Raw genomic sequence first — 57,055 nt, 5'->3', positions numbered from 1 at the left:
CGGCGGGCCAGAACAGGACGCCCTCCACGGTGTCCGTCCCCAGGCCCTCGCACAGGGAGCGGAAGACTCCGAGCAGGGCCTCATGACACCGGCGGCCGAGCTGGTGGCTGTACCAGCGCCCGCCGAGCATCAGCAGCGAGAGGGGCCGCCGGATGCGGTCGAGCAGCTCGGGACCGAACGTCACGGAGAGGCCCCGGCGGCAGTCCTCGTAGATCATGGTGCGCCCGCCGTACGTCATGCCGGCGTTGCGGGTGGCATCCATGGACGTCAGGCGGCTGAAGCGGCTCTCCACCTCGCCGAGGGCCCGGTCCAACGCGTCCGGGTCTCCGGCCGCGCGGACGACGGCCTCGCGGGCCTCCTCCAGCTCCGAGAGCTGGGCGAGCGCGGTGGAGCGCGCGGCCTCATCGCCCACCCGCTCCAGCAGCTGCCGCAGCACCCGCTCGCGCCCGAGCGCCAGGGTGGGCAGCTCCAGCTCCCAGACGAGGACGCCGCGGGACCGCTGCTCCTCCAGCGCCGCGTAGACGTCCGCCTCCGAGGTGAACAGCCCCTCGGCGATCACCGGGGGGGCGATCTCCCGGGCCAGCCGCTCGCCATTGCACAGCGAGAGCAGGCGCAACACCGTGGGGGACAGCTCGTCGCTGCCCAGGGGCATGTGCAAGGTGCGCCCCTCGATGCGCGCATAGGCCATGAGGCGGGGGGCGAGCCACGGCCGGATGCCGGGCATCTTGGAGAACTTCTGGGCCAGGGCCTCGATGGCCCAGAAGTCGAGGGACACCCGGCGGCCCTCGATGAGCGAGGGGCCGGGCCGGGCCATGACGGAGGGGCCTTCCTCGGAGAAGGTGCCCCAGCCGAGCGGGCCGAAGAAGCCGATGGAGTCGTTCTTGACGGTGTAGCGCTGGAGGTAGTTGGCGACGAGCTGCTCCCGGGTGCGGACCTTGGCGCCACGCTCATCCGGCGGGCTGCGCAGCAACGGCTCGATGGCCGAGTGGAGCGCGGCGCGGTTCTGCCACACGAGGGCCTCGCGGAACCGGCTGTCGCGAGCCTGGGCCCGGAGGACCTCGCCGAGACGGGTGCTCTCGCGCTCGAACAGCGCGTCCAGGCGGGCCCGGGCGGCCTCCAGCTCCGCCAGGCTGGAGCGCAGGGCCTCGAAGCGCGTGCGGGCCTCGTCCCCGGCCTGGAGCTCCTGGGGCAGTCCTCCCCGGGCCAGCCGCTTGATGGCGCCGTTGAGCGCGCGGGCCTCGTCTGGAGGCAGCCCCTGCCGTTCACGGTCGAGGGTGGCGATGAGCGTTTGACGGAGCTCGCGGATGCGCTCCTCGAGCTCCAACCACGCGTCCACCGCCGAGGCGAGCTCCCGGCTGGCGAGCCGCAGCACATCCTCCGCGGGGAAGCCCGCGCCACGAACGCAGAAGTCCTTCCAGAGAGACCAGCCATTCGCGAGGGGCAGCAGATGTCCGGGAGCGTTCGTCGGCATGGTCCGAACTTTCTAGCCTCTCGGGGACAGGGCTGACAACGGGTGCTCCTCCCGCGCTCCCGGGGTAGAACGGCACGGGGGCCACCGTGGTACACACCCCCCTCATGCGCTTCCGTTCACGGCGAGTCGTCGCGTCCTTGTGTCTGTCGGTAGGCTTGTCGCTGCTGTGCGGCACGTCCTCGGCCGCCGAGCCCTCCCCCGGAGACGCGCCCCAGCGGGTGACGCCCGCGGGCGGGCCGTTCAGCATCGAGTTTCCCGCGGCGCCCACCTGCGACGCGAACGCGAACGCGGACGAGCCGGGCTGCCACTATGTGTACCCCGCGGAGGGGTGGGTCCTGAGCGCGTCGCTCTCGCAGGCCGAGTCCTCGAAGCCACCCGCCGCGTCCCTCCAGAAGCATCTGGACACGAGTGCGGAGGAAGGAAGCTTCCGGATCGTCCGCCAGGAGGCCACACACGTCGGCGATCTCCCCGCGCTCGACTACCGCCTCGAGTCCACCGACGAGCCGACCTATCGGACAGTGGGGCGGTTGGTGCTCATCGGCGCGCGGATCGCCGCCATCGAGGTGGGCGGTGAAACGCTGCCCCCCGAGGACGCCATCCAGCGCTTCATGAACACCTTTCGCCTGGAGGGCCCGCCGGGGAAGTCCGAGGCCGTCGCGAGCCTGGCTCCGGAGCCCCAGCCCACCCCGGAGCCCTCCGCTTCGGTCCGGCCCGAGCCCTCTCTTCCCTCCATCACCGCGCGGGTGCAGGCCTCGCTGCTCAAGCCAGGCATGCTCCAGTACCAGAGCATCCAGGAGAAGCTCCCCGGAGAGGGGATGCCCTGGAGCTTCTCCGTGGCGACGGTCAAACGCATCATCCAGCGCAAGCGCGACAAGAAGCGTGACGCGCTCATCATCATCGAGACGGGCCGCACCCAGGCGGGGACGTTCGAGCAGCGCTTCTGGCTCGATGCGAAGACCCTGCTTCCCTACCGGTGGGTGAGCCGGTCTCCCGGTGCCTCGAGGCGGCTGGAAGTCATCGACGGTTTCCTGCGCGCGGAGGGCAAGGGCGCCAGTGCGGTGAAGTTCAACCAGCACGTGGGAGACACGCCGCTCTTGTTCCCGGGTGCGCCGCTGGAGCTGGCCCTCTCCACGCTTCCCCTGGCACCGGGCTTCACCGGGAGCGTCCGGGTGCTCGACCCGGGGGGAATGGAGACGGGAGCGCCCTTCTCCACCTGGCGGGTCTCCGTTCCCTTCGCCGGCCCGGTCTCGGGTCTCGCGAGACTGAAGAAGGACGTCGCGAGCTACAAGGTCGAGCTGCGCGAGTCCACCGGCGAGAAGGAGCCGGAGAAGGCGCCGCGGAAGATGATCCTGTGGATCGAAAGCGAGGCGCGCCGCGTGCTGCAGGTGGAGACCGAGGCCCCCCTGTCGCGAGGCGGTACCCGGAGCGTCCAGACGCTCCAGGCCCAACGTTGAGCCTCGGCCCGCACCTCGTGTGAGCGGGCCGCCGGTGTCGGGTGGAGTCCGGGGGCGGACGCTCAGCCGATCTCGCCCCGGGTCACCTTGAGCATGTTCTGGAAGAAGATGCTCTCCTTCTGGACGAGCTGCCCGTTCTCCTCCTTCAGGTAGACGAGCGAGTCCATCTCCCAGGGGCCCGGCTCGCTGCTGCCGGTGAGGACCTGATCACCGATGAGCCAGTAGTTCTGCGTGGCGTTGGGATCATTGGCCACCGCGCGCATCTGGGCCAGGTTGATGTCGGAGCTGGGCTGCTCCGTCGTGGCGCGATCATGGCGGATGGCGTTGCCGCCCTCGGTGGCCAGCGACTTGATGGGGAAGCCCAGCACCTGCTCCGCCGTGTGCCGCCAGTGCTCCGCCAGGGCGACGCCGTCCCCCTCCTGGCCGGTGCTGTACGGGTGCGTGGCGAGCCAGGAGTTCTTCAGGAGCTCGCCTCCCGAGGCATCGTTGTGCGACTTCATCCTCCACACCAGATCGTTGAACATCTCCTCCTGGTGCGGCCGTCCCGGCGCGAAGGCCGCGAAGCCCACCGCCATCCCAGGAGCCTTCTGCTCGATGAGGGACATGGTCTTCGCCAGATTGTCGGCGTACCGGTTCATGGCCTGCTCGTACTCCTGCTTCTGCGCCTCGGTGGCGTTGGGCGAGTAGCGCGCCTCGAGCTTGGAGAAGAGCTGCTTGCCGCCCTCGTCGTGGTTGGGCTCGTTGTCCAGCTGGATGAGCTTGACGCCCATGTCCTGGAGCTTCTTGGCGGCGTTGGCCATGGACTCCATCTCCGCGTCGGAGAGCTGGTCCATCGTCTTGTTGTAGTCGCTGCCGGGCAGCAGCCGGATGACGGGCTCGATGCCGCGATCCAACAGGGCCTTGATGCTGGCCTGCTGGGCCTCGACGTTCTCGCTGTTGACGATGACCGTGACGAAACCGACGCCGCGCTCCTTCAGCGAATCCGCCACCGCGTTGATGCGGCCCACGTCGGAGTAGGCCGTCGCCGGGCCCCAGTGGACGCCGATCTTCGTGGGGACCGAGACGTTGGGAGCGACCTGGTGGGGCTGGAAGGCGGCGGCATATGCCGGCTTCGGGCGGATGCCATCGGCCGGTGACGGCCGCGCGGCCGCCATCATGTTCAAGGTGGACCGGCGCGGCGCGGAGCTGGACTCGAAGGAGCTGCGCGACGAGTAGCCCGGGGGCGTGTTCGGCTTGGACTCGCTCGGGGCGCGGTGGGTGCGCGGGGTGTCCCCAGTGCCCTGGGACCGGGAACTCGCCGTGTTGGAGGGGGAATGGGAGGACTTGCGCGAAATGAAGCTCATGGAACCATCCGGAGCCTGGGGGAAATCAATGCGATGCCCGGCTCGAGACATATCATCGCATCTTCCCCCTCGCGAGTTGCATGGAAACGGGCGCGCGTAAGGCGCTGTAAGGGCTGTAAGGGAGGATGTAAGGCGTGTAAGGGATGTAAGGACATACGAAGACGCTGGAATCCTTCCATCCGCCCGTTTCTTGAAATTCCCGCGTGTCATCGTGTATGGCTTTTCCCACTCCGACGCCAGACGAGCGCCGGGAAACCCCACCTTCAACGACTCCGTCGGGCCTGGCCGGAACGAGGGCTCCGTATGGAAGGGAGAAGTCCGATGACACGGAATGGATTCATCCGCGCGACGCTGATGGCGGTGCTGCTCGCGGTGGCGGCAGGCTGCGCGGGAGTCGAGGACACGCAGGAGGAGCTGGCAACGCGGGAGGAGCTGGGCACCGGGGAGCAGGAGGCGTGCAGCAGCGCGTGTGGCGCGGTGATGGCGAGCATCGACGGACACGCGGCGTACTCGAACGCGGGGAGCCAGGGGACGGGCTATTCCTGTGTGGGCTATTGCGAGTTCGGCCTGTGTTACCAGTGCGTGGAGCTGGCGCAGCGCTACTTCTACAAGCGCTGGGGCGTGGGCCCGAAGATGTGGCCGGTGGATTACGCGGCGCAGATGTGTGACCGGGCGCCCGCGGGCTCCACGGTGTACCGTCAGGGCAGCGGCTACCAGCCGATGCACGGAGACCTGATGGTGTTCAACTGGAACACGTGGGGCCACGTGGCGGTGGTGGACTCGGTGAGCGGCGGGTACGCCAACGTGGTGGAGCAGAACGCCTCGTGCAGCGGCCGCAACCAGTACGCGCTCTCGCAGGCGAGCTGCTTCATCCACGCCAACAACAACACGTCGGCGCGGGTGGGCTACTGGGCCAGCGGTGCGTACGAGCCGTCCATCGTGGACTGCTACAACCGCAATGGGGGCCAGGCGGCGGCGGGCCTGCCCTTCGACAGCGGTGGCACGGCGTACGTGCACACCTGGGGCGCGGGCGTGACGCAGGACATGACGGGAGGCTACCTCGGCCCCAACATGTGCATGCGCCGCAACGGCTACAGCACGGCGTACATGGTCCGCGGCGGCATCCGTGACGCGTACATGGTCAACGGCGGTGGCGAGGGCTGGCTGGGCTTCCCCACGGGTGACGAGTACTCCGCCAACGGCGCGCCCCGGCAGAACTTCGTGGGTGGCTACATCACCTGGAACGGCAGCGGCTTCCAGGGCTACTCCTACTGAGCCGCCGCTGAGCCCCCGCCCGCCCTCCTGGCGACGTGCTCTACGCGTGCTGGCGCGGCCTGACACGGACCCGCGGGGGCGGGCCTCCACGCAGGACCCTCCCCCTCCTTCCCTCTTCGTCAGGCTTGCTGATGGAATCCTGGCCACGGCCATGGGCCTCTCCATCATTCTGCGCGCTCACCCAGGCCCACTTCTCCCTCATCCAGCGTGCTCGGTAACACAGGAGAGGGGCGCGGCTCAGAGCGGCGGGCAACTTCTAGTGGAAGCGGCGGGAATCGAACCCGCCGCCCGCAACCCCTACTGGATGTACGCGCAGTCGGAGGTGTAGCTGCTCGACACGCCGTAGCAGAACTGCCGATCGTTCGCGTTGGTGATGTCGCGGCAGTTGGAGCCGATCCGGTTCGACATCCCGTAGCAGAACAACTGCGTATTGCGGTCGGTGATGCTGTTGCAATACGTGCCATTCTGGTACGACACCCCGTAGCAGAAGGCTTGCATGTTCGCGTCAGTGATGTCGCGGCAGTTGGACGGGTACTTGATGGACATGCCGTAGCAGGCCAGCTGCATGTTGCGATCCGTCATGGACGTGCAGGGCTGCTGGGAGGCGGTCGCGAGGCCGTAACACATCTGCCGATCATTGAAGTCGCTGATGCTCGCGCAAGAGGCGGAGTTCCTGCCTGCGATTCCATAGCAGCCCTGGCGTTGATCGCTCGCGGACACGTACCGGAACGGATTGCCACCGGAAGCAGGGGGCGCACAGGTCTCGTCCTGGACGTACTGGGACAGCGCGCGGGGACCGGACATCCAGCAATAGGTTTGATTCCCACTGCTGTCGATGACCGCCGGGGAGGCCTTCACCTCGAACAAGTGCGAGCCGCAGGAGATCCCCCCCTGGCTGAAGTACCAGGTGCCGGAGAGACCCATGCGCAACTCGGAGCTGTAGAGGGCGCCATCCACGTAGTAGTCCAGATAGATGGCGTTGGCCCCGCCGGACACCGCCCACCCTCCATTCCCCGCCATCTCGCCCTGGTACGTGCTGATGCCGTAGAAGTCGAGGGCCGAGACGCTCGTGCCGGAGCACATCGCCGCCTCCCGGGTTCCCAGGGGCTCCGTGGGCGCCAACCCGGGCTCGGGGGCAACGCCACAGGCCGCCAGCAACAGTCCAGACAGCACGAGCGAGAACGAGGAGCGAGTCCGGTCTCTCATCATGGGGGTATTCCTCCGAAAACCCGGGTCCAGGGCTTTCCGGGCTCAACGGAAGATATCCATACCACAAGAAGATATTCTTGTAAAACGAGGAATCCTCTCCCCTGCTTCTTCCGCCGATGCGGTGGGTGCGCCCATGGGCCAGAAGTCGTCACCCGGCGGCCAGGGAGGAGCCCCTGCCCACCCGTATCGGTATGGTGACGGCTCCCTCCTGGGGGTCGTCCTCATGCGGCGACGACCGTGCCGATCTCATCGGGCTGCTCGCCGTGCTGATGCTGTTGACGGGCGTCGGGGTGGTGCTCTGGGCCGAGCAGCGCCTCGTCTACCGCCCGATGCAGCTCCTCCAGCGGGCACTGGTGGGCTTCCAGCTCGGCTCCTCCTGGACGCCGGCACCCGAGCTCGGCGCCCGGGAGCTGCGGAACATCGCCCGGGCCTTCAACGACATGGTGGCCCGGCTGGAGCGGCAGCGGGAGGCCCAGGTGAGCTTCCTCGCGGGGGTGGCCCATGATCTGCGCAACCCCATCACCGCCTTGAAGCTGGCCGCGAGCGGGGCCGGCTCCGGGACGATTCCGCCCGAGCGGGCCCTCAACAACCTGCTGAGCAACGCCATCAAGTACTCACCCGAGGGAGGGCCGGTGCGCATCCGCGTCGTGCCGGAGCAGGGGGGTCACCGCATCGAGGTGACGGACTCGGGAGTGGGCATCGCGCCCTCGGAGAAGGAGAGCATCTTCGAGCCCTTCCGCCGGAGCGCTTCCACGCGTGAAACCATCCCCGGCGTGGGGCTCGGGCTGGCGGTGGCGCGGAAGATCCTGGTGGCACACGGCGGCTCGCTGGACGTCGAGAGCGAGCCGGGCAAGGGCTCGACGTTCTCCGTGAGACTGCCCGCTCGCCCCCTCCCCTGAAAGGGCAGCTCGCTCTACTCGACGAGCACCGCGCCGCCGACGTTGTCGTACACCCAGCTGCTGATGCAACCCGCGTCATAGAGGTTCTTCGAATTGACGCAGGTGGATGGAACCAGCGAGGCGCTGGGTCCCGCGCAGTGCGTGTCCCCGGGGTTGCCGTACCACCCCTGGAGCTTCACCTGACGGCCGCTGGCCAGCCGGATGGAGCGGGGACGGAAACCCAGCACATTGCTCGCGCCCAATCCCAGGGCCGGGCCGCACACGCTGTCCATCGCATACGCTCCCAGGGAGCGGATCGCCACGGCCTTGCCGCTGAAATTGTCACCGGAGTAGACGGTGGCGAGCACGCCGGGGTCCGTCTGCGGGGTCGGCACCTTCTCGATGATCACCGCGCCGCCGACGTTGTCGTACACCCAGCTGCTGATGCAACCCGCGTCATAGAGGTTCTTCGAGTTGGTGCAGGTGATCGGAACCAGCGAGGCGCTGGGTCCCGCGCAGTGCGTGTCCCCGGGGTTGGCATACCAGCCCTGGAGCTTCGCCTGGTAGCCATCCGCCAGCCGGATGGAGCGGGGGCGGAAACCCAGCACATTGCTCGCGCCCAATCCCAGGGCCGGGCCGCACCCGCTATCCATGGCGTACGCCCCCTGGGAGCGGATCGCCACGGCCTTGCCGCTGAAATTGTCACCGGAGTAGACGGTGGCGAGCACGCCGGGGTCCGTCTGCGGGGTCGGCACCTTCTCGATGATCACCGCGCCGCCGACGTTGTCGTACACCCAGCCGCTGATGCAACCCGCGTCATAGAGGTTCTTCGAGTTGGTGCAGGTGATCGGAACCAGCGAGGCGCTGGGTCCCGCGCAGTGCGTGTCCCCGGGGTTGCCGTACCACCCCTGGAGCTTCACCTGGTAGCCGTCCGCCAGCTGGATGAAGCGGGGACGGAAACCCAGCACATTGCTCGGGCCCAGTCCCAGGACCGGGCCGCACCCGCTGTCCATCGCATACGTCCCCTGGGAATAGAGCTGCACCGCCGTGCCGCTGGCGTTGTCTCCGGAATAGACGGTGGCGACCTGCGCGAAAGCCGATGCACCCGAGAGCTGGACTGCCAGAACGCCCAAGGCCGTACAAAGCTTCTTCATGAACTCATCTCCTCGCTCTTGTCGAGCGGATGTGGAACTGGATTCCGCGCAAGACGTGTCAAAACCGCCTTCGTCGGAATAGCCACCTCTGTAGCGGAACCCGGCCCCGCTGCCTACCGTGCTGATCAGCACGGTCCGCGCGACGGGCTACTTGCGGTGGCCGAGCCAGATGGCCGTCAACTCCGCGCGGCTCCGGACGCCGAATTTGCGGAAGATCTGTCCCACGTGGTTGTGGGTGGTTCCGAGCGTGGAGCCCAGCGCATCGGCGATCTCCTTCTCCGAGCGCCCCGTCAGCAGGAGCCGGGTCACGCGGCGCTCCATGGCGGTGAGAGGCGAGCGGGCGGCGATGAGGCCGTGGCTGAGCGCCAGGGCCCGGTGGAACCACTTGATGCCACGGAGCACGACGCCGGCGAGCTCCGCGTCCGATGCGGAGAAACGCGTGCGGGTCGCGATCTTGTCGATGACGAAGTAGGACTCCGTATCGGGACCCAGGGGGACAACCACCCAGATGCGATCGTCGATTCGCGGGAGCCTGTAGAACAAATCATAGTGCGGGGTGGATTTGAACGTCTTGAAATCAATCCACCCGTCACGCAAACGATGCACGCGGAAGCGGCCCGCTTCTCCCGAGATGGTCGTGGTCGTCAGACCCAGCGGCACATCGCTCTTCTTGTCGAGGCTCTTCTGCAAGAGTTGCAACCGCGCCTGCTTCGCGGGATCGGGCCGCCAGACTTCGTAGGAACGCATCCGCCATCCGTGGCCGAGGTCCTCGTTCGTCAGCTCTCCCGACATGAGCCGCACGGCGGAGAACCAGAAGACATTGTCCGCGCGCACGAGCTTCGCCAGGCATTCGAAGAGATGACGAAGCGCGGCATCGCTCTCCGATGTATTGAATTCGGCGAGGCTGTCCCAGATGGCGAAGACCGGTTCCAACTCGCGCATGGCCGCCTCACGTCTGTACCGCGGCGGGCTCCAGCTCGGCGGCCACGCTGACGCGGCTGTAGAGCACCATCCCCACCACGATGAGCCCGGCCCCCACGAAGCTGAACGCGGAGGGCCAGGGCTCGCCCAGGAAGAGCACGCCCAGCAGCAGCGCGAAGAGCAGCTCGGTGGCCTGCGTGGCCTCCACGGCGGACAGCCCCACCGGGTTGTTCGCCGTCATCTGGGCGGCGCGGAAGAACAGGGTGGTGGCGATCACCCCGGAGGAGAGCGCCACACCGGCCGACTGCAGCACCTGCCCCGCCGGGGGCCACCCCACCCTCGCGTAGCCGTAGGCCGCCACGCACAGCCAGAAAGGCAGGCTGCCCAGCGTCATCCCCAGCACGCGCTGGCTGGCATCCAGCGAGACGCCCTCGCGCTCCAGGTGCAGCATCACCCGGCGGTTGCCCAACGGGTACGCGACGGCGGAGATCACCACGAAGAGCAGCGCCAGCCAGGCGCTCGCGGGCATGGAGAGCTGGAAGTACCCCAGCTGCATGACGAGCACGCCCAGGACGATCAACGCGCCCATGCCCACGGCCTTGAAGGGGATGCGCCGGCGCGCGTCGGTGTAGATGAACGGCGACAGCAGCGGGCCGGCGAGCACCGTGAGCTGGAAGGAGCCGGCGATCAGCCACGAGGGCCCGTAGTCCGCCGACACCGTGAGGAACGCGTAGAAGACGCCGAAACCCACGCTGCTCCAGAGCAGCCACTCGCCCGGGTGCCTCCTCAGCTCGGCCACCAACGGCCGCATGCCCCCGTGCGCCGCCACCAGCACCGACATGAGGGGCAACATGATGAAGTAGCGCAGCGACGCGCTCCAGGCCCAGAACGCCCCTCCCGCCGCCATGTTGCGGTTGAGCACGTAGGTCATGGTGAAGAACAGCGCCGAGGCCAGTCCGAGCAGGATCGCCACCAGGGCCGTGGAGGACTTTTTCATGGGGACACGTGCACGCGGAAAATCCCTGGTTATCATGGGTCGCCCCGTTCCCAGGAAGCCCCGTGAGCTCCATCATCGTCCGTGTGGTGTGTGGTCTGTTGTTCGCCGCGATGGCCCTCGGGGCCGTGGTCCATCCCCCCGCCAACCTCAACCAGGGGCTGGGCATGCTCCTGCCAGGGGCCATGCTGCTGAACTACGCCATCAAGGGCTCGCCGCGCCGCTCGACGATTCCGAAGAAGCCCGCGCCGCCCGCCCCCACCCCGCCCAGCGACTCCGGGCCCACGCGGGCCTGAGGCTCCACGTCTCGAGCGAGGGTCTCAGGGACCGCCGGGAGGCAGCTCGACCGGCAGGGGCCTGAAGTCCTCGGGACGCTCCAGCGTGAGGGCCTCCTCCACCGAGCGGAGGACCCGCCCATCGCGCAGCATCAGCGGGTGGAGGATGACAGGGATGGTCCGCTCCCGGGCTCCGCTCAGCCGCGAGGAGCTGGCGGGGATGATCATCAGATCCAGCGGCGTCCAGAGGGTGAAGACCTCGACGTCCCCGAACGGGGCCTCATCCGCGGCGAGCCCTCGCAACAGCTCGCTGTGGGGCCGCATGTCGCGCGCACCGGGGTTGGCGCGCAGCCAGCCCGTGAGCGTTCCCGCGTGGGGACCGGAGATGGACACGAAGCGGCGCACGTGGTTCCGCCCCTCCAGCCGCTGCAGGTAGTAGCGGCTGACGAGCGCCCCCATGCTGAAGGCCACCACGTCGACCCGCGCCTGGCCCGTCCGCGCGCGCAGGCTCGCGGCGGCCTCGGCCACCTGTCCGGCCAGCACGGAGATGGGGGCATCCCCGTTGTTGGGCTTCAGCTCGACGATCTGCACGTCCTGGAAGCCGGCCCGCGTCAGCCCGTTCGCGAGCGGCGCCAGGGTCCTCGCATCGTCATCGATGCCGTGCACCAGCAGGACCGGAACCCGCCCGGGGGCAGCACCGGCGGCGGAGACACGTGCGGGCGCGGAGGTCATGGTGATGGCTGCGCACGAGCATGTCGCCATCGCCAGCAGACACGCAACCAGGCGCGGCCAGGGGGTGGTTTTTCTTCCGGTTCTCATGGGTAGCAGAGGGCCATGGGCATCGTCGTCATTGGAGCTTCCGACACGGCGTCGAACTCGCGGCAGACCGCCGGCTCCCGGTTGCGGACCTCTTTCTCCACCGGCGGGGCGGAGGACGGGGCCACGGAGGGAGCCGAGGCCTCGGAGGGAGCCGGGGCCACAGCGGCCACCGGAGCCGGCTTCGGAGTGTCGGGCCCGAACAGCCCGAGGACCGCGGGGTACACCTGGGTGGCGAAGTACCGGCCGCCCGCCAACGTGAAGTGGACCCCATCCTCCATCTTCAGCTTCATCGGCTTGCGGAAGCCCTCGACCCGGGCCTCGCGCAGCAGGGCGCCCTTCGCGTCGGTGAAGAATGGCTTCGTCTCGAGGTACTTCGAGTCCTCGTGCGCCGACACGGCCTCGCGCAGGACGCGCCGGATGATGCCCAGCTTGCGCTCGAACCTCGGCAGCCCGGTGTACGGCAGCTCGACCCAGAGGATCTTCCGGCCGGGCGCATGCAGGACCCCCAGGAAGTCCACGACGCGCTGACGGTACGCGTCCTCCCAGCCCGAGGCGCCCCACTGGACCTTCGCCTTGCCGTTCTCGTCCGTGAGCCCCTGCCCGTCGTTGCCGCCCATGATGACGACGACGGCGTCGGGCCGGTGGCGCTCGACCTCCTCGCGGCCCACCTTCATCCAGTCGAAGAAGTCCGGGCGGGCGAGCCCCGTGGAGGACTTCGCCTTCCGCATGGCGCGGGTGCCCGGGTGCTCGTTCAGCGACTTCTCGAGGGACTCGCCGAAGCTGGTGACGATGAGGCTGTCCCCGAGCAGCAGCACCGTCCGGGCCGGAGGTGCTTCCGGCTTCCCGTCCGTCCCAGGGTCCGCCCGCCCCACTCCGGTGGACAGGGCGGCGAGGCACACGAGCACACGAGCGAGGTGGGTCTCCATCTCCCGCGCAAGCTACCGCGCCCGTGCGCGGCTGAGAACAAATCAGCCTGGCCCTTCCCTGCCCGCTCGGTGAAGGAAGGACCGGGCGTCTCAGGCCGGAACGGACATGAAGAGCATCCGCGTCACGAACCGGAACCCCACCCGCTCGTAGATGCGGCCGGCCTCCTCGGTGATGGTGCTCAGGAACAGCACGTCCACGCCCCGCGCGAAGGCCTCCTGTGCCACCCGGGACGTCACCGCGCTGCCCAGTCCCCGCTTGCGGAAGCGCTCGATCGTCGCCACTCCGCCGAGCTCGGCGATGCCGTCCCACGGTGGGGTGAACGTGCCCACCACCGCGGGCTCTCCCTCGACGTACCCCACCACCGCCCTGCCCTCCCGGAGCTCCTCCAGCGTCTTGGAGACATCCTCCTCGGAGGCCTCGTAGGGCTCGCCCGGCGAGAAGGCCTTCCGCGAGGTGTTGCAGTACGTGCGCACCTCCTCGCGCGAGGACTCGGACGAGAGCACCGGGAACGAGACCCCCTCCGGCACCGCCACGGGCGTGAAGCGCTCGCGCGTGCAGACCATCAACCGGGCCTCGGCCTCCAGCTGGAAGCCCTCGGCGAGCAGCGTGTGCGCCAGGGCCGGCGCCAGCTCGGAGACGTACTCGAAACGGGGCACCCGGCCCCTCTTCTGGAACTCGGCCCGGAGCCGCCGCAACGGCTCGCGCACGTCCCCCGTGATGGGCCCGTCCGGGATGGCGTAGTTGAAGTAGATGAGGGGATCGTGCGGATGGATGAAGACCGTGAAGGGCGGAACCGGGATGGACTCGTAGCGGCCCGCGGCACTCCGGCGCATGTACGACTGCAAGCGTTCGATGGGATTCATCGTGTCGAATCCTCGAACCCGGCGCGCCCGGTGTCACGGTTTCCGGCGCGCGAATCCCGCTGACCGGTTGAGCCCACCATATTCACGATGACTGGCTCAAAGCATGCACGAGGGCTGAAGTCGAGGGCGTTGGCTTGCGACTTCGAACGCAAGGCAGACGAAGTCCGCCCGGTGCAGCGGGGAGCGAATAGGAGGAGTTGGAGGGGACGACGGAGAACTCGACGGGGGCGATGGGATTGCCGTCAGGCGGCTTACGTGAGGTGGGCCGTGCTCAGCGAGCCCAGCTTCGTCCATGACTTCTGCCAGAGGCCAGCCGACTCCCGGGCAATCACCAGCACCACTCTCCTGGCGTGTAGCAGCACTCGCGCCGCCACCTTGAGCACCCGTTCGCGCACGCGGCGCAGCCCCCGGCCCTCGACCGTGGCCTGCTCGAGCAAGACGCGCGCGGCGTGCACGAGGTCGTAGGCCAGCGCGTTGAGCAGCAGGCGCACCTCGTTGTTGGCGAAGGCATCGATTGAAACCGAGCGCCGCACGGGCGGATGGCCCTGGTAGTTGGACTTGGGCCGTCTGGCCGAGGAGAGCGCCGGGCCCCACGGCCATCCAGTCACCGCCCGTCAGGGCGCCCCAGCCCATCGCACTCCCCATGCCCTTCTGGGCCCGGGTCGCCGCGCTCGTCCTGCTCCCGGGCACGGCCCACGCGCCCGGCCAGGTCCCGGAATGTGAGAGGGCCCGCTCGCACAAGAACGAGCACCTGGCGGGCCAGCGCCATCCGGTGACGGGGGTTCTCTACAACAGCGGTGGCTACCCCATCTTCGAACCCATCGCGGAAATCACCATCCCCGAGGAGCTCCGCGGCCCCGAAGTGAGCGATGCCCGCCAGTTCGCGGATGCCACACGCCAACTCCGAGAAATACTCGAGATCAGGCCGGAGGCGGTGCCCACTTTGACCCCTGAGCAACTCGATGCCATCAAGAAGGGCTGGCCACGCATCCCGGAGTTGACCTGGCATCACCATGAAGATGGTGTGACGCTTCAACTGGTCGCTCGTGACACTCATGTCAGGACGGGCCATTCTGGAGGCCGGGAAGCTTCTGGTGGACGTCACGAGTAAGGGGAGAAGAAAACGTGCGTTGCACCATCTACAGCCCGGTCGTTGACCATCAGGCCATCCATTCCATGCGGGACGTCCTTCCCGGATGGTTGTTGCACTGGGAGGGCGAACCTGAGCGGTGGAGTTCCGCGAGTTTCACGAGCGCCCAGGGAACGCTCACCTTCAATTCGCTGGAGTATGCCGGGCCATTGGATCAGTTCAGCAGGATCATCCTGGGAACCAGCAGTTACTTCTGGCGACGCGAGGATCTTCCTAAATCCACCAGAAAGGAGCTGATTCACTTCGTGGGAGGAACCAAGTGGCTGGTCGGCGTCGTGGGAACCTCCGAGGTCCTCTCTGAGGATGTCTTCCTGAAAGCCGCACTGGAACTGGCGCGCAGCTTGAATGGGAGAATCTTCGTCAATGGCACGGACCTCATTTCCCCGGAACCACGGGCCTAGCTTGTCCCAAGACGGCGCCCTGGAACCGGCGGGCCGACAATGTCCGGTGGACATTTTTTCCGGTCACCCTCCAGCCCTTCTGGTGAATAAGGCGGGTTGAGCACTACCCCTATGGGAAGATGACGTCTGGAATGTCGATGGTGCGAGGCCCCTCCTCCCACAGTCTCAGCGTGACGTTGCCTTGCGGCTCTCCTCGGATGGCTGGCACCTCCACCACCACCCGATCTCTCTGGCCTGGCGGAATCGTCGTGGCCTCCCAGGAGAGCCCTTCCATCGGCACGCCGTTCACGGACAGAGCGGCCCCAGCAACCGTCCACGGCGTCGTGCCAGAGTTCTCCAACCAAACCTCCAGCGCGACAGTCTTGTCCGAGCGGTAGCTCGCTCCGCGCGTCACGGTGAGTTCGCCTTCCGTGTATCCCTTCGAGCCCTGGTAGAACTCGTGGAACTGGATGGCATTTGACCCCAATGCTCCGCTGAGGATGAGCCCCCGGAGTCCACCGGACTGATGGAGCCTGGCCGCTGCTCGCGCAAGTGCCTCGCGCAGTTGCGCTGTCCTGGCACGCTCCTGGAGCAATTCCCGTCGAAGAGACTCCCGAGTGCGCTCGTCGCGGGACACCTCCACCTGGTGCGTCGCCTGCCCCGAATGGCCCACCAGCATCAATGAGATGCCGCTCGGGGAAGGCTCTCCCTCGAAGTGCACTGTGAGCCGCAGCCGTTCCCCCTCGGCCATGTCTGGCGGCGGCATCAACGTGAGGAGCCGGCGGTCACGGACGACCTGCTCGAAGCGAACCTCGTCCTGCAATTCCACGAACGCGGGAGCGTCGAAGCGCAGGTTCGTTGCCAGGCCGGGACTGACACAGATCTCCCGGCCCCCCGTCGGGGAGGCCAGCTCAACACGTTCCACGGTCTCACACGCACCAACCCCGGGCGGTGTCCGCGGTGAACTCTGCAGCAGCACGAGGAGCAGGACCGATGGGGGCGGTAGGGGCACGGTACGAAGCCTCCAGATGAGGAGCTGATCAATCGAAGCGGCGGACCGGAACGATGCTCACGGAGGAGTCGATGAGCGCCACATCGCCCTTGCTGCCGGGCTCCTTCGGAATGCCCAGATCCGCATTCCGCACCATCTGGAGACAGACCGGCAGCACCTCGCCGGTCGGGAAACGAACCTGGGTGAAGCGTGCATAGACGCGGTCCTTCCCGAAGAAGACGCGTCCGGTGAAAAGCGCTCGATCAGGGATCGCCCCCCAAGGGCCAATGTTCTCGGTGGTGATGGGCCCCTCTCGCACCGGGAAGATCCCATTGACGAAGGGCGGGAACATGGTCCCGTGCCACCCGAACATGCCGAAGCGCTGGTGAATCGCAGCAGCTCCGGGGGGACACTCCTCCGGAGGGGGCGGGCGCGACTGCGGCCCGCTGACACAGCCGGGGGAGCCGGCAACACAACCGGCTGCAACCAGGGTACGGATCGTCTTCTTCATCTTGGGCTCCTCGCTTTTCGTCGCGGCGGCGACGGGCGCGGGCGGGAGTGCCGCGCCGGGAACAACTTCCACCTTTTTGGCCGGAGCCACGACTTCCTGGCCGGAGTTGCCCCGGGGCGTCGCGGAAGAGGTGGGTGACGCCTTACGTGGGGTGACCCCGGGCACGAGCAGCAGGAGGGCCGCGGTGAGAACGAGCCCGCCAGCCACCCACCATCGCCGGGGCCACTGGCGCCGGGGCGCCCCCGGAGCGGGGGATGGGGAGCGCTTTTCCTGGCCGCTTCTCGGAAACATCGGCGTGCGCCAGGAGGAGTCCGCCTGGGTGCACTGCTCCAGCAGGTCCTCCGCGAGTGCCTTCGCGTCCGGGTAGCGGTCCTCGAGCTTCTTCTCCAGCAACCCCATGCACACGTCACTCAAGACCTGGGGCACACGCGGGTTGAGCTCATGCGGGGCCGGCGGCGTCTCCTCGAGGATGGCCCGATTCAACCCGGGGTTGTTCCGGTCTCCAAAAGGGAGCGTGCGCGTCAACAGCCCGTAGAGGACGACCCCCAGGGCCCACAGGTCATCTCCCGGCGAGAAGGGGTAGTGCTCGCCCTCCCACTGCCGGGCGAAGCGCAACGCCTCGGGGCTGCGGTACTCGGCGGTGCCCGGCGGCAGCCGCATCGTCAGACGGAGTGCCCCCTCCTTGAGGCCCGCGGCGCCGAAGTCCACCAGCACCGGTTGCCCGTCCGACTCGCGCACGATGATGTTGGCCTCCTTGATGTCCCGGTGCACCACACCCGAGGCGTGCACGTCCGCCAGGGTGAGCGCCAGGGGCAGCAACACCCGCATCACCAACTCGAGCGCGGAGGGATTCTCCTGTTCTGCCCAGACGTCGAGCGTACGGCCCTCGACGAGCTCCAAGGCCAGGACGAGGAAGCACGGCTCCTCCTCGGGCCAGAGGCCATAGCCGTGGAAGGTCACCACGTTGGGGTGCCGCATCAGACGGAGCGCAGCCGCCTCCCGGTCACCTCGCGGAGTGATGCGCACCAGCTTGACGGCGTAGGGCCGCCCGCTCCGCCTCGCACGGTACACGGTTCCGAAGCTGCCAGAAGCAATCGTTCCCTCGATGGTGAAACCCGCCACCTCCGTGCCAGGGGTGAGCACAGGCACCGCCCCCCACAACTGACCGTCTTCGTCGAGCATGCCGCGTCCCTCCGGAAGCTCCGGACGCTACCAGAGAGAGGAGGGGGCGGGCCCTGACCTCTGGGGTTGGGCATGGGATGAGGGATGGGAACCCGGGGGCCTCGATACCCTCACCCCGTCCCTCTCCCGGAGGGCGAGGGGTTCTCCGCGCCAGAGGTCCTTGGGGGTTCTCTGTGTCTTCCGTGCCTGAGCTGCCTGGGGGTACTTTGATTCAGGACGCTTCGGTGAGGGCGAGCACCACTCGCTCCGTGCCGACATCGACGGGTTGGGACACCGTCCTGCCCGACGCGCTCGTCGCCTTCACCGTGTAACGCCCGGCCGCGGGCAGGTACGTGTGGAACACTCCCGACTCCGGGTGCGCCGTGAAGCGCTCCCCGTTCGGCCACGTCACCTGCTCCACCGCCACCGTGACCGGCCCCTCCGACCGGAAGGACTCCGGCACCTGCACCGTGAGCGACGGGCCATCCAGGAAGCGATCCATCAACACCTGCCAGAAGCCTCGCGCTCCCTCCACCATCGGCTCGAGCGGCCGCTTCGGCCCCGGTGACACGAACGGCAGCTCCACCAGGTACGCCAGCGTCCCGAAGCTCCAGTAGAACCAGTCCTGATCCGTCCCCGCCACCGGATACAGGTGGCGCACCGCCTCGTAGCGCTTGCCTTTCGGCAATGGCGCCACCGCGTCGATCATCCCGGGCGCCACCGCCCACGCCGCCGAGGGCTTCGGCTCACGGGCTCCTTCCACCGTGTACGGCACGAGCAGGCGGCTCGCCGCCGCGTGGTACGACACCATCGCGACGAAGCGCCACGCCTCGCCCAGCTTCATCATCGCCTGCACCTCGGGCTCCGAGCCCGCCGCCGGCCCTCGATAGAACGGAGAGCGCGCATCCGCGCTGTTGTAGCGGTCCTCCACGCTCCCCCACTGGAATGGATAGTTGCGGTTGAGGTCCACGCCGTACTCGAACAGCCCCAGCTCCGCCGCCTGCTCGTCCTTGCGCCGGTTGGTGCGCCCCCGCTCGGTGGACACGTGCCAGTACCCGTGGCTTCCATCGGGATTCACCAGCGGAACGACCACCACATGGAACGTGCTCAACCACCGCGCGACCCGCTTGTCCTTCGCGTTCTCCAACAACCAGCGCGCCGCGTCGAGCGGCAGCTCGGGTGTCACCACCTCGTTGGCATGGGTGCCGGCGCACAACAGCAGCGCCGGGCGGGTGTGGTCGTCCAACGCGTCGCCAATGAGCAACGCGAGCAGGGGCCGGTCCTCGTGGGTACGGCCGACCTCGATGATGCGCGTGCGCTCCGGAGCCCGTGCGGCGAGGGCCCTCATCGCCCGCTCGATGAGCTCGGGATCCTTGATGCCCTCGACGAAGCCATCGCGCACGGGCGCCTTGCGGGCCTGGGCCAGGCGCTCCTCGAAAGTGGAGTCCAGGAAGCGGTAAGGCACCCCGGGATGCATCTGGAGCACGCTGACCGAGCTCGCGCGCAGCAGGTGCACACCCAGCTCGCTCGCGATGTACACATCCGCGTCCGCCTCGCGCGCGACACGGCGCAGATGACGGCGCAGCTCCGGAGCGAACTGGAGGCCCCGCTCGACATGCACGAGCCACTCGAGCGTCAGGCCATCACGAGCCGACGCCTCCTCCTCCGGAGGATCCGGCACGAACAGCGACACCCGCACGTCCGCGGCCTGATTCCTGTGCGCGTACACGCCGAGCGAGCCCCCGGCGAACGCCGCGTCGGACCAGACGAGGCTCGCGAGCTCCGCCTTGGTGCGGGCGTCGTACACGTGGACGGCGAAGGCCGGCCCGGCGGCGAAGAGCACGAGCTCGAGCTCCGCCACCTTCGCGAGTCCAGGCACCTTCGCGCGCACGCCGCTGTCATCCGAGCGCGTCCTGTCATAGCGAACGAAGCCCACCGTCTCCCGGCGCCCATCCACGTAGAGGCCATAGCCCGTGAGCGCGAACAGGGGCTGGGTCGCGCGTACCTTCGCGCGGAAGAGGAGGGCCAGATCGGCACGGGCCGGATTCTGGATCCTCGCGCGCACGAAGGGAGCCGGTGACGCGGCCTCGTCCTCCTGGATGAAGTAGTTGCGGAGCGCCTTCGGCGTGGTGAGCGCGAGCGCGTCCCCCTCGGCCTTCCACTCGCCGACGGTCTCCGCCGGCTTCCACGCGACCGGGTGCTCGCCACGAGGGATGGGGTAACCCTCCCCTCGCGCGAGACCCGCGGCGAGCAACACGGCGAGGACGAGCGCCCCGCCGGACCTCAAGGCTTCGACTCCGCGACCACGGAGCTCGTGGCCGAGGGCACGCCGATGTAGCTCAGGAAGTCGATGTAACGGTCTCGCTTGGAAACATTCTCGAACGCGCCCACCTGCTGGCGGTCCTCCATGAAGCTCCAGACGTTCGCGTATCCCGGGAGCCCCAGGTGCTCCTGTGCATGCAGCCCGCCGTGGACGATGTAGTGCCAGTACGACTCCAACTTGTGGAACTTGTGGGAGATCAACGTCCGGAGGATCACGCTGCGCTCGTCGAAGGGCAGCTGGCGCACGTTCTCCCGGTACTGGGGAGGCAGCTGCTTCCACTGCTCCTCGGCGTTGGACGGGTAGTAGACGCGGATGGGCACGCCCAGGGAACGGGCGGCGCGAGCGATGGACGGCAGCGCCTTGTCCGTGAGCATGTTGCCCTTGACGGCGATGATGCGCCCCTGCTCGAACATCAGGCGCACGTAGCGGTAGTTCTCGTCCGTCTGGAGCCAGCCGAATCCCTGCGTCCAGCGCGCGGGCTTGAGCTGACGCGCGTAGTTGGCCCACAGCTGCCGCCGGGCGCGCTCGAACACACCGCTGATGGCGGCGCGCTCCTCCTTCGGCAGGGACGCCCACTCCTCCTCGATGGCGGCCCGCGTCGCCTTCACCTGCTTGTCCGTGAAGGCCGCGACGAAGTCCTCGCGGGTCGGCGCCCGCTTCACCACGGCCCTCAGCACGTGGTGCAGCCGCACCACCGTCGGGTCATAGTCGAAGAGCCACGCCCACTGGCTCCGCGCATGCGCGATGTATGAATAGCCCTGATCGGCTCCGAGCCCGACGTACCCGCCCCCCACGTTCTTGATGGCATCCCCGAAGAGGTACTGGAGCACCTCGTTCGACTTGACGTAGCTCATGGGGTCGCGGCAATCGACGCGCGCCTTGCCCACGCGGCCACAGAGGGGAATCTCGAAGACGTCCGTGTCCTCGACGACCGCGAACGCCTTGGCGCGCTCCTCCTCGCTCGGAGGCTTCGGATCCGCCGGCCGGCCCGGGGGCTCCGTCATGAACCGGGGCGGCCACGCGGACAGCTGGGGCGTCGTCGAGGCGCAGCGGAAGCTCAGGCGGTGGAGCCCGCTCTTGGGACGCTCGCCCCGCCGCCAGGAACCGCGCAGCATCTCCTCGGGCCAGTACCAGGAGCCTCCCTTGAGCACACGCTGGGTGTAGCCCTTGCACGGGCTCGCGCCGTCGCACGGCCCCTTCGGGTTGGCGCGCAGGCACGCCTCCCCACACGCCTTGTCACAGCCCTTGAAACAGGGCGTCCACCAGTCCTTCACCCACTCGTACCCGTTGCCCGCCATGTCGTAGAGGCCGTAGGCACCGGGCGGGTAGCTGCCAGGCGGCCGCGTGGCGTCTCCCGGACAGCCCTTGTAGTTCGCCTTGTCGCACGAGGGCGCCTCGTCGCCCCACGGGTACGTCTTCCCCTCGGGCCCGCGCGCGGCCTTCTCCCACTCGGCCTCCGTGGGCAGCCGCTTGCCCGCGAACACGCAGTACTGGTGCGCCAGGTCCCAGGTGATGGGCACCGCGGGCAGCTCGGGCTTCTGGAAGCGCGCGTAGTACGGTGGACGCTGCAGCTTCGGACAGGCCCCCGCTCGCTCGCACCGGCTGTAGTCGGCGATCGTGACCTCCTTCGCATCCAGGTAGAACGTCTCGACGAACACCGGGTGCCGGGGCTTCTCCGCGGCCTGGTGATCATCGGCGCCCACGATCGCCTCTCCCCCCTCGATGCACACCATGCCGGGCGGCGGCGTCTTCTCGCACGGCACCGCCGTCACGAGCCACAACAGAACCAGTTCGAATGCCATCGCGGGCGATGCTACCCGCTGCCCTTCCCCCTCCGCGAGATCTCTTCCCTCCTCCTCGTGGGCCCCTGCACCACCCCGGAAAGACAGCCATCGCCTGCTGTCTGATCTGGCGAAGGGGCACTCGCTCCCCCGCCCGCTCTTGTCAGCCATTGCACGAGGTGAATGATTGCGCCTCAAACAATGTCAAAAACAAAACACTCCTCCTTCCTCCTCTGCTGCCTCGCGGGTGTCACGTCGTGGCTCACGGGATGCCTCGCGGCCCCCGAGGAGCTGGAGACGGGACAGCCGGAGCCGGTCCAGGCGTCGGCCCGCCGGGAGCTCGCCCCGGCCATCACCCTGCCCATCGAGGTGCTCGGGGCCGAGGGCGTCACGAAGAGCGTGACGGTGGGCCTGACGGCCCAGGACGCGCAGCAGCCCCTGCGGCTCTGGCTGCAGGTGTACAACCTGAGCTACGCGAACAAGGCCAGTGTCCGTTTCAACTCCGGTGCCTGGCTGCCCCTGAGCAACACCACGGTGACCGTCGAGGGGCTCGGGAAGAACTACGGAGGCATTGGCGGCGCCTTCTCGACGGTGAAGCTGAACCTGGGCGTTCCCACCGGGGCGCTCGTGGCGGGCTCGAACCAGATCGCCTTCCGGTTCAACACCTCGGATGGGCGCTCCATCGGCTACCGGGTGCTGAAGCTCAACCTGCTCCGGGCCGATGGCAGCCGCGTCCTGCCGGACTCCCTCTTCGTGCAGGAGGATCCCAACACCTGGAAGCCCCCGCTCACGGATGCCTTCTCCATCGCCGAGGGCGAGAAGCTCTGGCGCACGCGGCAGTTGAGGCGCTCCTACAAGGACTCCACGGCCATCCGGGCCCGGTGCATGGACTGCCATGCCCAGGACGGACGGGACTTGAAGTATTTCAATTACTCGAATGCCTCCATCATCGAGCGCTCGAGGTTCCATGGCCTGAGCGACCTGGAGGCCCAGCGGGTGGCCTCGTACATCCGGAGCCTGCCCGTACCCAATCCGGGGCGGCCGTGGAACCCGCCCTATCAGCCCGGGCCGGGGCTGGATTCCAGGCCCGTCGAGCAATGGGCGGCGGGAGCTGGCGTGGACGCGGTCGTGGAGCAGAACCGCGACATGCTGCGGTACCTCTTCCCGGCGGGCATCACGAAGGAGGCCATCTCCACGGCGAGGAACCTCAGCGCCCGCGAGGTGCCCATCTTCTTCCAGCTCCCCGACTGGAATCACTGGCTGCCGGCCATCCATCCCAAGGACGCGTGGGGGGATGCCTTCGTCAATGACAGACTCAACATGGCCTACAACGGCGAGGGCACCGCGACGCCCACCGAGTCCATGCGGCAGCTGGCCGCGCGGGTGAAGGCCGCCGGCTACACCCACTACCGCAACCTGCTCTACTACCCCAACGGCCTGTGGAACCTGCGCCTCTTCGAGTTCCTCTCGCCGAGGTTCCCGAGCGCCACCAACGGCCTGACCGCCGAGTACTCGCGGAAGGTCTACTCCACCGCGCTCTGGCACGTGGTGAAGACGTGGGAGGTGATGCAGGAGTTCGGGCTGGAGGACAAGGCCCGCCTGGTGCACCCCTCCTCGCGAGACACCCGGGCGTGGATGACCAACAGCACCTTCGATGCCTCGCCCCACATGATCAAGCTGCCGGTCAACAACACGGGCATCAAGGACAACAGCCCGTTCATGTTCACCTACTTCTCGATGAGCTGGTACCACGTCGCGCTCGTCCTCTTCAATGGCAACCATTCGGATGGAGCGGACCGCAGCTCGCAGCGGCCCCTCGACTGGGGCTATGTGCCCGGCGCCATCAAGGGGCTGAGCCGCACGCCCCTCGGCACCACGCCCGTCCAGGGGTTGCTCACGCTCTACCTGGCCAAGGGGATGCAGACCGCGGACAACACGCTCAAGCCCAACGCGCCGTACGGGGCGGGGTGGACGCCGAGGACCTCGGGGGACCTGAGCCGCTTCGTCGTGACGGATCTCATGCCGGGGTGGTCGGACATCACCCACGCGGAGCGCGCGGCCATCCTGCAGGCCTTCCTGTCCACCTGGTGGGACAAGACGCGCCAGTACAGCGTCTCGGACTGGCTCAACGGGGGCGGCGCGACCACCACCGAGGTCATCAACGGCTTCTACGACGGCTCCCTGGGCAACCGGATCTACTTCATGCTGCCGCGGTTCAAGTACCACGGGGCGGACCCGGCGCTCGTCAACACCATCGCCGACTGGGCCAAGACCGTCTGGCCCCAGGGCGACTGGGCGAGGGTCAAGAACGCCACCTGCGCGCCTCATGGCCCGTACATCCAGTGCACCAGCGACGTGACCTGATGCGTGGGGGGACTCACCCCTTCGGCCGGGAAGGTGCTAGACGTCGCCCGCCATGAGTGAACCGACCGTCCCCGCGGGCCCCCGCCGCGCCACGCTGGCCTTCATCTTCGTCACCGTCCTGCTCGACATCCTGGCCATGGGGATGATCATCCCCGTGCTGCCGAAGATCGTCGTCTCCATGCTGGGCGGCGACACCGCGCGGGCCGCGGGCGTCTTCGGCGTGTTCTCCACGGCCTGGGCGCTGATGCAGTTCTTCTTCTCGCCGCTGCTCGGTGCCGTCTCGGACCGCTTCGGCCGGCGGCCGGTGATCCTCCTGTCCAACTTCGGGCTGGGGCTCGACTACATCCTCATGGCGCTGGCGCCGACGCTGGGCTGGCTGTTCGCGGGCCGGGTCATCTCCGGCATCACCTCGGCGAGCATCAGCACGGCCAGCGCCTACATCGCGGACGTGACGCCACCGGAGAAGCGCGCCGCCAGCTTCGGACTGATCGGCGCCGCGTTCGGCGTGGGCTTCGTCCTGGGGCCCGCGCTCGGCGGGGTGCTGGGCGGCGTGGATGCGCGCCTGCCCTTCTGGGTGTCCGCGGGCCTGAGTCTGGCCAACGCGCTGTACGGCCTGTTCGTCCTGCCGGAGTCCCTGCCTCCCGAGCGGCGCAAGGCCTTCGAGTGGCGGCGCGCCAATCCGGTGGGCGCGTTGAAGCTGCTGCGCTCGAACGCCGAGGTGCTCCGGCTGTCGAGCGTCCAATTCCTCTATCAGCTCGCCCACGTCGCGCTGCCCAGCGTGTTCGTGCTGTACGCGGGCTACCGCTTCGGCTGGGACGAGCGCACCGTGGGGATCACCATGGCGGGCGTGGGCCTCAGCTCCGGGCTCGTGCAGGGAGTCCTGGTGCGGCCCACCGTGAAGAAGCTCGGGGAGCGGCGCGCCCTGATGCTGGGGCTGTTCTTCGGCGCGCTGGGCTTCATCCTCTACGGCCTGGCCCCGACCGGGCTCGTGTTCTGGCTCGGCGTGCCGGTGATGGCGCTGTGGGGGCTCACCGGCCCCGCGGCCCAGGGGTTGATGTCCCGCCGCATCAGCCCCTCGGAGCAGGGCCAGTTCCAGGGCGCGCTCTCGAGCATCATGGGCATCGCGGGGATGATCGGCCCCGCGATGTTCACCCAGACGCTCGCGTACTTCATCGGCCCGGGGCTCGGCTGGGGTCTGCCCGGCGCGCCCTTCCTGCTCGCCGCGCTGATGCTGGTGTGCGCGATCGGCCTGGCCGGCTGGGCCACGAGCCCGCGCGAGGAGGCCGCCGTTAGCCCTACCGCCTGACGCAAGCTACAGGCAGGAGTCCAAGGTTCCTGTACGAGGGAACCGCAATAGACACATACAGGGTTGACGTAGTGGGAGTTACCCGAGAAGCTCGACATTTGTGCCACGTTCCGACTGGCCCAGTTGGCACTGGGACGAGAGGACACGAAGCACAAAGAAAACCCACCTTTAACTAAAGGTGTCGCACAGCGACGGGCTCAGACCACTTGCGGCGCAGGTACTCAGCCACCAGTCGACGATGGCAATGCTCTGAAGTGGCTTCGCTACACAGCAAGCACCCACGGTCGAAGAGCGTCGGCGTAAACTTATCCTCGACGCGCCGCTGCTCCAAGAGAGCCAAGAAGCGTCGCTCGTACTCTCCCCAATCTCCCTTCTCCTTCTTGTAGGCAGCAAGCATATCTTCCGTCGGAGCAAGCAATGGCTCGTACACGTAGTCGATGCCTCCAATGACGCGTAGAAACCAAGCCAAATCCTGAGCTTTGGCAAAGCCTGCGAGTTGCGAAGTGTTATTGAGACGAACGTCGATTACGCGCTTTACCCCTGCGGTTTGGAGGCGCTTGAAGAAGTGCTCGGCGGAGGTCTGCGTGAATCCAATGGTCATCAGTTCCATAGAATCCCCTCTACCACGAGACCTACTGTCGCGTTCCCCGTTCGTCATGTGAAGGGGAGGACTCATCCTGCTCCGCCCCCACCTCCGTGTAGGCAATGGTGGCACCACGTATCTCGTAGGCTCGCGTAAGCGGTTCTCCCATCGCTTCGTGCACGAACATGTCACGCATTCGCTGCCCTGTAAGCTTGAGCAATCTTAGCTCGGTCGCTGCATTTTCCTCGACACGACCGTTCGCCAAAATATGACGAATGCAAGCACCGCGTGCCCCCAAGTGCCGCGCGACTAGGATGTTACGGTGGCAGTCCAACGGATCCTTTTCCGTGCACATGAGAGCGATGCGGTAACGCTGAGTTCCCTTTAGTACCCGCTCCAATCCTGCTTGAAAAAAAGAGGTTTTTGCTATGAGTTCGTAAACGGCGGTGCCATCGCGGTAGCAGGCACGATCCTTAGGCCGTGCGCCTAGTTCCTCCCCTAGAAAGGAGTAGGCTATCCCTGCCTCGGCCAGAACTACCTTCAACGCGGACCGATTGAACTGCGGCGTGAAGCGAGAAAAAGGCGTCGAGCGCACATCGGCTACTGCGGTGATTCCGGCACCCCGCAGAAGCGCGGTGAACTTCTTCACATCGTGGTTGGAGTGACCAATGGTGTAGATCACCAGTGAATCGCTTCCACCCATGGTTCGCGAACCACCGCTCATGCCATCAACCTAGTAGAAGAGGACGTTATTGACCATGACCCAACAACGACCATCGTCCTTGAATGGATTGGCGAGGCCCAAACGCACATGAGCTAATCGCCGCCTCTTGCGTAACTCTACGACTGCCTCCAGTCCACCTTCCTCATACATTGCGCGGATTGTCCTACTGACCACCGGAAAATTGTAAGACACGCCCTCAGCGTCATAGAACCAACACCGTAATTGAGGGCCTTTGGGCTTTTCTCTCTCTTCGAACCCCATCCGCCTACAATCGACGGAGACGGCCCCGAGAGACGGGCAATCGCTCCCTTCCAATACGTACATTCCTGACTTTAAATGACCAGCAAATAGCTGCCTCACCGACGCATGCTCACTCTCCGCCAGCCGTGACGGTAACTGTGCGGGCGGAACACTACCGATTAACTCGGGCTCCTCCTTAATGATCACGTCCTCTCGGGCATGAGGGAGGCCACGCGTATTGCGTGCCTTCGAGGGAACGAGTTGCACAACATTCCCCATCTCGAAGAGGTGCTCACCCGCCATTTCCTCGGCCCAGTGCTGACCCGGTCCAGCCAGCGGCCGTACCATGCACTTACGTTCCAAGTCCCAACCAGCAACGCACACATGCCCGTTATGCATGAGGGTTACGTCAGTGACGATGATCTGCATATCCCCCCTACCTCAATTGATGGACGGCAAGAAGCATACCACCCAGTAGCCCCATTTACGATGTGGGGGCGAGAACAGCACCGCCGCTCGGCTCTTGGTGGCACACTACTCCCACTCCGCCCAGCCTGTGCGCGATCGGCCTGGCCAGGTGGGCCACGAGCCCGCGCGAGGAGGCCGCTGCGGCGGCTCCGGCCCCCACGCCCTGAGCGGGGCTCAGGTCTCGTGCAGGACGCGGCCTTCCATGCCGCCGGCCACGGTGATGACCTCGCCCGTCACGTGGCCGGAGATGCGGTCGGAGGCCAGCGTCACCACCACGCGCGCCACGTCCTCGGGACGGCCCACCTTGCGCAGCGGCATGGTGCGTGTCACCCGGTTGATGAAGGCCGGGTTCTCCAGCTTGTCCTTGTGGCGCTCCACCGCCGTCCAACCCGGGCACACCGTGTTCACCCGGCCCATCGGCGCGATGCGGGTGATCTCGTTCTTCAGGCTCTTGAGGAAGCCGCTCGCCAGCGCGCCCTTCGCCGCCGCGTAGTCCGAGTGCCCCGCCTCCCCGAACAGCCCCGCCGTCGAGGCGATGATGATGATGTTGCCCGTGCCCGTCTTCTCCACGTGGCGCAGGAAGGCGCGGCAGCTCAGGAAGACGCTGTCCAGGTTCTCCGCCAGCGTCCGGCGCCAGCGCTCCAGCGACATCTGCCACACGCCCTCGTCCGGCGGCGGCCACACGCCCGCGTTCGCCACCAGCACGTCCAGCCGGCCCAGCTCCTTCACCGCCGCGGGAACCATCGCGTCCACGTCGGACTCGGACGTCAGGTCCGCTCGCACCGCCGTGCCGCCCAGCTCCTTCGCCAGCGCCTGGGCCTTGTCCTCGCTCCGGTGGTAGTGCACCGCCACCTTCGCCCCTTCGTCCGCGAAGGCCCTCACCACCGCGCTCCCGATGCCCCCCGCCCCCCCCGTGACGAGCACTCCCTTGCCTCGAAGATCCGTATCCATGGGCCGCCCTCTAGCAGAGCAGGCCGCTACTCCTCCAGGGCCTGTGCTCCGAACTTCCTGGCCGCCTCGAGGAACTCGTCACTGAGGCGCGTACCGCGAACGGCTCGCGACAACGTCAGCGCCCCGTACATGAGCGCCAGCAACGCGATCGCCTTCTCCCGGGCCTTCTCCCCCTGCCCCACCAGGCCACTCAAGTCATGGATGAACCCGTTGAGCTCGCTCTCCAGCGCTCCCCGGTAGGGCTCCCCTTCCCTCGCGACCTCCGAGGCGATGCTCGGCAGGGGACACCCCACCTCCGGGTTGTCCCGGTGCTTCCGCGACAGGTAGCGCTCCAGCACGCTCATCATCGGCGTGCGCGCGGGGTCGTTCGTCGCCCGCTGGAGCATCGCCTTCCACATCGCCCGCGCCGTGCTCCGGATGGTCTCGGTGAAGAGCTGCTCCTTGGACTCGAAGTGCCCGTAGAAGCCCCCCACCGTGAGCCCCGCCCCCTTCATCACGTCCATCACGGAGCTGCCTCGAATCCCCCGCTCCCGCAGCAGCGCCGCGGCGGACTCGAGGATGGCCTCGTGGGACTTCTGCTTCTGCTCCGCTTTCTGGCTCATGCCGCCACCTCGCGCCGGTTCATGATGGGGATAATGTTTCGCCCCTCATGGGTCAAGGCTCGCTCGGACTCCGGACGAGGGGCGGCCCGGGGGCTCAGAGCCGCTCGAGGACGGTGGCGATGCCCTGGCCTCCACTGACGCACAGCGTGATGAGCGCGGTCTGCTCGCCGGTCCGCTCCAGCTCGTCGAGCGCCGTTTACCGCGTCGATGACGTAGCTCGTGGTCATGTTCGCCCCTCTTCGTGAACACTAATTACGACCGCAATATGATATGGACAATCCGCAACCGGGCCCGGCGCAAGGACGGATGGCGCCAAGGCTCTTTTCAAGCAGGCGCCGCCCGGCCATGGTGCGCGCGTCCATGAGCTTCTCGCCTCCCCTCACTCCCCCCTCCGAGGTCACCGCCGTCCTGCGCGAGCGCGGCTACGCCGTCCTCAGCCGCTCCGGCCTGTGCGAGCTGGTGGGTACCCCCGCCTCCTCACTCGATGCCCTGCGCCCGACCTGGGAGGGTCTGCTTCCCGATGGTTACCTGCGCGACGGCGGCCGCTATCGCTCCCGCAGGCACTCGTGCTTCGTCGTCGAGGGCTCGGAGGTCAGACCCGTGCCCCACCGCGCCCACTGGCAGCCCGTCGAGTACAACGCGCTTCATGGCGGGCTGGAGCGGTGGTTCGAGCCGATGACCTCCGCGGTGGTCGATCAGCCGGTCTGGGCCCAGTTGCTGCGCGGGCTCGCCGCGTGCTGCTCCGCTATCAAGGGGGCACAGCCGTGGTTCGTCGAGGCCCATCAGTTCCGCATCGACACCACGGATGGCATTGGCCGGCCGACTCCCGAGGGTGCGCATCGGGACGGCGTCGACTTCGTCGCCGTGCTCCTCGTCGGACGCGAGGGCATCAAGGGCGGCGAGACCCGCGTGTTCGAGGCCTCCGGACCCCATGGCATCCGGTTCACCCTCACCGAGCCTTGGTCAGCTCTGCTGCTCGATGATGAACGGGTGATTCATGAGAGCACCCCGATCCAGCCCCTGGGTGAACGGGGGCACCGGGATACCCTGGTGCTGACGTTCCGCTCCAGGGGGTTCCAGGGGCCCACCGCTTCGGCGGGGTGAACGGGTTCAACCCCAGGGACTGATACCCTCACCCCGTCCCTCTCCCGAAGGGAGAGGGGATATTGTGGGCGAGGTATCGACTCGAGTGGCTCAGGCGTCGAGGCGCAGGAGCTTGCGCGCTTCCTGCGGCGTCGCCAGCGTCCGGCCCTTCGCCTTCGCTCGCTTCGCCGCCTCCGCCACCAACTCCCAGTTGCCCTTCGCCAGCACGCCCTTGGACACGTAGATGTTGTCCTCGAGCCCCACTCGCGCGTTACCGCCTCGCTCCGCCGCCAGCTCCACGAACGGCAACTGGTGCCTCCCCACCCCCGCCACCGTCCACGTGCTCCCCTCCGGCAGGGACTTGATCATGAAGTCCAGCGCGTCCTCCCGCGCCGTCAGCGCCCCTGGCACCCCCAGCACGAAGTCGAAGTGGCCCGGCAGGTCCGCTACCCCTTCCTTCGCCAGCGCCCTCGCCTCGTCCACCATCCCCACGTCGAAGCACTCGAACTCCGGCCTCAGCCCCAACGCCTTGATCCGCTTCGCGATGTCCCGGACCAGCGGACGCGGGTTCCAGAACACCTCGTCCCCGAAGTTCACCGTCCCCGTCGTCAGCGTGGCCATGTCCGGCCGATCCTCGCCCGTCAGCCGAAGCCCCCCGCACCGCTCGTCCACGCCCATCCCCACCGCTCCTCCCGTGGAGACCTGGATGAGGATGTCCGTCCGCTTGCGGATGGCCCGGATCGCCGCACGGAACAGCTCCGTGTCCTGCGACGGCTTGCCGTCCGGCGTGCGCACGTGCAGGTGCACCATCGCCGCTCCCGCCTCCCGGCACTTCGCCGCGTCCTCGGCGATCTCCTCCGCGCTGATCGGCAGGTAGGGCGTCTGCTCGCGCGTCGTCTCCGCCCCCACCATCGCCGCCGTAATGACCATGGGGTTCATCGCTGACCTCGCTGTTTGTCCTTCGGCACCACGCAGGTCCCGCTCGCCCGGCACACCACCACCGGCTCCGCCAGCACGTCCGCCGCCGAGTCGTTCACGTCCGGCCTCGGGCGGATCACCTTGCGCGCCTCGAAGCGCATCTTCCTCGACGTGTTCCCCGTCTGGATGATCTCCCCCTCCGCCTCGATGAAATCCCCCGCGTACACCGGCGCGAGGAACTCCACCGAGTCGTACGCCCGGAACAGGCCCTCGTCCCCATCCATCCGGATGCACAGCTCGGTGGCCACGTCGCCGAACAACCCCAGCATCCGCGCACCGTCCACCAGGTTTCCACCGTAGTGCGCGTCGTGGCTGCTCATGCGCAGCCGGATGACAGCCTTCACGTTGCTCACTTGGGCTCCCCCTCCCAGTGCACGTTCTTGTCCTCCTTGCCTTCCTTCTGGAGAACCTGGTGCACGATGTAGTTGGCCACGTCCGAGGGCTTCGTCCCCGGGCCGAAGCCCACGTCGAAGCCCAGCTCCAGCGCCAGCTTGAGATCCACGCGCGGCCCCCCCAGCAAGAGCAGCGTCTTGCCGTGGATGCCCGCCGCCTTCGCCGCCTCGATGAACTGGCGCGAGTTGTCCTTGTGCACGTCCCGCTGCGTCACCACCTGCGACACGAGGATGGCGTCCGCGTTGCGCGCCATGGCCTTCTTGATGAGCTCCTCGTTGGGCACCTGGCTTCCCAGGTTGAAGGCCTCGAACCAGGGATAGCGCTCCAGGCCGTAGTCGCCCGCGTACCCCTTCATGTTGAGGATGGCGTCGATTCCCACCGTGTGCGTGTCCGTGCCCGTGCACGCGCCGAACACCACGATGCGCCGCCCCACCTTCTCCTTGATGAGCGCGTTGAGGTCATCGAACCCGAGCTTCTTCACCACCACCTCGGGAACGTCGATCTCCGCGTAGTCCAGCGAGTGCTGCGTGCGCGCGTACACGATGAAGAACGTGTACGTGTCGGCGGCGCGCTCGGCGGCGGCCACCTTCACGTCGGAGAACCCCATCTTCCGCGCGAACACCGCCGCGGCTTCCTTGGCCTTCTCCGACAACGGAACCGGCAGCGTGAACGACAGCTGCACCACGCCGTCATCGCGCCGGTCGCCGTAGGGGCGGATGATCTGCTTCGTCGGCTTCGTCGCCATGGCCGTTACTTCCCCTTCCTGGCCGAGGACTTCGCGTACGCGACACTGCCGGCCACCTTCTCCGCCAGCGTCTCGAAGCGGTCCTTCTTCTTCGCGTCCATGTGGAAGACGAGCGACCAGGTGGTCTTCCCGTCACAACCCACGTACGTCACCGTCTGCACCGACTCCGCGCCGTCCGGCGTGGTGTCCGAGTCCACGCGGCGCGCCGCCGGGGCCTTGCCCAGCTTGAGCTGCTTCCAGCCGCCCGGCTCGCTCCCCATGGCCGCGAGGATCTTCTCCAGGCACTTCTGCGGCTTCATCCCCGTGGACTGCACCGTGCCCACGTCCACCAGCAGGTACGCGTCCCCGGCCGGGTCATCGAAGCGCTGGGTGCCATCCGCCTCGGACTGCTGCCACTCGGAGGGCACCTGCAGCGCGAGCGTCTTCACCTCGTACTTCGTCAGCTCCGCCGCCGGCTCCCCGGCCGCGAGCACCATCACCAGCAATGAGCCGAGCATCATGGCGCCTCCAGCATGTCCTGGAACGGGTTGAAGTAGTCCGGCGCCTTCTCCAGCACGCCGTCCAGCCCCTTGCCGCCCGTCTCCGTGCGCTTCACGTCGCCGAAGTGGCCCCGGCCAATCGCCGCCACCATGCCGTCCCGCTGGCACTCCTCCAGCAGCTCCATGGCCTTGCCGAACACCTCGCGCGCCCGGTTGGCGATCTTCCCGTCCTCGCGCACGGTGAACTCCTCGTCGATGCCCGCCGCCGCCCGGTGGATGTAGCTGGCCGCCTTCAGCGCCACGTACCGGTCCGCCAGCAGCGGCGTGTGCATGGCCTCCGTCATCATGCCCAGCAGCTGGATGCCCTGCCGCGTCCAGATGGCCACCAGGTCCGCCATCACGTCGTACGCGTGGCTGAAGAAGATGTCCGTCTCCTTGTGCTTGGTGGGCGGCATGTACTTCAGCGGCGCGTTGGGGAAGCACCGGCGCACCAGCATCGCCTGCGACAGCTCCAAGAGCAGCGTATCCGCCCGGTACGGGTCGATCTCGTACGAGTGCCCCAGGCCCAGCTGCCAGTCCTTCAGGCCCGCGCGCCTGGCGAAGGTCTCGTTGATGAACTGGCTGGCGATGACGGTGTGCGCCGCGTCGTACGCGTCCGCGGTGGTGATGTAGTTGTCCTCGCCGGTGTTGATGATGATGCCGGCGGCGGCGCAGATGCGGCGGCTGAAGTACTGGTCGATGAAGGTGCGCCGCATGTTGATGTCGCGGAACAGGATTCCGTACATCGCGTCGTTGAGCAGCATGTCCAGCCGCTCGTAGGCCGCGGCGAAGGCGATCTCCGCCATGCACAGACCCGACGAGTAGTTGGTCAGCTGGATGTAGCGCTTGAGCTTGCGGCCCTCGTCGTCCAGGGCCTCGCGCATGATGCGGAAGTTCTCCTGGGTGGCGTACGTGCCGCCGTAGCCCTCGGTGGTGGCGCCGTGGGGCACGTAGTCCAGCAGCGACTGCGCCGTGGAGCGGATGACGGCGATGATGTCCGCGCCCGCCTGCGCCGCCGCACGGGCCTGATCCACGTCGTCGTAGATGTTGCCCGTGGCGACGATCACGTACTTGTGCGGCGCCTGGCCACTCCCCAGCTCCTTGCGCAACGCGTCACGCTGGGCGATGCGGGACTTGAAGTCGTCCATGGCGGCGCGGGCCTCGGCGCGCACCTCGTCGCGGAGGTTCTGCTCCATCTCCGGGGAGAGGGGCCCCAGCTTCTCCGCTGGCAGCGCGGTCAGCCGCTCCACGGCCTCCATGGGGCTGCGCGCCCCCATCTGCAGCGCACGGCCGTACCAGTACGCCGCGCCCTTGTTGAGGACTCCGGCCGCCTTGAGCCGGTCGACCATCAGGTTGGCGAGCGGCACGCCTCCGGCTCCCGCGTCGGAGATGCCGAAGAAGCGCAGCACGGTGCGCTCGACGGAGACGGTGGTATTGCGGCGGATGAGCTCGAAGATGGGCTCGGTGATGTCTTCCGCCAGCTTTCGCGCACGGGCGATCTGCGCGTCATCGATGAACGGACCTGGCATGGTGGCACCTTACTATACGTAACGCGTTTCGAAGAGGCGGCGCAGGGCGGGCTCGGCGCGCAACAGCTCGAGCGTGAAGTCCGCGTGCCCGGGCACGTAGCCACTGCCCACCACCATCGTCACGTCCTTGCCCACACCCTCGGCACCCAGCGCCGCCGCGGTGAAGCTCGTGGCCATGGAGAAGAGGATGACCGTGCCGCCGTCCTTCGCGCTGAGGATGGAGGCCATCTCCGTATTCCCCACCGAGGCGCAGTTGATCACCAGGTCGCACAGGGCGCCATCGGTAGCCCGGGACACCGCGTCCATGGTGTCCACCGCCTGGGTGGCATCCACCTTCAGGCCCACGTCGCACAGCCCGATGCCTTGCAGGGTATCGAGCGCCTGCTGGGAGATGTCGAGGGCCAGCAGCCGGCCCTGGCCCTTCAGGCTGCGCCGCGCCTGCGCGAGGCACAGCGCGCCGCTCTTGCCCGAGCCCAGCACCGCTACCGTCATGCCCGGGCGCAGCCACCGCGCCACGAGGGCCGGCGCGCCCGCCACGTCCAGCGCCGCCAGCGCCAGCGTGTCCGGCATGTCCGTGGGCAGCTTCGCGTAGAGGCCCGTGGCGAAGAGGATGGCGTGGCCGCGGATGTCCACCCGGTCGATGGACGGGTGCACGGCCTTCACCTCGTCGATGACGAGCGGCGTCAGGCTGAGGCTCACCAGCGTGGCGATGCGGTCGCCCGGCTGGAGCTCGCCGCGCGCCGGGTGCTTGGGGCCGATCTCCTTCACCCGGCCGATCAGCATGCCGCCCGAGCCCGTCACCGGGTTCTGCATCTTGCCGCGCTCGCGGACGATCTCCTGCACGCGGGCGGCGATGCGCGCCGGCTCCGCGCCCACGTCGTCCTTGATCTGCTTGAAGGACGCCGCGTCGATGTTGAGGCTCTCCACGTCGATGAGGAGCTCGGCCTCCCGGCAGGGCAGCGAGGGTTCGAGCTTGCGCGCCCGCTGGGGCAGCACGCCCTTCTCCCCCACCACGCGGGACAATCCGTATCGGTCGATGCTCATGGCTTCTCCAGGCCTCGGGTGGGCACGTGTCCCACCCGCTCGGGATACACGGCTAGCGTGTACCCGGGGGAACGGTGGAGCGCCAGAGGCAACGTGACCGGACGGCGACAACGCCCCGCGTCATCGCCGGCCTCGTTCCAGGGAGTGAGAAACGCCCGGGCGCCTACTCGATCGCGAGCCGCGGACCGATGACGGACAGCGAGCGCTCGAAGCGGTAGTTCACGCCGGTGTGGCCGTCCTCGAACTCCTCGTGCACGGCCTCGACGCCGCCGTTCTTGAGGTCCTCGGCCATCATCCGCGCGCCCCAGCGCAGGTTGAACTCGTCGCGCGAGCCGCAGTCGATGAACACGGTCTTCAGCTTGCGGAACGCGTCCAGGAACTTGGGCACGAAGCGCACCGGATCATGCACCAGCCAGCGGTTCCACACGTCCAGGCGCATGCGGCCCGTCTGCGCGTCGAAGGGCAGCTCCAGGTTGAGCGGCTCGCCCTTCTTCGGCGAGTAGGCCGCCGCCATGGCCAGCACGTTGATGACGCTGAAGTCCTCGCCGCGCGCCTTGGTCTCGCGGGCCCGCCGGGTGAAGTCCTGGTACCAGGCGTCCACTCCGCCCGCCTTGAGCAGCGCCGAGGCGGCCTTGGGGAGATCCGGCAGGTAGCAGTACTCGAAGTAGGCGTCCGGAGACTGCGCGCTCAGGTGCGAGAAGATCTCCGGGTGGTAGCGGCCCATCACCAGCGCGCCGTAGCCGCCCGAGCTGTGCCCCACCACCGCGCGCGCCGCCGCCTTGGGCAGCGTGCGGTACGTGCGGTCCACGCACCCCACCACGTCCTTGGCCAGGAAGTCCCGGTAGCGGCCGATGGCGTCGCTGTTCACCCACTGGCTGCCGCCCAGCGACGTCCACCCGTCCGGGAACACGCCGATGACCGGGGGAATCGTCCCCGCCGCCACCAGCGCGTCCAGCCGCTCGGGCACGCTCACCGAGAAGGCGGAGAAGTTCGTCCACGACTTGCCGCTGTTGGAGAACGCGTTGAGGAAGTACACCGCCGGGTAGCGCCGCGTGCCCTCCGCGTAGCCCGGGGGCAGGTACACCAACAGCTGACGCCGCGATGGATCTCCCAGCGCATTGGACTCCAGCGCCGGCGAGTGCATCTCCTGCGTCTCGAGGACTCCCTTCATCGCGTTCCCCCTCCAGGGACCTCCCGGCTCAGCCTCGCTGCCCGGGTTGCTTGCCGAAGAACTTCATCACCTGCTGCAGGTCCTCCCACGCCTTCTTCTTCTCCGCCGGTTGGCGCAGCAGATAGGCCGGGTGGAAGGTGGGCATCAGCTTGATGCCCTCGTACTCACGCCAGTTGCCCCGCATCTTCGTGATGGGGGTGGTGTCGCGCAGCAGCGTCTGCGCCGCGAACTTGCCCAGCGCGACGATCGCCTTGGGCTGCACCGCCCGGAGCTGCGCGAGCAGGAACGGCTCGCACGCCGTCACCTCGTCCGGCTCCGGGTTGCGGTTGTTCGGCGGACGGCACTTCACCACGTTGCAGATGTAGACGTCGTCGCGGCGGTACCCCATCGCCTCGATCATCTTCGTCAGCAGCTGGCCCGCCGCGCCCACGAAGGGCACGCCCTGCGCGTCCTCGTCCGCCCCGGGGCCCTCGCCCACGAAGGCCAGCTCCGCGCGCGGGTTGCCCGAGCCGAAGACGATGTTCTTGCGTCCGTTGCACAGCTTGCAGCGGCGGCAGTCGCCCAGCTCGCGGCGGATTTCATCCAGTGTCGGCCGCTCGCCCTCCACCACCCCGGGCAGCGGACCCGCGGTCGGGCGCACCACCTGGGCAGGGGCCTCGATGAGCCTCGACGCGGGGGCTTCCCGGCGCGCGGGAGCGGGCTCGGGGGCTCGGGCGGCCAGCGGGCGCTCGGGCTCGGGAGCCGGGGCTCTCGGGGGCGGCTGGGCGGCGGGCGCGGGCTGCGCGGCCACGGCCGGGGCGGGCTTCGCCGTCTGGGCTCGCAGACGCGCGAGTCCCGCTCCGCGCAGCTCGGCGGCCAGGCGTGCGTCTACCTGGAGGAACCGGCCACCGTCCTCCTCCTGCCAGAGGAGGTGACGGCGCAGATCCTCCAGCACTTCGCTCAACTCCTGCGAGGTCTCGGGGGCTTCGCTCACGATGACTCTGGGTTTATGGGTCCGGACGCCCCGGTTCAACCGCCTGCCGGGTAGGGTGCCCGTACGCTTACCCCAGCGTCGAGTACGACGCCATGGTGGAAATCCGTTGGGGACTGATTGGGGTCCCCGGGGGACTGATTGGGGTCCTTACTATCGAGGGGTCAGGAGGTCCTGGATGAGCCCCAGGATGGACCGGGCCACCTCGCGCTTCGTCCCGGACAGCTCCCGCTGCTTCCCGTCCCGCGTCAGCACCGTCACATGGTTCGTGTCCACCCCGAAGCCCGCTCCCGGCGCCGACACGTCGTTCGCCACGATCGCGTCCAGGCTCTTGCGCTCCAGCTTGTCCCGCGCGTACTCCACCACCCGCTGCGTCTCCGCCGCGAACCCCACCAGCACCGGCCGCTTCGCCCTCCCCGACACCCGCCGCGACGCCTCGGCCAGCACGTCCGGCGTGCGCACCAGCGTCAGCGTCTCCGGGCCCTCCGACTTCTTCACCTTCTGCTCCGCTCGCGTCTCCGGCTTCCAGTCGCTCACCGCCGCCGAGGCGATGAAGCAGTCCACCTCGTCCACCCTCGCCAGCACCTCGCGCGCCATGTCCTCCGCGCTCACCACGTCCACCACCTCGTAGCCGCTCCGCTCCACCGCCCCCACCGGACCCAGCACCACCGTCACCTTCGCTCCCAACCCCCGCGCCGCCTCCGCCAGCGCCAGCCCCATCTTCCCCGTCGACGGGTTGGAGATGAACCGCACCGGATCCAGGTACTCGCGCGTGGGCCCCGCCGTGATGAGCACGTGCCGGCCCGCCAGTGGGCCCGGAGCGAAGAGGCGCTCCGCCGCCTCCACGATGTCCTTCACCTCCGCCAGCCGCCCCGCTCCCACGTCTCCGCAGGCGAGCATCCCCGCCCCAGGACCCACGAACTGGAAGCGCGGCTCCGCTCGCAGTGCCGCCACGTTCTCCTGCGTCCGCTCGTTCTCCCACATCGCCACGTTCATCGCCGGCGCCAGCAACACCGGCCCTCGGAACGCCAGCAGTGAGGTCGTCACCGCGTCGTTCCCCATCCCCGCACGGATCCGCGCCAGCAGGTCCGCCGTCACCGGCGCCACCACGTACAGCTCCGCCCAGCGCGCCAGGTCCAGGTGCCCGAAGTTCCCCTCCTGCGCCGGATCGAAGTAGTCCGTCAGCACCGGGTGCCCGCTCAGCGCCTGGAACGTGAGCGGCGTGACGAACTGCTTCGCCGCCTCCGTCATCGCCACTCGCACCTGCGCCCCGGCACGCCCCAGCTCGCGCACCAGCTCGCACGCCTTGTACGCCGCGATGCCGCCTCCCACTCCGACGATCACCCGGCGCCCCTGCAGAGCCGAAGCTTCCATACCGGGTTCATTACGCGGGCCAGGTCGGGCTCGCAACCCCAGTGCACGGACAGGCGGGAAGACCCTCACCCCCACCCTCTCCCAGAGGGAGAGGGGGTTGACGCGGATCCAACCTGGGGCCTCGATACCCTCACCCCGACCCTCTCCCGAGGGGAGAGGGAATCTTGCTCACGGACCGAGGACGATGTCTCCCGAGGCTGGGAGTTGCACCGTGCGGATCACCGGGCCTCCCTCCATCTCCGTGTGGAAGTTCGTCCACACCAGCGTGTAGCGCCCCGGCGGGAAGCCCTGCAGCGTCACCCGCTCGCCCCTCGGCTGGTAGAGCAGTTGTCCGTAGCCCACCTTCAGCAGCGCCGTCGGCGGGCTGCTCACCGCCCCCACGTCCCCGGCAATCACCCACAGCGCGTTGCCCCTCTCGGGCGTGAGCTGCACCGTCACCGACGCCGTCCCCGGTGCCGGCCCGATGTCCAATCGCTTCTCCCCTCCCTCCACCTGCACCAGCAGCGCCGGCTCTCCCGAGAACTCGCGCGCCGCTCCCAGCGCGAAGCGGTAGTTCCCCGGCGCCACGTCCACGCTGTACTTCCCGTCCGGCCCCGTCACGATGTTCACAGGCTCGCCCCGGTCCGCGTTCACTCCCTCCAGCTGGAAGCCCGCCGCCGGCGTGCCGTCCGCCCGGTACACCGTCCCGTACAGCTTCGTCGCCGGCTTCAGCACCAGCTCCACCGGCTGCTGCCCCTCGCGCGACGCCTGCGCCGACGCGCTCAGCCTCCCCTTGCGCGCCGAGACCGTGAACCTCGCCACGAACGCCGGGCTCGGCAGCGTGAAGCGTCCGTCCGGCCCCGTCAGCACCGAGTCCTCGCACGCATCACACCCCACCACCGCGTCCGCCACCGGTCCCCCTCCCTCGTCCCTCACCAGCCCCGTCACCGATGGCGCCCGCTCCAGCACCAGGTCTCCCAGGTCGCTCGGCTGCGCCGGCTTGTCCACCATCAACGGCTCGAAGCCCGGCGCCTCCACCGACACGATGAGCCGATCTCCCGCCGTCTGCAGCGCCACCTCGAAGCGTCCGTCCGGGCTCGACACGTCGTGCTCGTCCAGCCGGAAGCGCTTCACCGGCTCCCCGTTGGATGCCACCACCCGGCCCGTGAACGTCCCGCGCTCCTCCATCACCACCCGCACCGCCTCTCCCCCCGGTGAGGCCTGCACACGCTCGCGCTGATCGAACTTCGCGTGCCGCGCCTCCACCAGGTAGGGCCGCCCGGGCTTCAGCGCACGCACCTCGAAGCGCCCCTGCCCATCCGTCACCACCGGCTCGGCCATCCGCGGCAGCACCGACACCGAGGCCTCCGCCACCGGCGCGCCCCGCGTGTCCACCACCTCGCCGCGAATCACCGCTCCCGGCTCCAGCGTCACCGTCACCTTCTGCGTCTGCCCGTCCGCCACCACCACCTTCTGCCGATCCGAGGGCAGGTAGTCCTTGTGCGCGGCCACCATCGAGTACGTCCCCGCCGGCAGCCCCCGCATCGGCACCATTCCGTCCGGCCCGGACGAGGTGTCGCTCCGGAAGATGTTCTCGTTGTCCACCCACAGCACCACGTCGGCGCCCTCCAGCCGGCGCCCCTCCCCCATCACCGTCACCTCCAGCGCCGCCCGGGGCTCCAGCTCCAGCTTCACCCCCTCGGCCGGCGCCGTCGCCTTCACCTGCCCACCGCCCCACTCCGAGTGGTGCGCGTGCAGCTCGTACAGGCCCGGCGTGGGCACCGGTGCCGTGAAGTTGCCCTCTCCGTCCGCCGACACCGCGTCGCCCGTGGGCTGCACCAGCACCGACACGTTGGGCGCCGGCCGGCCGTACTGGTCCAACACCTGCCCGCGAATCAGCGTGGCCCGGGCCAGCTCCAGCTCCAGCGTCGTCTCGCCCTGCTTCACCCGCGCCGGCAGCTGCGCGTCCCGGTAGCCCTCCGCCTTGCCCTCCAGCACGTAGTCGCCCACCGCCAGCGGGCCGAACTGCACCAGCGCTCCCGTGGCCGCCTTCTGCGATTGGATGGGCCTGCCCCGTGACGTGCGCAGCACCAGCTGCGGCGAGGCCACCGGCTCCCCCGCCTCGTCCACCACCGTCACCAGCAGCGTGCCCGCGTCCTCCAGCTCGAGCGTCACCTGCGTGAACTGCTCGCTCAGCGTCAGCGTGCGCGGAATGGCGCCCAGCTTCCCGGCCTCGGCCGTCACCACCAGCTCGTCCGGGTACAGGCCCTCGAAGCGCGCCACCCCGCCCTCGGCTCGAGCCTCCCGCGACAGGTGGTCCGCCTTCAGCCGCACCGTGGCCGTCACCGGCGTGCCCTGCCGCATGACGCGCACCTCCAGCGTCCGCGACGTCTCCAGCCTCAACCGCACCGGCTGCGGGCCCGCCTCCACCAGCGGCTCCACCGCCGGCAGGAAGCCCTCCGCGCTCGCCAGCACGTAGAAGGGGCCCTCGCCCAGCCCGGACAGCGTGAAGCGCCCATCCGGCCCCGCCACCGTCTCGGACGGCAGCGGCACCTTGCGCGACACCGCGTACACCCGCGCCCCCGCCAGTCCCCGGCCCGCCCCGTCCACCACCTGCCCGCCAATGCTCCGCAGGGGCGGCAGGAACAAGTCCACCGGATCTCCCGGGGCCGCGCGCTCGCGCATGGCCGCGCCAAAGCCCGGCGCCCTCGCCCACACGGAGAAGGACACCCCGGCCAGGTGCTCGAAACGGAAGCGCCCCTGCCCGTCCGTGCGCGCCGTCGCCTTCGGCTGGAGGAATCCCCGCGCCTGCTCGAAGAAGGCCAGCGCGTGCAGGCCACTCTCCCGCGCCGGACACGCCAGCAGCGCCTGCCCACACTCGTCACACCGCACCGAGGTGAGCGTCCTCTGCGCGCTCGCGGACAGGAACACCTCCGCGCCGGGCACGGGCCGGCCCGCGGAGTCCAACACCCGCCCCGTCAGCGTGAGGCCCTCCTCACTGCCGGAGGACACCTCCACCGCCTCGAAGTCGGGCAACACACGGGCCGCGGACGCATCCACGGCGGACGACGGCGGCGGCGGTGGCGTACCTTGAGGCCACAACACCGCCACCGCCACGATGACCAGGGCGGCTGCCGCCCCTATGACGAGCCATTTGCGCATGGGACGGCGCGGGACGTTACCCCCGCGACCGGCCTGCCAACCGACATTCCTGGCCTTTCATTCCGGCCAAGTCGCCCGGCGGACGCCTTCCGCCCGCCGGGTGCTCACTACTCCTCGGCGAACGGCTGGATGGCCTGCGCCACCGCCAGCTCCTGCCTCGCCTCGCTCAGCTCCGAGTTCGTCGCCCTCAACCGGTCCGACAGCACCTGGACGAAGCTCCACAGCATCTTCACCGCCAGGATGGACTCGCGCTTCATGAGTCCCATCAGATCCGAGCGTGAAATCACCATGGTGCGCGTGGGCTCGACCGCCCGCACGGTGGCCGAACGGGGGGCGTTGTCGATGAGCCCCATCTCTCCGAAGTGCCCACCCGGGCGCAGCTCGGCGATCTCCACCCCGCTCTTCTCGATGACCACCCGGCCCCGGATGACCACGAAGAGCTCCTCGCCCGGCTGGCCCTCCACGACGATCTCCCTCCCGGCCGGGAAGGTGCGCGTGGTGGCGATGGACAGCACCGCCGTCTGCTCCTTGTAGGTGAGGTGGCGGAAGAGCGGAATCTTGCGCAGCGCCTCCATGCGGCTCTGCGCCTCGGAGGTCTCCGCCTCCATGGTGCCTTCGCCGGAGACCTTCACCACCACCGCGGTGATGTTGTCCTTGCCCCCGCGCTCGTTGGCCAGGTCCACGAAGCGCTTGGGCAGCTCCGCCGGCTGCGTGCCCTGCACCAGCGGCAGCACCTCGTCGTCGTCCAGGTAGCCGTGCAGACCGTCCGAGCACAGCAGGAACAGGTCCCCCGGGAACAGGTCCACAATGAGCGTGTCGACCTGGACGGACTCCTGGATGCCCACCGCGCGGGTGATGACGTTGCGGTACTGCGAGGTGGCGGCCTGCTCCTTGGTGATGGTGCCGGCCTTGAGCTGGGCGGCCACCAGGGTGTGATCCTCGGTGAGCCGGTGGCACTGGCCGTGACGCACCAGGTAGATGCGCGAGTCACCCACATGGCCGATGACGCCCTTGTTGCCGCTCACGGCGAGGCACACGAAGGTGGTGCCCATGCCGCGCTTGGTGGGGTCCGCCAGGGCCATGCGGAAGATGTCCGCGCACGCGCGCTGGATGGCCACCTCCATCAGGGCCTGGGCCGCGTTGCGCGCGTCCTGGCTCGTGTTGGTGCTCAGGTCCTTGAGCAGGTGCCGGTTGGACACCATGTGCTGGCGGACCACCTCGGTGGCACGGTTGCTGGCCACCTCGCCCGCCGCGTGCCCTCCCATGCCATCGGCCACGATGAACAGGCCGAGCGGGGCGTCCACGAGCATCGCATCTTCATTGTGTTGCCGCTTCCGGCCCACGTCCGTCTGACCGAACGCCTCTGTCATCAATGGCACCGCGAACGCTCCCTGTTCCCTCGAAAGGGGTGAATCACACGTTTCGAAGCCCGTGAAAGGGCTGACAAGCTCACGGTCCCACCCGCCGCGACAACACCTTCGTGAAACCACTCGCCAGGTAGAACGTCACCTCCACCTGGCCGAAGCGCAGCTTCGTCCCGTCCGTGATGGGAGAGGGGCGCCGCGGGGTCAACCGCACCCCTCCCACGAACGAGCCGTTCTTCGAGCCCGCGTCGGTGAGGATGAAGCGGCCATCCGTCTCGCGCTGGAACCACGCGTGGAAGCGCGACACCGTGCCGTCGTCCAGCACCACGTCGTTGTTGCCCGTGCGCCCCACGGTGATTCCCCGGCCGAACGCGTTCTCCTGATTCTTGACCACCGGGAAGACGATGGGCTCGCCCACCCCCAGCATCGGCGTGGACACGCTGGTGAGCGTCTTGAAGTGGTGGTGCGTCTCGTCGTCGTCGTCCCCCTCGGACGCGCTCAGCAGGGAGGGCGCGGGCGAGAACACGAGCAGCGCCGCCGGCAGCGTGCGCTCATAGTCCGCCCGCTCTCGCTGGAAGCGGCCGATGTGGAGGCTGAGAAGCTCGACCATTCGCTACACACTTCACCCCACCCGGGGGGTGGGGGTCCAGAGGCGCCTAGCGCCAGTCCGCATAGAATCCCAGTTGCAGTCCGCCCACATACGACCGGGACAGACTCGACCGCCTGTAGTTGTAGGGATCACCATATCCCACGGTGAAGCCGAGGGAAACGGAGCTGAAGCGGTAGCCGATGCGCGCCCGCCCATCCAGCAGGCCGCCCAGGTAGGACTCCTCGTCCTTGGGGCCATTCTGGAAGCGGGCGTGCAGCCAGGTGGGGCCGGTGCCGATCTGGAAGCCCCACTCCCAGCCGGGCCCGCGGCGGCTGGTGTACCCCAGGGCGAACATCAGCGAGTAGTACTGGAAGGACGTCATGGGGACGCTCTCCCCCTCGACGACGGTGGACGGGCGGACCACGGCGAGGGCCGCCATGGGCTCGATGAGCAGCCCGAGGGCATCCGTGCGGCCCTGGAAGAAGACGAGCTGCCACTGGATGCGGGCCTGGGGGGCGATGACGTCCGGGCGGATGAAGGTGCCCAGGTAGGCCGCCCGGGGGACCCAGGGAGGCGTGGGCGAGGGCGGCTGGGGAGCGGGCTGGGCCAGTGCGGCCGAGGCGAGACACAGGGTGAACAGGACGCAGGGCACAAGGCGACGATTCATGACGCTTCCTTACCTCGCTTCCGGCCAGGGCTTGTCAAGCGCTTGTCAACGCGGGTTTACGTTGGCTATAGCACGTTACCCCCACCCTGTACGGGAGGGTTCCAAGGAGTCGTTTCCCACATGCCCGGTGCGTCAACGCGTACAGGCAACACCAAGAAGAGTCCCGCGCGGACCGAGACCCTGGTCCGCAAGGCGGCTGCCGCCGCCACGGGCCTGCTGGACCGGAGTGAGCGCGTGCTGGTCGTCTACGACGAGGGAGGGGCCACCCTCTACTACGAGTCGGACGACGCGGAGGATGGCATAGGCCGCCGCAAGCTGCCCCACGCCTCCTGAAGTGACGAAGTCGTGAAGTGAAGCGGCGTGCCGGCTGCGCCGCCCGGAGCCCTGGACCGTACGTCTCCGGAAGTCAGTCCCCAGCCGGAATCCCGAGCTCCCCGCTCGGACCCACCGATGAGCGCCGTCACGGGGAACGGCGCCCGGTACTTCCCCGCCCTCCACCATGACGAAGATGGATGAAGCCCTGGTAGCGGCCGTGTGCGAGGTGGCGCGGGAGGCCGGACGGGCCACGCTCCCGTTCCATGGAGGCGCCGTCTCCGTCGAGCGCAAGGGGGATGACTCCCCACTGACGGCCGCGGACAAGGCCTCGCACGCGCTCATCCTCGACGCACTGCGGCGGCTGACGCCCGACATCCCCGTGCTCTCCGAGGAGTCCAGCGAGAAGGACGTGGCCGGGCGGCGCTCGTGGCGCACCTTCTGGCTGGTGGATCCGCTCGACGGCACCAAGGAGTTCATCAAGGGCAGCGGCGAGTTCACCGTGAACATCGCCCTCATCTCCGGCTCCGAGCCCGTGCTGGGCGTGGTGCACGTGCCCGTCACCGGCGTCACCTACTGGGGCCAGAAGGGCGCGGGGGCCTTCGTGGCCCGGCCCGGCCAGGCGCCAGAGGCCATCCGCACCCGGCCGGCGAACCTCGAGCGGCTCGTCATCGTGGCGAGCAAGGACCACGCGGGCCCCCAGGTGGAGGCGCTGTTGAAACGGCTCACCACGGCGAGCACCGCGAATATGGGCAGCTCGCTGAAGTTCTGCCTCGTCGCCGAGGGCAAGGCGGACTTCTACCCGCGGCTCCAGCCCACCTGCGAGTGGGACACCGGGGCGGCCCAGTGCGTCCTGGAGGCCGCGGGCGGCGCCGTGACGGACCTGGCGGGACGAAGGCTCGTCTACAACAAGGAGCAGATCCTCAATCCGTCCTTCCTCGCCTTCGGCGACTCCCGCCCGGATTGGCTCGCGCTGCTCGAGGGACGCTGAGCCAATATTCCCTCTCCCCTCGGGAGAGGGGAAATGGACGCAGTGGAGGGGAAATGGACGCGCTGGCGGGGCAATGGGCGCGTTGTCGGCGCTGAGTCCCTGGGGCACTCCTTCACGGACGATCAGGTGATCAGCCCGCGCTCCCTCAGCGTGGTGAGGACACGCTCCACTCCCACCTCCACCGTCTCCGAGTCGGTGCGCACCAGCACGTCGGGCGACTCGGGGGCCTCGTACGGGTCCGAGATGCCGGTGAAGTGGGGGATCTCCCCCGCCAGCGCCTTCTTGTAGAGCCCCTTCACGTCACGCCGCACGAGCACGTCCAGGCTCGCCTGCGCATACACCTCGATGAAGGGAATCCCCTCCTCCGAGGCCAGCCGCCTCACCTCGTTGCGTGAGTCGCGGTAGGGCGAGATCGCCGCCGAGATGACCGCCACCCGGTGTCTGGCCAATATCCGCGCCACGTAGCCGATGCGCCGGATGTTCTCCTCGCGGTCGGGCCGGGTGAACCCCAACCCTCGCGACAGAAAGGTCCGGATCTCATCCCCGTCCAGCACCTCCACCGGGCGGGTGCTCTGCAAGCGGTGGCGGATCGCCTGCGAGAGCGTGCTCTTGCCCGCCCCCGACATCCCCGTGAACCAGACAATGAACCCCCGCGGACCCGCCGCGTCCGACAGCTCACAGCGCATGGCCACCTCCTCCCCCCCAGCATACCCACCTTCACTCACTCCCGTGTGAGACGCGCCAGCCATCACCGGGCCGAGCTTCTCCGCCAGCGCGGCGGGCGTGGGCGACTCCATCACGTCCTTCAATGCCAGCCGGGTTCCAAACCGATCCGCCAGCCACGCCGTCAGCCGCAGCGCCATGAGCGAGTCCCCGCCGAGCGAGAAGAAGTCATCGTGAATGCCGACCTCCCCCAGGCGGAAGACGTCGCGGAAGCACTCGATCAGCGTCTGCTCGGTGTCGTTACGGGCCGGCACCACGGCGGCACCCCGGCGTGCAGCCTTCGCGGGCGCCAGGGTCCGCGAGGGCGGTGGCGTGGGAGGCTGTCCGGCCGGCCCGGCTCCCCCCGGTGTGGACGGCGCCACGGGCTCGAGCCAGTACCGCTCGCGCTCGAAGCCGTAGCCCGGCAACACCACGCGGCGGCGGCGCTCCCCGGCGCGGAACCGCTCCCAGTCGATCTCCACCCCCGCGAGCCACGCCTCGCCGAGCGGCACCAGCGGACTGGCCGGCGGAGCGGAGACGTCCGGCAGCGAGGCCACCACCGGCTGCGACGTGCGCGCCGGGTGCTGCCGCGCGAGCGCGCTCAGGATGGAGCCCGGCCCCACCTCGATGAACGCCCGCTCCCCCGAGGAGAGCAGGAAGGCCAGGCCGTCGGAGAACCGGACCGTCTCCCGCAGGTGACGCACCCAGTACCCGGGATCCGTCGCCTCGCGCTCCCCCAGCCAGCGCCCGGTGACGCTCGACACCACCGGCAGCTTCGGCGGACACAGCTTCACCTGTGACACCCGCCGCCCGAAGTCGGCGAGGTACGGCTCGAGCATCGACGAGTGCATCGCCCTCGGGTAGCGCACCCGCTTGAAGGAAACGCCCCGCTCCCCGAGCACCTTCTCCAACACGTCCACCGCCTCCACGGGCCCGGCGATCACACACGTCCCGGGGCCATTGATCGCCGAAACGGACAGCTCCGGCCCGAGCAGCGGCTCGACCTCCCCCACGGGGGCGAGCACCGAGACCATGGCGCCCTCGGGCATCCCGTCCACCAGGAGGGCGCGCGCCGCGACGAGCGACGCGGCCTCCTCGAGCGTGAAGACACCCGCGAGGCAGGCCGCCACGTACTCTCCGAGCGAGTGGCCCAACAGGGCCTCGGGCTCCACGCCCCAGGAGCGCCAGAGCTGCGCGAAGGCCCAGTCACAGGCGAACAGCGCCGGCTGCAACCACCTCGGCTGATCCAGCTCGCGGCTCGCGGCGTCGAAGCGCTCGGACGGCGCGAACATCACCTCCCGGAGATCTCCCCCGAGCGGCCCGCGCATCAGCCCGGCGCACCGGTCGAGCGCTTCACGGAACACGGGCTCTCGCAGGAAGCAGGTGCCCATGTTCACGCGCTGCGCGCCGCCTCCCGGGAAGAGGAACACCGCCCCCCGCCGCACGGCCTCGTCGTGTGCCGTACGCACCCGTCCCGGCTCCCGGCCCGCGAGCCATGCCCCCGCCTCCTCGCGCCGGCCGATGATGACCGCGCGCCTGAACGGGAAACGGGCCCGCCCCACCTGGAGGGTGTGGGCCACGTCCGCGAGCGGCTCGCTCCCCTGCCCCAGGTGCCCGGCCAGCGCATCCGTCATCCTCTCGAGCGCGGCCTCGGACTTCGCCGACACCAGCACCAGCTCCTCGTCACGCCGGGGCGCATCGCCCGGGACAGCGGGAGGCTCCTCCAGGATGACGTGGGCGTTGGTGCCGCCGAAACCGTAGGAGCTCACCCCCGCGCGCAGCGGCGTGGGACCACTCCACGGGCGTGCCCGGTCCACGACGTAGAACGGGCTGCGCTCCAGCCCGAGCCGCGGGTTGGCCTCCTGGAAGTGCAGGGTCGGCGGCAGCATCCGGTTCTCGAGCGCCAGCACCGTCTTGATGAAGCCGGCGATCCCCGCCGCCGCGTCCAGGTGCCCCAGGTTCGTCTTCACCGAGCCGAGCCCACACGAGCCCGGCGCTCCTCCGCGGAACACCTGCTCGAGCGCGGAGACCTCGATCGGATCTCCCAGCGGCGTGCCCGTCCCGTGGGCCTTGATGTACGAGATGGAACGCGGCTCGACCCCGGCCAGGGACAGCGCCTCGGAGATGGCCGCGGCCTGGCCCGTCACCGAGGGGGCGGTGAAGCCCGTCTTCGCGCCACCGTCGTTGTTGATCGCCGAGCCCAGGATGACGGCGCGGATGGGATCCCGATCGGCGAGCGCGTCGGAGAGCCGCTTGAGCACCACCACGCCGACGCCGTTGCCCGTCACCATCCCCGCCGCCCGGGCATCGAAGGCGCGGCAGCGGCCATCGGGCGAGAAGATGCCGCCCTCCTGATAACGGTACGCCTCGAGCTGCCGCGCCCGGACGCAGGCGCCCCCCGCGAGCGCCACGTCGCACTCCCCGGCGATCAACGCCTGGCACGCGACGTGGACCGCGACCAGCGACGTCGAGCAGGCGCTCTGGACGTTCAGCGCCGGGCCGGTGAGATCCAACTCGTAGGAGACGCGCGAGGCGAGGAAGTCACCGGCGGTGCCCAGCACGTTCTCGATGAGACCACGCCCATTGCGCGCGGCATGGGGCAGCACGCTGGAGAGCAGATACGTGCTGAAGGTGGCTCCCGCGTAGACGCCCGCGCGCATCGGCCTGCCCCGGGGCGCGTACCCGGCCGACTCCATCGCCGTCCAGGCACACTCGAGGAAGAGCCGGTGCTGCGGATCCATCTGCTCGGCCTCGCCCGGCGTGTAGCCGAAGAAGGTGGCATCGAAGCACTCGGAGTCCTCGAGCACGCCGGCCGCGGCCATCCAGCCCTCCTCCGAGGGAAGGCCGGCCTTCGCGCGTTGCGCGGCATCCAGGCGGGTGATCGACTCCACTCCCTCGACGAGGTTGCGCCAGAACTGGCGCTCGTCCGCCGCTCCGGGGAAACGCAGCGCGAGGCCGACGACGGCGATGGCCATGTCCCGGGACGGGACGTTTTCGTTCAGATCTTCCACGTGCATTGCTCCTCAGTTCGAGCCCGGCCGTTCGCGCCGCTGTTGCGCCAGGCGCCGCTGTCCATCCCGGCGGTTGCCATTTCCGGAAGCCGGCCCCCCGGCGGCGGCCGTCCCCTCTCCGCGTGCGAGCCGCGCGGCCAACGCACGCACCGTGGGGAACTGGAAGAGCTCCACCAGGGGGAAGCGGTGGCCCACCCACGCCTCGGCCTTCACGTGCACCGCCTGGAGCAGGAGCGAGTTGCCGCCGAGATCGAAGAAGTTGTCGTCCGCGCCCACGCGATCCAGCCGGAGCACCTCGGCCCAGATGGCCGCGAGCGACTGCTCGAGCCCCGCTTCCGGAGCGACATAGGAGTCACCGGAGACGGGCCGGTGCATGTCCGGCATGGGCAACGCCGCGCGGTCCACCTTCCCATGGGGCGTGAGCGGCAATGCCTCCAGGAACACGAAGGCGGAGGGCACCATGTGCTCCGGGAGGGTCTGCTTCAGCCAGGTCCGCAGGGCCGTGCTCCCCGCCGGAGGCCGAGGTGACACGGGCACCACGTACGCCACCAGCCGCTTGCCGCCCGGCACGTCCTCGCGTGCCACCACCACCGCTTCCTTCACCTCCGCGTGGCCCACCAGCGCCGACTCCACCTCTCCCAACTCGATGCGGAAGCCCCGGAGCTTCACCTGCGCGTCGGAGCGGCCCAGGAACTCCAGCGAGCCTCCGGACAACCACCGGCCCAGGTCTCCCGTCCGGTACATCCGGGCGCCCGGCGCTCCATTGAAGGGATCCGGGAGGAAGCGCTCGGCCGTCAGCTCCGGCCGCTCCAGGTAGCCCCGCGCGACCCCCGGGCCTCCCACGTACAACTCCCCCGTCACGCCCACCGGCACGGGCCGCAACCACCTGTCCAGCACGTACACCCGCACCTCGGGCAGCGGCCGCCCGAGCGTCGGCCTCGAGGCGTCCACGTCCGCGTTGGAGGTGGCGCAGACCGTCACCTCCGTCGGGCCATACTCGTTGATGAAGCGCCGTCCCGGCCGCCACTTCGCCACCTGCTCCGGGGTGCACGCCTCGCCCCCGGAGACCACGGTCTCGAGCGCCGGGTACTCCCCCTCCTGCTGCGCCAGCACCGAGGGGGTCATCGCCCACAGCGTCACCCGCTGCTTCTTCAGCAGCGCGTCCAGCGGCGCGCCCGGCAGGAGCGACTCCCGCGGCGCCATCACCACGCACCCACCCACCACCAGCGTGGGGAAGATGTCCGTCACCGAGACGTCGAAGCCGAGCGCCCCGTACTGCAGCACCCGGCTGCCCGCGTGCAGCCCGCGCGTTTCCACCGCCGCCAGCACCGTGTTGCACAGGCCCCGGTGGGTCAGCAGCGTCCCCTTGGGCCTGCCCGTACTGCCCGAGGTGAAGATGACGTAGGCCAGGTGGTCCACCCCCACGTCCGGCGCCGGATTGTCCTCCGGCTGGAGCGCCAGCACCCCGGCCTCCGCGTCCAGCAGCACCCGCCGCTCGCCCCGCGAGGGCAACCCGTCCGCCAGGGCCCGCGAGGTCACCAACACCGGCATGCGGGCCTCGTCCATCATGAAGGCCAGGCGCTCCGAGGGGTAGGAGGCATCCAACGCCACATAGGCGCCTCCGGCCTTGAGCACGCCGAGCAGGGCCACCACCATCTCCAGGGAGCGCTCCAGGCACACGCCCACCCGCGCCTCCGGCCCCACGCCCAGGCTCCGCAAGCGGTGGGCGAGCTGGTTGGCCCGCTGGTTGAGCTCCCGGTACGTGAGCTGGCTGTCCTCGAAGGCCACGGCCACCGCGTCCGGCGTGAGCGCCACCCGCTCCTCGATGAGGTGATGGGAACACGTGTCCTGGGGGTAGCCCGCCCGGCGTCCGTTCCACTCCACCAGCACCTGGGCCCGCTCGGCCTCGCCCATCAGCGGCAGCTCGGAGACGCGCTGTCCGGCGTCCGCCACCACGCCCTCCAGCAGCGTCCTCAGGTGCCCGGCCATCCGCGCGAGGGTGGAGGCCTCGAACAGCGCCGTGTTGTACTCGAGGCCTCCCTCGAGTCCCTCCTCCGTCTCCGTCAGCGCCAGCAGCAGATCGTTCTTGGCCGTCTGGCTGTGGAGCTCCACCGGCCGCGACACCACCCCCGGCAGCGCCAGTTGCGGCGCGGCGTGATTCAGGGCGAACGCCACCTGGAACAGCGGCGCGCGGCTCGTGTCGCGGGTGGGCTTCAGCGCGTCCACCAACATCTCGAAGGGCACGTCCTGGTGCTCGTACGCCCCCAGCGCCGTCTCCCTCACCCGCCCCAGCAACACGCGGAAGGGCTCCTCTCCCCTCACCCGCGCCCGCATCACCAGCATGTTGACGAAGAAGCCGATCAGCCCCTCCAACCCGGCATGGCCTCGGCCGGCGATGGGCGAGCCCACGCACACGTCCTCCTGCCCCGAGTAGCGGTGCAGGAGGATCTGCCAGCCCGCCAGCAGCGTCATGAAGAGCGTCACCCCCTCGCGCCGGCTCAGCTCGCGCAACCCCTCGGTCAGCGCCAGGGGCAGGTGGATCCGGTGCCACGCGCCCCGGTAGGACTGCACCGGCGGCCGCGGCTTGTCCGTGGGCAGCTCCAACGCGGGCGGCGCGCCCCGGAGTTGCTCGCGCCACCAGGCGAGCTGCGCTTCCAGCACCTCGCCCCGCAGCCACTCCCGCTGCCACCGCGCGTAGTCGGCGTATTGGATGGGCAGCCCGGCCAGCGGGGACTCGCCGCCCGCCAGGAAGGCCTCGTACAGCGCCTTCAGCTCCCGGACGAGCACCTCCAGCGACCAGCCATCCGACACGATGTGGTGCACCACCAGCACCAGCACGTGCTCCGCCTCTCCGAGCCTCAGCAGCGCCACCCGCAGGAGGGGCCCCGCCGCCAGCGCGAACGGCCGCCGGACCTCCTCACCCGCCCGCCGCAACGCCTCCGCCTCACGCGCGTCCCCGGGCAGCTCGCGCAGATCCACCACCTCCAGCGGGAGCTCTCCCCGGGCGGAAATGGCCTGGAAGGGCCCTCGCTCCCCCTGCGGGAACACCGTCCGCAGCGACTCGTGCCGCTGGAGGAGCGCGTGGAAGCTCCGCTCCAGTACCGCCGTGTCGAGCGCCCCCTCCAGCCGAAGCGCCAGGAAGACGTTGTAGAGCGGGCTGTCCGGCTCCAACCGGTCCAGGAACCACAGCCGCTGCTGCGCGAAGGACAGCGGCGGCACTCCGTCCCCGGGCATGGGAAGCAAGGGGGGAGGCCGGAATGCCCGCGTCCCCTCCGCCGGCGCCTCGAGCCGCCGCGCGAGCTCCTCCACCGTGGGCGACTCGAAGAGCACCCGCACCGGCAGCTCCCGGTGGAGCACCTCCCGCAGGCGCGACACCACCTGCGTGGCCAGCAGCGAGTGCCCGCCCAGCCCGAAGAAGTGGTCCCGCGCCCCCACGCGTGCCAACCCCAACAGCGGCGCCCAGACGTCCGCCACCAGTTGCTCCATGGGTGTCCGGGGCGCCACGTACCCCTCGCGCTCGGTCCCCTCCGCCTCCGGCGCGGGCAGCGCCTTGCGATCCACCTTGCCGTTGGGTGTCAGCGGCAGCGCCTCCAGCCGCACGAAGGCCGACGGCACCATGTGCTCGGGCAATGTCTGCTTGAGCCAGGTCCGAAGCTCCTCGGGTTTGAACCCGGGACCCGTGGCACCCTCACCCCGTCCCTCTCCCGAGGGGAGAGGGGAAGTGACCACATACGCAACCAGGTGCTTGCCGCTGGGGCTCGCGTCCCTCGCCACCACGGCCACCTCGCGCACTCCCGGGTGCTTCGCCAGCACCGCTTCCACCTCCCCCAGCTCGATGCGGAAGCCTCGCACCTTCACCTGCTCGTCCCGCCGGCCCAGGTACTCGAGCCTCCCGTCCGGCAGGTACTTCACCAGGTCTCCCGTCCGGTACAGCTTCGCTCCCGGCTCCGTGCTGAACGGGTGCGGCACGAACTTCTCCGCCGTCAGCTCCGGCCGGTTCAGGTACCCGAGCGCCAGCCCGTCTCCCCCCACGTACAGCTCTCCGGCCACCCCCACCGGCACCGGCTGTCTCCACGCGTCCAGCACATAGGCTTCCGAGTTCGCCAACGGCCTGCCAATGGGCACCGACACCGCCCCCTCCGGCACCTCCCTCACCTCGTGGAAGGTCGAGAGCGTCGTGTTCTCCGTCGGCCCATAGCCATTCACCAGGTGCCTCGGCGCGCCCCGCTCCAGGACCCGCCTCAGCGACTTCACGTCCGCCGCCTCGCCCCCGAACATCACGTACTTCACCGTCTGGAAGGCCTCCGGGCACTCGGCCACCGTCTGGTTGAACAGCGCCGTGGGCAGGAATGCCGTGCTGATCCGCTGCTCCCGGAGGAACGCGGCCAGCGCCCTCGGGGACAGCGCCGTCTCCCGGGGGACACCCACCACGCACCCGCCGCTGAGGAGCGCCACCCACAGCTCGAAGGTGGACCCGTCGAACGAGGTGTTGCTCAGCTGCGTGACCCGCTCCGCCTCCGTCAGCCGGACATACCCGGTGCCGCACACCAGCCGGACAATGCCCCGGTGAGGGATGCACACGCCCTTGGGCCGGCCCGTCGAGCCCGACGTGTACATGACGTACGCCATCGCCTCCGGCCCGCTCCGCTCGCCAGGGTCCTCCCCGCTCTCGCTCGCGAAGGCGTCCCACCGGGGCTCCAGCGGCACCACCTTCGCGCTCAAGGGTGGCAGCTTCGACACCAGCTCCGGCTGCGTCAGCACCACGGGCAGCGCCGCGTCCTCCCCCATGAACGCCAGGCGCTCCCGCGGGTACGACGCGTCGAGCGGCACATAGGCTCCGCCCGCCTTCAAGATGCCGAGCATCGCCGCCACCAGCTCCAGCGAGCGGCTGGCACACAGCCCCACCCGCGTCCCCGCCCCCACGCCCAGCCGCCGCAGGTGTCTCGCCAGCTGGTTGGCCCGGCGGTTCAACTCCGCGTACGTCAGCCGCTCGCCCTCGTACTCCACCGCCAGCGCCTCGGGCTGGCGCGCCACATGCGCCTCGAACAGCTCATGGAGGCACGCCTCCCGCGGGTACTCCGTGCGCGTCGGGTTCCACTCCACCAGCACCTGGCGCCGCTCCGCTTCCGACAACATCGGCAGCGCCGCCAGCGTCCGCTCCGGGTCCGCGAGCGCTCCCTCCAGCAGCCGAGCGTAGTGCGCCGCCATCCGCGCCACCGTCGCCTCGTCGAACAGCTCGCCGTCGTATTCCCACAACCCCACCCACCCCGCCGCCGTCTCCCGCATGAACAGCGTGAGGTCGAACCTGGCCACGCCGGGCTCGAAGTCGAGCTCCTCCACGGCCACGCCGGGCAACTCGAGCGCGGCGAAGGGCGCGGCGCCCTGGAGCACGAACGAGGCCTGGAAGAGCGGCGTGCGGCTCAAATCCCGCACCGGCTGAAGGGCGTCCACCAACCGCTCGAAGGGCACGTCCTGGTGGGCATAGGCCCCCAGACACGCCTCCCGCACCCGCTTCAACAACTCCCGGAAGCTCACCTCGCCCGGGGCCTCCACCCTCAGCGCCAGCGTGTTGGCGAAGAAGCCCACCAGCCCCTCCACCTCGCGCCGGTTGCGCCCGGAGATCGGCGTCCCCACCACGATGTCCCGCTGTCCGCTGTAGCGCGCCAGCAGGGCCTGGAAGCCCGCCAGCAACGTCATGAACGGCGTGACCCCCTCCCGGCGGCTCACCTCCCGCACCGCTCCGGACAGCGCCGGGGGCAGCTCCACCCTCCGCACCGCCCCGCGCGAGGACCGCACCGCGGGCCTGGGCCTGTCCGCCGGCAACTCCAGCACCGGCGGCGCTCCCTCCAGCTCCCGCTTCCACCACGCGAGCTGCTCCTCCAGCACCTCGCCCTTCAGCCACTCCCGCTGCCACACTGCATAGTCCGGGTACTGCACCGGCAGGGACGGCAACGCCGGCGGCTCTCCTCGCGAGTGGGCCCGGTACAGCTCCGTCAGCTCCCGCTCCATCACCCCCAGCGACCAACCATCACAGACGATGTGGTGCAGCGTCAGCACCAGCACGTGCTCGTCCGCCGCCAGCCGCAGCAGCTTCGCCCGCAGGAGCGGCCCCTTCTCCAGCTCGAACGGGCGCCGGGCCTCCTCCTCCACCCTCCTCCGGGCCGTCCCGGCGCGCTCTCCCTCGGGCAGCGCCTCCAGGCTCTCCACCGGTAGCGCGAGCTCCGGCTCCGGCGCGATCCGCTGGACCGGCCGTCCACGCTCCAGACCGAACGTCGTCCGCAACGCCTCGTGCCGCCCGACGAGCGCCACCAGACTCCGCTCCAACGCGGCCACGTCCAGGTGCCCCTTCAGCTTCGCGGCGAGCGGGACGTTGTACGCGTACCCTCCCGGTGCGAGCTGCTCCAGGAACCACAGCCGTTGCTGCGCGAAGGACAGCGGCAACTCCCCCAGCCGCTCTGCCTTCGCCATGGAGGGCAGACCGCGACCCCGCCGGCCCACCGGCTTCTCCTCTTGTGCGCTCATGAAGATTCTCGTGTCCTGGACGGAGTGGTGGAAAGGAGCACGGAGCGCCGGAACCCCTGCCCTGAACGGACCTGCTTCGGCTGGCTCAGGCGATGAGCCCCCGCGCCCGCAGCGCGGCGAGGATGCGCTCCACTCCCGCATCCACCGTCTCCGAGTCGGTACGGACCGTCACCTCGGGCGACTCGGGAGGCTCATACGGGTCGGAGATGCCGGTGAAATGAGGAATCTCCCCGGCCAGGGCCTTCTTGTAGAGCCCCTTCACGTCCCGCTGGACGAGCGCGTCCAGGCTCGCCTGCGCATACACCTCGATGAAAGGGATTCCCGCGTCCGAGGCCAACCGCCGCACCTCGTCGCGCGACTCACGGTAGGGCGAAATGGCCGCGGAGATGACGGCCACCCGGTGTCTGGCCAACACCCGGGCCACGTAGCCGATGCGCCGGATGTTCTCCTCGCGGTCGGGCTTCGTGAAACCCAGCCCTCGCGACAGGAAGGTCCGGACCTCATCCCCGTCCAGCACCTCCACGGAGCGGGTGGACTGCAACTGGTTGCGGACGGCCTGGGAGAGGGTGCTCTTGCCCGCACCGGACATGCCGGTGAACCAGACAATGAAACCCCGGGGGAACGCTGCGTCTGAAGTGGACTGGCTCACGGATGTGCACCCGAGGTCTGCGTCGCTGGACCGTTGATCATTCCGGCGGCCACGGTGGCGTTCGTCCCCTCGTCGATGAGGATGAAGCTGCCGGTGTGGCGGTTGCGCCGGTACTCGTCGAAGAAGAGCGGCACGGTGGTGCGCAAGGACACCCGGCCGATCTCGTTCAGCTCGAGGGACTTGC

The 57,055-nt window shown here is 69.0% G+C and carries 47 protein-coding genes (2 of these 47 only partly in view); 11 read left to right on the top strand and 36 right to left on the bottom strand.

From position 1 onward, the window contains the following. Positions 1–1,471 carry the 5' portion of a lantibiotic dehydratase gene (locus VFZ09_RS47395; RefSeq protein ID WP_329734449.1) on the bottom strand. 1,031 nt of this gene lie to the left of the window's left edge, so 1,471 of the gene's 2,502 nt are visible here — the first part of the coding sequence; the start codon lies at positions 1,469–1,471; its stop codon lies off the left edge, out of view. A gap of 104 nt (positions 1,472–1,575) precedes the next feature. On the opposite strand from VFZ09_RS47395, the gene VFZ09_RS47390 reads away from it, so the two are divergent. Next, entirely contained in the window at positions 1,576–2,925 is a 1,350-nt protein-coding gene (locus VFZ09_RS47390) for a hypothetical protein (protein ID WP_329734448.1), read from the top strand. A 62-nt stretch (positions 2,926–2,987) separates the two neighbouring features. On the opposite strand, the gene VFZ09_RS47385 is transcribed toward VFZ09_RS47390, so the two are convergent. Further along, a complete protein-coding gene (locus VFZ09_RS47385; RefSeq protein ID WP_329734447.1) occupies positions 2,988–4,268 on the bottom strand; it encodes a hypothetical protein in 1,281 nt (426 codons plus the stop codon). 321 nt (positions 4,269–4,589) lie between these two features. Here VFZ09_RS47385 and VFZ09_RS47380 point away from each other — a divergent pair, with 321 nt between their 5' ends. Further along, the gene (locus VFZ09_RS47380; protein ID WP_329734446.1) at positions 4,590–5,543 is read left to right on the top strand and encodes a CHAP domain-containing protein; all 954 of its coding nucleotides are present in this window, start codon (positions 4,590–4,592) and stop codon (positions 5,541–5,543) included. 297 nt (positions 5,544–5,840) lie between these two features. Here VFZ09_RS47380 and VFZ09_RS47375 read toward each other — a convergent pair whose 3' ends face one another. Continuing rightward, complete coding sequence (locus VFZ09_RS47375) at positions 5,841–6,752, bottom strand: hypothetical protein (RefSeq protein ID WP_329734445.1); 912 nt, start codon at positions 6,750–6,752, stop codon at positions 5,841–5,843. A 269-nt stretch (positions 6,753–7,021) separates the two neighbouring features. Between VFZ09_RS47375 and VFZ09_RS47370 the strand changes: the two genes are divergently transcribed. Next, a complete protein-coding gene (locus VFZ09_RS47370; protein ID WP_329734528.1) occupies positions 7,022–7,651 on the top strand; it encodes a sensor histidine kinase in 630 nt (209 codons plus the stop codon). A gap of 14 nt (positions 7,652–7,665) precedes the next feature. Here the strand turns inward: VFZ09_RS47370 and VFZ09_RS47365 are convergent, their stop codons facing one another. The 3 genes from VFZ09_RS47365 to VFZ09_RS47355 form a co-directional block, all read right to left on the bottom strand. Next, positions 7,666–8,784, bottom strand: coding sequence for a hypothetical protein (locus VFZ09_RS47365; protein ID WP_329734444.1), 1,119 nt, complete (start codon positions 8,782–8,784; stop codon positions 7,666–7,668). Between the two features lie 147 nt (positions 8,785–8,931). Continuing rightward, positions 8,932–9,726 (bottom strand): helix-turn-helix transcriptional regulator, encoded by a 795-nt coding sequence (locus VFZ09_RS47360; RefSeq protein ID WP_329734443.1) that lies wholly within the window; start codon positions 9,724–9,726, stop codon positions 8,932–8,934. Between the two features lie 7 nt (positions 9,727–9,733). Next, a complete protein-coding gene (locus VFZ09_RS47355; protein ID WP_329734442.1) occupies positions 9,734–10,702 on the bottom strand; it encodes a multidrug resistance efflux transporter family protein in 969 nt (322 codons plus the stop codon). Positions 10,703–10,764: 62 nt separating this feature from the next. Between VFZ09_RS47355 and VFZ09_RS47350 the strand changes: the two genes are divergently transcribed. Beyond that, positions 10,765–10,995, top strand: coding sequence for a hypothetical protein (locus VFZ09_RS47350; protein WP_329734441.1), 231 nt, complete (start codon positions 10,765–10,767; stop codon positions 10,993–10,995). Between the two features lie 24 nt (positions 10,996–11,019). On the opposite strand, the gene VFZ09_RS47345 is transcribed toward VFZ09_RS47350, so the two are convergent. The 4 genes from VFZ09_RS47345 to VFZ09_RS47330 all read right to left on the bottom strand — a co-directional run bounded on the left by VFZ09_RS47345 (position 11,020) and on the right by VFZ09_RS47330 (position 14,191). Then, on the bottom strand, positions 11,020–11,706 hold the full coding sequence (locus VFZ09_RS47345) for a lipase family alpha/beta hydrolase (protein ID WP_329734440.1): 687 nt from the start codon (positions 11,704–11,706) through the stop codon (positions 11,020–11,022). Between the two features lie 83 nt (positions 11,707–11,789). After that, on the bottom strand, positions 11,790–12,719 hold the full coding sequence (locus VFZ09_RS47340) for a DUF459 domain-containing protein (RefSeq protein WP_329734439.1): 930 nt from the start codon (positions 12,717–12,719) through the stop codon (positions 11,790–11,792). 90 nt (positions 12,720–12,809) lie between these two features. After that, positions 12,810–13,583: a GNAT family N-acetyltransferase gene (locus tag VFZ09_RS47335; protein ID WP_329734438.1), complete on the bottom strand. Its 774-nt coding sequence runs from the start codon at positions 13,581–13,583 to the stop codon at positions 12,810–12,812. A gap of 251 nt (positions 13,584–13,834) precedes the next feature. Continuing rightward, a complete protein-coding gene (locus VFZ09_RS47330; RefSeq protein WP_329734437.1) occupies positions 13,835–14,191 on the bottom strand; it encodes a transposase in 357 nt (118 codons plus the stop codon). A gap of 35 nt (positions 14,192–14,226) precedes the next feature. On the opposite strand from VFZ09_RS47330, the gene VFZ09_RS47325 reads away from it, so the two are divergent. Beyond that, positions 14,227–14,694 carry an HNH endonuclease gene (locus VFZ09_RS47325; protein WP_329734436.1) on the top strand — a complete coding sequence of 156 codons (468 nt, stop codon included), beginning with the start codon at positions 14,227–14,229 and terminating at the stop codon, positions 14,692–14,694. 14 nt (positions 14,695–14,708) lie between these two features. Next, the gene (locus tag VFZ09_RS47320) at positions 14,709–15,134 is read left to right on the top strand and encodes a hypothetical protein (protein ID WP_329734435.1); all 426 of its coding nucleotides are present in this window, start codon (positions 14,709–14,711) and stop codon (positions 15,132–15,134) included. 109 nt (positions 15,135–15,243) lie between these two features. On the opposite strand, the gene VFZ09_RS47315 is transcribed toward VFZ09_RS47320, so the two are convergent. The 4 genes from VFZ09_RS47315 to VFZ09_RS47300 all read right to left on the bottom strand — a co-directional run bounded on the left by VFZ09_RS47315 (position 15,244) and on the right by VFZ09_RS47300 (position 21,901). After that, a complete protein-coding gene (locus VFZ09_RS47315) occupies positions 15,244–16,092 on the bottom strand; it encodes a DUF2381 family protein (protein ID WP_329734527.1) in 849 nt (282 codons plus the stop codon). Positions 16,093–16,153: 61 nt separating this feature from the next. Beyond that, the gene (locus tag VFZ09_RS47310; protein WP_329734434.1) at positions 16,154–17,797 is read right to left on the bottom strand and encodes a serine/threonine-protein kinase; all 1,644 of its coding nucleotides are present in this window, start codon (positions 17,795–17,797) and stop codon (positions 16,154–16,156) included. Between the two features lie 211 nt (positions 17,798–18,008). Beyond that, positions 18,009–20,063 (bottom strand): M14 family metallopeptidase, encoded by a 2,055-nt coding sequence (locus VFZ09_RS47305; protein WP_329734433.1) that lies wholly within the window; start codon positions 20,061–20,063, stop codon positions 18,009–18,011. Then, positions 20,060–21,901: an SUMF1/EgtB/PvdO family nonheme iron enzyme gene (locus VFZ09_RS47300; RefSeq protein WP_329734432.1), complete on the bottom strand. Its 1,842-nt coding sequence runs from the start codon at positions 21,899–21,901 to the stop codon at positions 20,060–20,062. The genes VFZ09_RS47305 and VFZ09_RS47300 overlap by 4 nt, the downstream gene beginning before the upstream one ends. 180 nt (positions 21,902–22,081) lie before the next feature. Here VFZ09_RS47300 and VFZ09_RS47295 point away from each other — a divergent pair, with 180 nt between their 5' ends. Beyond that, entirely contained in the window at positions 22,082–24,244 is a 2,163-nt protein-coding gene (locus tag VFZ09_RS47295; protein WP_329734431.1) for a hypothetical protein, read from the top strand. A gap of 52 nt (positions 24,245–24,296) precedes the next feature. Next, a complete protein-coding gene (locus tag VFZ09_RS47290; protein WP_329734430.1) occupies positions 24,297–25,550 on the top strand; it encodes a TCR/Tet family MFS transporter in 1,254 nt (417 codons plus the stop codon). Positions 25,551–25,722: 172 nt separating this feature from the next. On the opposite strand, the gene VFZ09_RS47285 is transcribed toward VFZ09_RS47290, so the two are convergent. From VFZ09_RS47285 to VFZ09_RS47270, 5 genes are all read right to left on the bottom strand, one after another. Continuing rightward, positions 25,723–26,160 carry a DUF488 domain-containing protein gene (locus tag VFZ09_RS47285; protein ID WP_329734429.1) on the bottom strand — a complete coding sequence of 146 codons (438 nt, stop codon included), beginning with the start codon at positions 26,158–26,160 and terminating at the stop codon, positions 25,723–25,725. 22 nt (positions 26,161–26,182) lie between these two features. Then, positions 26,183–26,857, bottom strand: coding sequence for a DUF488 domain-containing protein (locus VFZ09_RS47280; RefSeq protein ID WP_329734428.1), 675 nt, complete (start codon positions 26,855–26,857; stop codon positions 26,183–26,185). A 9-nt stretch (positions 26,858–26,866) separates the two neighbouring features. Continuing rightward, positions 26,867–27,526: a dual OB domain-containing protein gene (locus tag VFZ09_RS51835; protein ID WP_414640812.1), complete on the bottom strand. Its 660-nt coding sequence runs from the start codon at positions 27,524–27,526 to the stop codon at positions 26,867–26,869. Between the two features lie 213 nt (positions 27,527–27,739). Then, positions 27,740–28,516 (bottom strand): SDR family NAD(P)-dependent oxidoreductase, encoded by a 777-nt coding sequence (locus VFZ09_RS47275; RefSeq protein WP_329734427.1) that lies wholly within the window; start codon positions 28,514–28,516, stop codon positions 27,740–27,742. A 26-nt stretch (positions 28,517–28,542) separates the two neighbouring features. Further along, a complete protein-coding gene (locus tag VFZ09_RS47270) occupies positions 28,543–29,118 on the bottom strand; it encodes a TetR/AcrR family transcriptional regulator (protein ID WP_329734426.1) in 576 nt (191 codons plus the stop codon). Between the two features lie 360 nt (positions 29,119–29,478). Between VFZ09_RS47270 and VFZ09_RS47265 the strand changes: the two genes are divergently transcribed. Further along, positions 29,479–30,222, top strand: coding sequence for a 2OG-Fe dioxygenase family protein (locus VFZ09_RS47265; RefSeq protein WP_329734425.1), 744 nt, complete (start codon positions 29,479–29,481; stop codon positions 30,220–30,222). 90 nt (positions 30,223–30,312) lie between these two features. On the opposite strand, the gene VFZ09_RS47260 is transcribed toward VFZ09_RS47265, so the two are convergent. The 13 genes from VFZ09_RS47260 to VFZ09_RS47200 all read right to left on the bottom strand — a co-directional run bounded on the left by VFZ09_RS47260 (position 30,313) and on the right by VFZ09_RS47200 (position 44,684). Continuing rightward, the gene (locus VFZ09_RS47260; RefSeq protein WP_414640811.1) at positions 30,313–31,140 is read right to left on the bottom strand and encodes a 3-keto-5-aminohexanoate cleavage protein; all 828 of its coding nucleotides are present in this window, start codon (positions 31,138–31,140) and stop codon (positions 30,313–30,315) included. Continuing rightward, a complete protein-coding gene (locus VFZ09_RS47255) occupies positions 31,137–31,499 on the bottom strand; it encodes a hotdog fold domain-containing protein (protein ID WP_198956210.1) in 363 nt (120 codons plus the stop codon). Before VFZ09_RS47255 ends, VFZ09_RS47260 begins: the two co-directional genes overlap by 4 nt. A gap of 29 nt (positions 31,500–31,528) precedes the next feature. Beyond that, the gene (locus VFZ09_RS47250) at positions 31,529–32,317 is read right to left on the bottom strand and encodes an OAM dimerization domain-containing protein (RefSeq protein ID WP_329734424.1); all 789 of its coding nucleotides are present in this window, start codon (positions 32,315–32,317) and stop codon (positions 31,529–31,531) included. A gap of 5 nt (positions 32,318–32,322) precedes the next feature. Beyond that, positions 32,323–32,817 carry a hypothetical protein gene (locus tag VFZ09_RS47245; RefSeq protein WP_329734423.1) on the bottom strand — a complete coding sequence of 165 codons (495 nt, stop codon included), beginning with the start codon at positions 32,815–32,817 and terminating at the stop codon, positions 32,323–32,325. Then, a complete protein-coding gene (locus tag VFZ09_RS47240) occupies positions 32,814–34,364 on the bottom strand; it encodes a lysine 5,6-aminomutase subunit alpha (RefSeq protein WP_329734422.1) in 1,551 nt (516 codons plus the stop codon). Before VFZ09_RS47240 ends, VFZ09_RS47245 begins: the two co-directional genes overlap by 4 nt. Positions 34,365–34,376: 12 nt before the next feature. Continuing rightward, positions 34,377–35,408 (bottom strand): L-erythro-3,5-diaminohexanoate dehydrogenase, encoded by a 1,032-nt coding sequence (locus VFZ09_RS47235; protein ID WP_329734421.1) that lies wholly within the window; start codon positions 35,406–35,408, stop codon positions 34,377–34,379. Positions 35,409–35,571: 163 nt separating this feature from the next. After that, complete coding sequence (locus VFZ09_RS47230) at positions 35,572–36,579, bottom strand: alpha/beta hydrolase (protein WP_329734420.1); 1,008 nt, start codon at positions 36,577–36,579, stop codon at positions 35,572–35,574. Between the two features lie 28 nt (positions 36,580–36,607). Beyond that, positions 36,608–37,555, bottom strand: a complete 948-nt coding sequence (locus VFZ09_RS47225) for a uracil-DNA glycosylase (protein WP_329734525.1) — start codon at positions 37,553–37,555, stop codon at positions 36,608–36,610. Positions 37,556–37,702: 147 nt separating this feature from the next. Then, the gene (gene coaBC / locus VFZ09_RS47220) at positions 37,703–38,923 is read right to left on the bottom strand and encodes a bifunctional phosphopantothenoylcysteine decarboxylase/phosphopantothenate--cysteine ligase CoaBC (protein ID WP_329734419.1); all 1,221 of its coding nucleotides are present in this window, start codon (positions 38,921–38,923) and stop codon (positions 37,703–37,705) included. A 168-nt stretch (positions 38,924–39,091) separates the two neighbouring features. Beyond that, entirely contained in the window at positions 39,092–42,064 is a 2,973-nt protein-coding gene (locus tag VFZ09_RS47215; protein ID WP_329734418.1) for a carboxypeptidase regulatory-like domain-containing protein, read from the bottom strand. Between the two features lie 107 nt (positions 42,065–42,171). Beyond that, a complete protein-coding gene (locus tag VFZ09_RS47210; protein ID WP_329734524.1) occupies positions 42,172–43,434 on the bottom strand; it encodes a Stp1/IreP family PP2C-type Ser/Thr phosphatase in 1,263 nt (420 codons plus the stop codon). 79 nt (positions 43,435–43,513) lie between these two features. Further along, on the bottom strand, positions 43,514–44,038 hold the full coding sequence (locus tag VFZ09_RS47205; RefSeq protein ID WP_329734417.1) for an FHA domain-containing protein: 525 nt from the start codon (positions 44,036–44,038) through the stop codon (positions 43,514–43,516). 46 nt (positions 44,039–44,084) lie between these two features. Further along, positions 44,085–44,684 (bottom strand): hypothetical protein, encoded by a 600-nt coding sequence (locus VFZ09_RS47200; protein ID WP_329734416.1) that lies wholly within the window; start codon positions 44,682–44,684, stop codon positions 44,085–44,087. Positions 44,685–44,804: 120 nt separating this feature from the next. Here VFZ09_RS47200 and VFZ09_RS47195 point away from each other — a divergent pair, with 120 nt between their 5' ends. Further along, entirely contained in the window at positions 44,805–45,017 is a 213-nt protein-coding gene (locus VFZ09_RS47195) for a hypothetical protein (RefSeq protein WP_329734415.1), read from the top strand. 175 nt (positions 45,018–45,192) lie between these two features. Further along, complete coding sequence (gene cysQ / locus VFZ09_RS47190; protein WP_329734414.1) at positions 45,193–45,987, top strand: 3'(2'),5'-bisphosphate nucleotidase CysQ; 795 nt, start codon at positions 45,193–45,195, stop codon at positions 45,985–45,987. 122 nt (positions 45,988–46,109) lie between these two features. Here cysQ and cysC (VFZ09_RS47185) read toward each other — a convergent pair whose 3' ends face one another. The 4 genes from cysC (VFZ09_RS47185) to VFZ09_RS47170 form a co-directional block, all read right to left on the bottom strand. Further along, positions 46,110–49,700: an adenylyl-sulfate kinase gene (gene cysC, locus VFZ09_RS47185; protein WP_329734413.1), complete on the bottom strand. Its 3,591-nt coding sequence runs from the start codon at positions 49,698–49,700 to the stop codon at positions 46,110–46,112. A gap of 12 nt (positions 49,701–49,712) precedes the next feature. Continuing rightward, positions 49,713–56,222, bottom strand: a complete 6,510-nt coding sequence (locus tag VFZ09_RS47180) for a non-ribosomal peptide synthetase (RefSeq protein ID WP_329734412.1) — start codon at positions 56,220–56,222, stop codon at positions 49,713–49,715. An 85-nt stretch (positions 56,223–56,307) separates the two neighbouring features. Further along, complete coding sequence (cysC, locus tag VFZ09_RS47175) at positions 56,308–56,871, bottom strand: adenylyl-sulfate kinase (RefSeq protein WP_329734411.1); 564 nt, start codon at positions 56,869–56,871, stop codon at positions 56,308–56,310. After that, positions 56,868–57,055, bottom strand: the 3' portion of a protein-coding gene (locus VFZ09_RS47170) for a sulfate adenylyltransferase subunit 1 (protein ID WP_329734410.1). It continues 1,087 nt past the right edge of the window; 188 of the gene's 1,275 nt are visible here — the last part of the coding sequence; its start codon lies beyond the right edge, outside the window; its stop codon occupies positions 56,868–56,870. Before VFZ09_RS47170 ends, cysC (VFZ09_RS47175) begins: the two co-directional genes overlap by 4 nt.

This window comes from Archangium sp. (assembly GCF_036277355.1).
Lineage (GTDB): Bacteria > Myxococcota > Myxococcia > Myxococcales > Myxococcaceae > Archangium.
This window is presented reverse-complemented; position numbering and strand designations above follow the sequence as displayed.

What these genes read in the sequence shown, in the direction of transcription:
- VFZ09_RS47390 (WP_329734448.1), top strand. Translation starts at nt 1,576, where the DNA reads ATGCGCTTCCGTTCACGGCGAGTCGTCGCGTCCTTGTGTCTGTCGGTA.
- VFZ09_RS47385 (WP_329734447.1), bottom strand. Translation starts at nt 4,268, where the DNA reads ATGAGCTTCATTTCGCGCAAGTCCTCCCATTCCCCCTCCAACACGGCG.
- VFZ09_RS47380 (WP_329734446.1), top strand. Translation starts at nt 4,590, where the DNA reads ATGACACGGAATGGATTCATCCGCGCGACGCTGATGGCGGTGCTGCTC.
- VFZ09_RS47375 (WP_329734445.1), bottom strand. Translation starts at nt 6,752, where the DNA reads ATGATGAGAGACCGGACTCGCTCCTCGTTCTCGCTCGTGCTGTCTGGA.
- VFZ09_RS47370 (WP_329734528.1), top strand. Translation starts at nt 7,022, where the DNA reads ATGCTGTTGACGGGCGTCGGGGTGGTGCTCTGGGCCGAGCAGCGCCTC.
- VFZ09_RS47365 (WP_329734444.1), bottom strand. Translation starts at nt 8,784, where the DNA reads ATGAAGAAGCTTTGTACGGCCTTGGGCGTTCTGGCAGTCCAGCTCTCG.
- VFZ09_RS47360 (WP_329734443.1), bottom strand. Translation starts at nt 9,726, where the DNA reads ATGCGCGAGTTGGAACCGGTCTTCGCCATCTGGGACAGCCTCGCCGAA.
- VFZ09_RS47355 (WP_329734442.1), bottom strand. Translation starts at nt 10,702, where the DNA reads ATGAAAAAGTCCTCCACGGCCCTGGTGGCGATCCTGCTCGGACTGGCC.
- VFZ09_RS47345 (WP_329734440.1), bottom strand. Translation starts at nt 11,706, where the DNA reads ATGACCTCCGCGCCCGCACGTGTCTCCGCCGCCGGTGCTGCCCCCGGG.
- VFZ09_RS47340 (WP_329734439.1), bottom strand. Translation starts at nt 12,719, where the DNA reads ATGGAGACCCACCTCGCTCGTGTGCTCGTGTGCCTCGCCGCCCTGTCC.
- VFZ09_RS47335 (WP_329734438.1), bottom strand. Translation starts at nt 13,583, where the DNA reads ATGAATCCCATCGAACGCTTGCAGTCGTACATGCGCCGGAGTGCCGCG.
- VFZ09_RS47325 (WP_329734436.1), top strand. Translation starts at nt 14,227, where the DNA reads ATGCCCTTCTGGGCCCGGGTCGCCGCGCTCGTCCTGCTCCCGGGCACG.
- VFZ09_RS47310 (WP_329734434.1), bottom strand. Translation starts at nt 17,797, where the DNA reads ATGCTCGACGAAGACGGTCAGTTGTGGGGGGCGGTGCCTGTGCTCACC.
- VFZ09_RS47300 (WP_329734432.1), bottom strand. Translation starts at nt 21,901, where the DNA reads ATGGCATTCGAACTGGTTCTGTTGTGGCTCGTGACGGCGGTGCCGTGC.
- VFZ09_RS47295 (WP_329734431.1), top strand. Translation starts at nt 22,082, where the DNA reads ATGTCAAAAACAAAACACTCCTCCTTCCTCCTCTGCTGCCTCGCGGGT.
- VFZ09_RS47290 (WP_329734430.1), top strand. Translation starts at nt 24,297, where the DNA reads ATGAGTGAACCGACCGTCCCCGCGGGCCCCCGCCGCGCCACGCTGGCC.
- VFZ09_RS47285 (WP_329734429.1), bottom strand. Translation starts at nt 26,160, where the DNA reads ATGGAACTGATGACCATTGGATTCACGCAGACCTCCGCCGAGCACTTC.
- VFZ09_RS47280 (WP_329734428.1), bottom strand. Translation starts at nt 26,857, where the DNA reads ATGAGCGGTGGTTCGCGAACCATGGGTGGAAGCGATTCACTGGTGATC.
- VFZ09_RS51835 (WP_414640812.1), bottom strand. Translation starts at nt 27,526, where the DNA reads ATGCAGATCATCGTCACTGACGTAACCCTCATGCATAACGGGCATGTG.
- VFZ09_RS47275 (WP_329734427.1), bottom strand. Translation starts at nt 28,516, where the DNA reads ATGGATACGGATCTTCGAGGCAAGGGAGTGCTCGTCACGGGGGGGGCG.
- VFZ09_RS47270 (WP_329734426.1), bottom strand. Translation starts at nt 29,118, where the DNA reads ATGAGCCAGAAAGCGGAGCAGAAGCAGAAGTCCCACGAGGCCATCCTC.
- VFZ09_RS47265 (WP_329734425.1), top strand. Translation starts at nt 29,479, where the DNA reads ATGAGCTTCTCGCCTCCCCTCACTCCCCCCTCCGAGGTCACCGCCGTC.
- VFZ09_RS47260 (WP_414640811.1), bottom strand. Translation starts at nt 31,140, where the DNA reads ATGAACCCCATGGTCATTACGGCGGCGATGGTGGGGGCGGAGACGACG.
- VFZ09_RS47255 (WP_198956210.1), bottom strand. Translation starts at nt 31,499, where the DNA reads ATGAGCAGCCACGACGCGCACTACGGTGGAAACCTGGTGGACGGTGCG.
- VFZ09_RS47250 (WP_329734424.1), bottom strand. Translation starts at nt 32,317, where the DNA reads ATGGCGACGAAGCCGACGAAGCAGATCATCCGCCCCTACGGCGACCGG.
- VFZ09_RS47245 (WP_329734423.1), bottom strand. Translation starts at nt 32,817, where the DNA reads ATGATGCTCGGCTCATTGCTGGTGATGGTGCTCGCGGCCGGGGAGCCG.
- VFZ09_RS47240 (WP_329734422.1), bottom strand. Translation starts at nt 34,364, where the DNA reads ATGCCAGGTCCGTTCATCGATGACGCGCAGATCGCCCGTGCGCGAAAG.
- VFZ09_RS47235 (WP_329734421.1), bottom strand. Translation starts at nt 35,408, where the DNA reads ATGAGCATCGACCGATACGGATTGTCCCGCGTGGTGGGGGAGAAGGGC.
- VFZ09_RS47230 (WP_329734420.1), bottom strand. Translation starts at nt 36,579, where the DNA reads ATGAAGGGAGTCCTCGAGACGCAGGAGATGCACTCGCCGGCGCTGGAG.
- coaBC (WP_329734419.1), bottom strand. Translation starts at nt 38,923, where the DNA reads ATGGAAGCTTCGGCTCTGCAGGGGCGCCGGGTGATCGTCGGAGTGGGA.
- VFZ09_RS47215 (WP_329734418.1), bottom strand. Translation starts at nt 42,064, where the DNA reads ATGCGCAAATGGCTCGTCATAGGGGCGGCAGCCGCCCTGGTCATCGTG.
- VFZ09_RS47210 (WP_329734524.1), bottom strand. Translation starts at nt 43,434, where the DNA reads ATGACAGAGGCGTTCGGTCAGACGGACGTGGGCCGGAAGCGGCAACAC.
- VFZ09_RS47205 (WP_329734417.1), bottom strand. Translation starts at nt 44,038, where the DNA reads ATGGTCGAGCTTCTCAGCCTCCACATCGGCCGCTTCCAGCGAGAGCGG.
- VFZ09_RS47200 (WP_329734416.1), bottom strand. Translation starts at nt 44,684, where the DNA reads ATGAATCGTCGCCTTGTGCCCTGCGTCCTGTTCACCCTGTGTCTCGCC.
- VFZ09_RS47195 (WP_329734415.1), top strand. Translation starts at nt 44,805, where the DNA reads ATGCCCGGTGCGTCAACGCGTACAGGCAACACCAAGAAGAGTCCCGCG.
- cysQ (WP_329734414.1), top strand. Translation starts at nt 45,193, where the DNA reads ATGGATGAAGCCCTGGTAGCGGCCGTGTGCGAGGTGGCGCGGGAGGCC.
- VFZ09_RS47180 (WP_329734412.1), bottom strand. Translation starts at nt 56,222, where the DNA reads ATGAGCGCACAAGAGGAGAAGCCGGTGGGCCGGCGGGGTCGCGGTCTG.